At 37.4% G+C, this 57,671-nt stretch carries 52 protein-coding genes and 1 riboswitch (2 of these 53 cut by a window edge); all 52 genes read left to right on the forward strand.

Features of this window, described 5'->3' with window-relative positions; all coding sequences use genetic code 11:
• Window positions 1-1,027, forward strand: the 3' portion of a protein-coding gene (gene hslU / locus ACFQZ1_RS20170; RefSeq protein WP_377883955.1) for an ATP-dependent protease ATPase subunit HslU. 371 nt of this gene lie to the left of the window's left edge; only the last 1,027 of its 1,398 coding nucleotides appear in the window; the start codon falls outside the window, past its left edge; the stop codon is at window positions 1,025-1,027.
• 76 nt (window positions 1,028-1,103) lie between these two features.
• Entirely contained in the window at window positions 1,104-1,883 is a 780-nt protein-coding gene (gene codY, locus ACFQZ1_RS20175; protein ID WP_377883956.1) for a GTP-sensing pleiotropic transcriptional regulator CodY, read from the forward strand.
• A 351-nt stretch (window positions 1,884-2,234) separates the two neighbouring features.
• A complete protein-coding gene (rpsB, locus tag ACFQZ1_RS20180; protein ID WP_090912758.1) occupies window positions 2,235-2,936 on the forward strand; it encodes a 30S ribosomal protein S2 in 702 nt (233 codons plus the stop codon).
• Between the two features lie 80 nt (window positions 2,937-3,016).
• Window positions 3,017-3,904, forward strand: coding sequence for a translation elongation factor Ts (gene tsf, locus ACFQZ1_RS20185; RefSeq protein ID WP_377883957.1), 888 nt, complete (start codon window positions 3,017-3,019; stop codon window positions 3,902-3,904).
• Between the two features lie 65 nt (window positions 3,905-3,969).
• Window positions 3,970-4,692, forward strand: coding sequence for a UMP kinase (pyrH, locus tag ACFQZ1_RS20190; protein WP_377883958.1), 723 nt, complete (start codon window positions 3,970-3,972; stop codon window positions 4,690-4,692).
• Window positions 4,693-4,694: 2 nt separating this feature from the next.
• Window positions 4,695-5,252, forward strand: a complete 558-nt coding sequence (gene frr / locus ACFQZ1_RS20195) for a ribosome recycling factor (RefSeq protein ID WP_377883959.1) — start codon at window positions 4,695-4,697, stop codon at window positions 5,250-5,252.
• 85 nt (window positions 5,253-5,337) lie between these two features.
• Entirely contained in the window at window positions 5,338-6,114 is a 777-nt protein-coding gene (locus ACFQZ1_RS20200; protein ID WP_377883960.1) for an undecaprenyl pyrophosphate synthase, read from the forward strand.
• Between the two features lie 17 nt (window positions 6,115-6,131).
• On the forward strand, window positions 6,132-6,920 hold the full coding sequence (locus ACFQZ1_RS20205; protein ID WP_377883961.1) for a phosphatidate cytidylyltransferase: 789 nt from the start codon (window positions 6,132-6,134) through the stop codon (window positions 6,918-6,920).
• Window positions 6,921-6,943: 23 nt separating this feature from the next.
• Window positions 6,944-8,086, forward strand: coding sequence for a 1-deoxy-D-xylulose-5-phosphate reductoisomerase (gene dxr, locus ACFQZ1_RS20210; protein ID WP_377883962.1), 1,143 nt, complete (start codon window positions 6,944-6,946; stop codon window positions 8,084-8,086).
• A gap of 18 nt (window positions 8,087-8,104) precedes the next feature.
• Entirely contained in the window at window positions 8,105-9,361 is a 1,257-nt protein-coding gene (gene rseP, locus ACFQZ1_RS20215) for an RIP metalloprotease RseP (RefSeq protein ID WP_377883963.1), read from the forward strand.
• Window positions 9,362-9,376: 15 nt separating this feature from the next.
• Window positions 9,377-11,074, forward strand: coding sequence for a proline--tRNA ligase (locus ACFQZ1_RS20220; protein ID WP_377883964.1), 1,698 nt, complete (start codon window positions 9,377-9,379; stop codon window positions 11,072-11,074).
• An 82-nt stretch (window positions 11,075-11,156) separates the two neighbouring features.
• The gene (locus ACFQZ1_RS20225) at window positions 11,157-15,458 is read left to right on the forward strand and encodes a PolC-type DNA polymerase III (protein ID WP_377883965.1); all 4,302 of its coding nucleotides are present in this window, start codon (window positions 11,157-11,159) and stop codon (window positions 15,456-15,458) included.
• Window positions 15,459-15,799: 341 nt separating this feature from the next.
• Entirely contained in the window at window positions 15,800-16,270 is a 471-nt protein-coding gene (gene rimP, locus ACFQZ1_RS20230) for a ribosome maturation factor RimP (protein ID WP_377883966.1), read from the forward strand.
• A 17-nt stretch (window positions 16,271-16,287) separates the two neighbouring features.
• Window positions 16,288-17,388: a transcription termination factor NusA gene (nusA, locus tag ACFQZ1_RS20235; protein WP_377883967.1), complete on the forward strand. Its 1,101-nt coding sequence runs from the start codon at window positions 16,288-16,290 to the stop codon at window positions 17,386-17,388.
• A gap of 11 nt (window positions 17,389-17,399) precedes the next feature.
• On the forward strand, window positions 17,400-17,672 hold the full coding sequence (gene rnpM, locus ACFQZ1_RS20240) for an RNase P modulator RnpM (RefSeq protein ID WP_020059150.1): 273 nt from the start codon (window positions 17,400-17,402) through the stop codon (window positions 17,670-17,672).
• Complete coding sequence (locus ACFQZ1_RS20245; protein WP_272188137.1) at window positions 17,673-17,984, forward strand: YlxQ family RNA-binding protein; 312 nt, start codon at window positions 17,673-17,675, stop codon at window positions 17,982-17,984.
• 4 nt (window positions 17,985-17,988) lie between these two features.
• Window positions 17,989-20,055: a translation initiation factor IF-2 gene (infB, locus tag ACFQZ1_RS20250; protein ID WP_377883968.1), complete on the forward strand. Its 2,067-nt coding sequence runs from the start codon at window positions 17,989-17,991 to the stop codon at window positions 20,053-20,055.
• Window positions 20,052-20,333: a DUF503 domain-containing protein gene (locus tag ACFQZ1_RS20255; protein ID WP_377883969.1), complete on the forward strand. Its 282-nt coding sequence runs from the start codon at window positions 20,052-20,054 to the stop codon at window positions 20,331-20,333. Before infB ends, ACFQZ1_RS20255 begins: the two co-directional genes overlap by 4 nt.
• A 15-nt stretch (window positions 20,334-20,348) precedes the next feature.
• Window positions 20,349-20,705, forward strand: coding sequence for a 30S ribosome-binding factor RbfA (gene rbfA / locus ACFQZ1_RS20260; protein ID WP_020059146.1), 357 nt, complete (start codon window positions 20,349-20,351; stop codon window positions 20,703-20,705).
• A gap of 78 nt (window positions 20,706-20,783) precedes the next feature.
• A complete protein-coding gene (truB, locus tag ACFQZ1_RS20265) occupies window positions 20,784-21,707 on the forward strand; it encodes a tRNA pseudouridine(55) synthase TruB (protein WP_377883970.1) in 924 nt (307 codons plus the stop codon).
• Window positions 21,708-21,750: 43 nt separating this feature from the next.
• Window positions 21,751-22,722: a bifunctional riboflavin kinase/FAD synthetase gene (gene ribF / locus ACFQZ1_RS20270; protein WP_377883971.1), complete on the forward strand. Its 972-nt coding sequence runs from the start codon at window positions 21,751-21,753 to the stop codon at window positions 22,720-22,722.
• A gap of 100 nt (window positions 22,723-22,822) precedes the next feature.
• Window positions 22,823-23,092 carry a 30S ribosomal protein S15 gene (gene rpsO, locus ACFQZ1_RS20275; protein ID WP_020059143.1) on the forward strand — a complete coding sequence of 90 codons (270 nt, stop codon included), beginning with the start codon at window positions 22,823-22,825 and terminating at the stop codon, window positions 23,090-23,092.
• 160 nt (window positions 23,093-23,252) lie between these two features.
• On the forward strand, window positions 23,253-25,397 hold the full coding sequence (gene pnp / locus ACFQZ1_RS20280; RefSeq protein ID WP_377883972.1) for a polyribonucleotide nucleotidyltransferase: 2,145 nt from the start codon (window positions 23,253-23,255) through the stop codon (window positions 25,395-25,397).
• A 244-nt stretch (window positions 25,398-25,641) separates the two neighbouring features.
• Complete coding sequence (locus ACFQZ1_RS20285; RefSeq protein ID WP_377883973.1) at window positions 25,642-26,541, forward strand: polysaccharide deacetylase family protein; 900 nt, start codon at window positions 25,642-25,644, stop codon at window positions 26,539-26,541.
• 88 nt (window positions 26,542-26,629) lie between these two features.
• Entirely contained in the window at window positions 26,630-27,874 is a 1,245-nt protein-coding gene (locus ACFQZ1_RS20290; RefSeq protein ID WP_377883974.1) for a M16 family metallopeptidase, read from the forward strand.
• 299 nt (window positions 27,875-28,173) lie between these two features.
• Window positions 28,174-28,425, forward strand: coding sequence for a YlmC/YmxH family sporulation protein (locus ACFQZ1_RS20295; protein ID WP_230573503.1), 252 nt, complete (start codon window positions 28,174-28,176; stop codon window positions 28,423-28,425).
• A gap of 170 nt (window positions 28,426-28,595) precedes the next feature.
• Window positions 28,596-29,498 carry a dipicolinic acid synthetase subunit A gene (dpaA, locus tag ACFQZ1_RS20300; RefSeq protein WP_377883975.1) on the forward strand — a complete coding sequence of 301 codons (903 nt, stop codon included), beginning with the start codon at window positions 28,596-28,598 and terminating at the stop codon, window positions 29,496-29,498.
• Window positions 29,495-30,094 carry a dipicolinate synthase subunit B gene (locus tag ACFQZ1_RS20305; protein ID WP_377883976.1) on the forward strand — a complete coding sequence of 200 codons (600 nt, stop codon included), beginning with the start codon at window positions 29,495-29,497 and terminating at the stop codon, window positions 30,092-30,094. The genes dpaA and ACFQZ1_RS20305 overlap by 4 nt, the downstream gene beginning before the upstream one ends.
• 149 nt (window positions 30,095-30,243) lie before the next feature.
• On the forward strand, window positions 30,244-31,290 hold the full coding sequence (gene asd, locus ACFQZ1_RS20310; RefSeq protein ID WP_377883977.1) for an aspartate-semialdehyde dehydrogenase: 1,047 nt from the start codon (window positions 30,244-30,246) through the stop codon (window positions 31,288-31,290).
• 22 nt (window positions 31,291-31,312) lie between these two features.
• Complete coding sequence (gene dapG, locus ACFQZ1_RS20315) at window positions 31,313-32,545, forward strand: aspartate kinase (protein WP_377883978.1); 1,233 nt, start codon at window positions 31,313-31,315, stop codon at window positions 32,543-32,545.
• 11 nt (window positions 32,546-32,556) lie between these two features.
• Window positions 32,557-33,435, forward strand: coding sequence for a 4-hydroxy-tetrahydrodipicolinate synthase (gene dapA / locus ACFQZ1_RS20320; protein WP_377883979.1), 879 nt, complete (start codon window positions 32,557-32,559; stop codon window positions 33,433-33,435).
• 501 nt (window positions 33,436-33,936) lie between these two features.
• A complete protein-coding gene (locus ACFQZ1_RS20325; protein WP_377883980.1) occupies window positions 33,937-35,607 on the forward strand; it encodes a ribonuclease J in 1,671 nt (556 codons plus the stop codon).
• Between the two features lie 103 nt (window positions 35,608-35,710).
• A complete protein-coding gene (locus ACFQZ1_RS20330) occupies window positions 35,711-36,460 on the forward strand; it encodes a ClpP family protease (protein ID WP_377883981.1) in 750 nt (249 codons plus the stop codon).
• Entirely contained in the window at window positions 36,457-36,663 is a 207-nt protein-coding gene (locus ACFQZ1_RS20335) for a YlzJ-like family protein (RefSeq protein WP_377883982.1), read from the forward strand. The genes ACFQZ1_RS20330 and ACFQZ1_RS20335 overlap by 4 nt, the downstream gene beginning before the upstream one ends.
• A gap of 511 nt (window positions 36,664-37,174) precedes the next feature.
• Window positions 37,175-39,544 (forward strand): DNA translocase FtsK, encoded by a 2,370-nt coding sequence (locus tag ACFQZ1_RS20340; protein WP_377883983.1) that lies wholly within the window; start codon window positions 37,175-37,177, stop codon window positions 39,542-39,544.
• A gap of 219 nt (window positions 39,545-39,763) precedes the next feature.
• Window positions 39,764-39,866: riboswitch (purine riboswitch) on the forward strand.
• Window positions 39,867-40,102: 236 nt separating this feature from the next.
• Window positions 40,103-40,828: a GntR family transcriptional regulator gene (locus ACFQZ1_RS20345; RefSeq protein ID WP_377883984.1), complete on the forward strand. Its 726-nt coding sequence runs from the start codon at window positions 40,103-40,105 to the stop codon at window positions 40,826-40,828.
• Window positions 40,829-40,914: 86 nt separating this feature from the next.
• A complete protein-coding gene (locus ACFQZ1_RS20350) occupies window positions 40,915-41,997 on the forward strand; it encodes a BMP family lipoprotein (RefSeq protein WP_377883985.1) in 1,083 nt (360 codons plus the stop codon).
• An 81-nt stretch (window positions 41,998-42,078) separates the two neighbouring features.
• Window positions 42,079-43,611: an ABC transporter ATP-binding protein gene (locus ACFQZ1_RS20355; protein WP_377883986.1), complete on the forward strand. Its 1,533-nt coding sequence runs from the start codon at window positions 42,079-42,081 to the stop codon at window positions 43,609-43,611.
• Window positions 43,604-44,662, forward strand: coding sequence for an ABC transporter permease (locus ACFQZ1_RS20360; protein WP_377883987.1), 1,059 nt, complete (start codon window positions 43,604-43,606; stop codon window positions 44,660-44,662). The genes ACFQZ1_RS20355 and ACFQZ1_RS20360 overlap by 8 nt, the downstream gene beginning before the upstream one ends.
• Window positions 44,663-45,622: an ABC transporter permease gene (locus ACFQZ1_RS20365; protein ID WP_377883988.1), complete on the forward strand. Its 960-nt coding sequence runs from the start codon at window positions 44,663-44,665 to the stop codon at window positions 45,620-45,622.
• Between the two features lie 123 nt (window positions 45,623-45,745).
• Window positions 45,746-47,020 carry an EF-P 5-aminopentanol modification-associated protein YfmF gene (gene yfmF, locus ACFQZ1_RS20370; RefSeq protein ID WP_377883989.1) on the forward strand — a complete coding sequence of 425 codons (1,275 nt, stop codon included), beginning with the start codon at window positions 45,746-45,748 and terminating at the stop codon, window positions 47,018-47,020.
• A 1-nt stretch (window position 47,021) separates the two neighbouring features.
• Entirely contained in the window at window positions 47,022-48,308 is a 1,287-nt protein-coding gene (gene yfmH, locus ACFQZ1_RS20375; protein ID WP_377883990.1) for an EF-P 5-aminopentanol modification-associated protein YfmH, read from the forward strand.
• A gap of 21 nt (window positions 48,309-48,329) precedes the next feature.
• Complete coding sequence (ymfI, locus tag ACFQZ1_RS20380; protein WP_377883991.1) at window positions 48,330-49,043, forward strand: elongation factor P 5-aminopentanone reductase; 714 nt, start codon at window positions 48,330-48,332, stop codon at window positions 49,041-49,043.
• 110 nt (window positions 49,044-49,153) lie between these two features.
• Window positions 49,154-49,402, forward strand: coding sequence for a DUF3243 domain-containing protein (locus tag ACFQZ1_RS20385; protein ID WP_377883992.1), 249 nt, complete (start codon window positions 49,154-49,156; stop codon window positions 49,400-49,402).
• 149 nt (window positions 49,403-49,551) lie between these two features.
• Window positions 49,552-50,337, forward strand: coding sequence for a DUF3388 domain-containing protein (locus ACFQZ1_RS20390; protein WP_377883993.1), 786 nt, complete (start codon window positions 49,552-49,554; stop codon window positions 50,335-50,337).
• A 21-nt stretch (window positions 50,338-50,358) separates the two neighbouring features.
• Window positions 50,359-51,240 (forward strand): helix-turn-helix domain-containing protein, encoded by an 882-nt coding sequence (locus tag ACFQZ1_RS20395; protein ID WP_377884157.1) that lies wholly within the window; start codon window positions 50,359-50,361, stop codon window positions 51,238-51,240.
• Window positions 51,241-51,304: 64 nt separating this feature from the next.
• Window positions 51,305-51,883 (forward strand): CDP-diacylglycerol--glycerol-3-phosphate 3-phosphatidyltransferase, encoded by a 579-nt coding sequence (gene pgsA / locus ACFQZ1_RS20400; RefSeq protein WP_336483085.1) that lies wholly within the window; start codon window positions 51,305-51,307, stop codon window positions 51,881-51,883.
• A 21-nt stretch (window positions 51,884-51,904) separates the two neighbouring features.
• Complete coding sequence (locus ACFQZ1_RS20405; RefSeq protein WP_377883994.1) at window positions 51,905-53,143, forward strand: competence/damage-inducible protein A; 1,239 nt, start codon at window positions 51,905-51,907, stop codon at window positions 53,141-53,143.
• A gap of 303 nt (window positions 53,144-53,446) precedes the next feature.
• The gene (gene recA / locus ACFQZ1_RS20410; protein ID WP_377883995.1) at window positions 53,447-54,481 is read left to right on the forward strand and encodes a recombinase RecA; all 1,035 of its coding nucleotides are present in this window, start codon (window positions 53,447-53,449) and stop codon (window positions 54,479-54,481) included.
• Window positions 54,482-54,799: 318 nt separating this feature from the next.
• The gene (rny, locus tag ACFQZ1_RS20415; RefSeq protein WP_377883996.1) at window positions 54,800-56,362 is read left to right on the forward strand and encodes a ribonuclease Y; all 1,563 of its coding nucleotides are present in this window, start codon (window positions 54,800-54,802) and stop codon (window positions 56,360-56,362) included.
• 178 nt (window positions 56,363-56,540) lie between these two features.
• The gene (locus tag ACFQZ1_RS20420; RefSeq protein WP_377883997.1) at window positions 56,541-57,335 is read left to right on the forward strand and encodes a TIGR00282 family metallophosphoesterase; all 795 of its coding nucleotides are present in this window, start codon (window positions 56,541-56,543) and stop codon (window positions 57,333-57,335) included.
• Window positions 57,336-57,483: 148 nt separating this feature from the next.
• On the forward strand, window positions 57,484-57,671 hold the 5' portion of the coding sequence (gene spoVS / locus ACFQZ1_RS20425) for a stage V sporulation protein SpoVS (RefSeq protein WP_020059065.1). Its footprint extends 73 nt past the window's final position; only the first 188 of its 261 coding nucleotides appear in the window; it begins with the start codon at window positions 57,484-57,486; its stop codon lies off the right edge, out of view.

Genomic DNA, 57,671 nt, shown 5'->3' on the forward strand with positions numbered 1-57,671 from the left:
GGAAGAGCAAGCGAATCACCGAATTATTGAGATTTTAGTGCCATATAAACAAAAAGAATCAGGATTTAAAAATCCGTTAGAAATGTTATTTGGTGGTTATCAAAATCAAAATACAACTTCAGCGTCGGAACAGCAGGATGAGCGAGAAATTGAACAGAAACGAAAAGAAGTAGAGAAACAGCTTGCTGCAGGTTTACTAGAAGATGAAACGATAACAATCGAAGTGACAGAACAACAATCATCTATGTTCGATATGCTTCAAGGTACAGGAATGGAACAAATGGGCATGAATTTTCAAGATGCGCTTGGAAGTTTTATACCGAAAAAAACGAAGAAACGTAAACTTTCTGTAAAAGAAGCGAGAAAAGTCTTGACAAATGAAGAAGCACAGCGCTTAATTGATATGGATGAAGTTACACAAGAGGCTGTTTATCGTGCTGAACAGCTTGGGATTATTTTTATTGATGAGATTGACAAAATTGCTGGTAAACAATCGAATAGCGTTGATGTATCACGTGAAGGCGTACAGCGGGATATCTTACCGATTGTGGAAGGATCAACTGTTGTGACAAAGTATGGACCGATAAGAACGGATTACGTTTTATTTATTGCAGCGGGTGCTTTTCATATGTCAAAGCCGTCAGATTTAATTCCAGAACTACAAGGAAGATTCCCGATTCGAGTAGAGTTAACGAAATTGTCAGCAGATGATTTTGTGAAAATCCTTGTAGAGCCAGATAATGCTTTGGTAAAACAATATATAGCATTATTGGAAACGGAAGGTATAGAAATTGAATTTTCTGACGAAGCTATTCGTAAGATTGCCGAGATTGCTTATCAAGTCAATCAAGACACAGATAATATTGGAGCAAGAAGGCTTCATACCATTATGGAAAAACTTCTTGAAGATTTATCGTTTGAAGCATCTGAAATTACGTTAGAAAAGGTAACGATAACACCTCAGTATGTAGAGGAAAAGTTAGCGACGATTGCTAAAAATAAAGATGTGAGCCAGTTTATTTTGTAATAGTATCATCAGGTGACTCGCCCTAGTTTCCAAGTGATTAAAATTATGTGAATAATATGTAGGAGGAAATTTTGAAATGGAATTATTAGCGAAAACAAGAAAGCTGAATGCGTTATTACAGAGCGCAGCAGGAAAACCAGTAAACTTTAGAGAAATGGCTGACACAATGTGTGAAGTAATTGAAGCGAACGTATTTATTGTAAGTCGTCGCGGAAAATTATTAGGATATGCAATTCATCAACAAATCGAAAATGAGCGGATGAAACAAATGCTTGCTGAGCGTCAGTTCCCAGAAGAATATACAAAGAACTTATTCCATGTAACTGAAACATCTCCAAACTTAGAAGTAAACAGTGAGTATACAGCGTTCCCTGTAGAAAACAGAGAGTTATTTGGTCAAGGTTTAACAACTATCGTACCAATCGTTGGTGGTGGTGAGCGTCTAGGTACATTAGTATTGGCGCGTCTAGGTCAAGAATTCTTAGATGATGATTTAATTCTTGCTGAATATAGTTCTACTGTAGTAGGTATGGAAATTCTACGTGAAAAAGCAGAAGAAATTGAAGAAGAAGCGCGTAGTAAAGCGGTTGTACAAATGGCAATTAGCTCATTATCATACAGTGAACTAGAAGCAATTGAGCATATTTTCGAAGAATTAAATGGAACAGAAGGCTTGCTTGTTGCAAGTAAAATTGCTGATCGTGTAGGTATTACACGTTCTGTAATCGTAAACGCACTTCGTAAGTTAGAAAGTGCTGGTGTAATCGAATCTCGTTCTTTAGGTATGAAAGGAACATACATTAAAGTATTGAATGATAAATTTTTACATGAACTTGCAAAATTAAAAACAAACTAATTATAAGAGAAAAAGAGCTCTTCTGTATTGTGCAGAAGAGCTCTTTTTTTATGTGTTCAGCAGAAAAATTTCCTAATAAAAGGAACGCTTTATTAGGAAAATAGCTTAAAAATAAGGGAAAATGGCAATACTGTAATATGATTACGATAGTAAAAATAAGTAAATGAAAAGAAAGTTTCATAATGTATGTATTTTCGACTTGATTGTGATATTTTGTTATGATATAGTTGTCAGTGGTGTCAGTACAAAGTACACACGTTCATTGATTTAAGTGTTGGTGCTACGCTTGTAGTTTCGCTTAAAGATGAAGTGAACGGAGGATATCAAAAACCATTTAGGAGGAACTAAATTATGTCAGTAATTTCTATGAAGCAATTGCTTGAAGCTGGTGTTCACTTCGGACATCAAACTCGTCGTTGGAACCCAAAAATGAAACGTTACATTTTCACAGAGCGTAACGGTATCTACATCATCGACTTACAAAAAACTGTGAAAAAAGTTGAAGAAGCATTCAACGTAATGAGAGACATCGCTGCTAACGGCGGTAACGTATTATTCGTAGGTACAAAAAAACAAGCACAAGATGCTATTAAAGAAGAGGCAACTCGCGCTGGTATGTACTTCGTTAACCAACGTTGGTTAGGTGGTACGTTAACAAACTTCCAAACAATTCAAAAGCGTATTAAACGCCTTAAAGACATCGAAAGAATGCAAGAAGATGGCACTTTCGAAGTACTTCCTAAGAAAGAAGTTGTACAACTTAAGAAAGAATTAGAGCGTCTTGAAAAATTCTTAGGCGGCATTAAAGATATGAAAGGTCTTCCAGATGCATTATTCGTAGTAGACCCTCGTAAAGAGCGTATCGCAGTTGCTGAAGCACGCAAATTAAACATTCCAATCATCGGTATCGTTGATACAAACTGTGATCCAGACGAAATCGATCACGTAATTCCAGCAAACGATGATGCAATTCGTGCTGTAAAACTTCTTACATCTAAAATGGCAGACGCGATCCTTGAAGCAAAACAAGGTGAAGAAACTGTTACTGCGTAACAAATTTAGAAGGGTGATAAGGGGGTAAGCCTTTTATCACCTTTTTTAAGGTATATACATATTTTAGGAGGATGAAAAGTATGGCAATTACTGCACAAATGGTAAAAGAACTTCGCGAAAAAACTGGCGCAGGTATGATGGACTGCAAAAAAGCTTTAACAGAAACTAACGGCGACATGGAGAAAGCAATTGATTTCTTACGTGAAAAAGGTATTGCAAAAGCTGCTAAAAAAGCAGACCGCATCGCTGCTGAAGGTTTAACTTTCATCGAAACAAACGGTAACGACGGTTTAATCTTAGAATTAAACTCTGAAACTGATTTCGTTGCGAAAAACGAAGGTTTCCAAACATTAATTAAAGAATTAGCTGCTCACTTATTAGCTAACAAACCTGCTAACATTGAAGAAGCTATGGCTCAAACAATTGCAAACGGCAAAACAGTAGAAGAGCACATCAACGAAGCAATCGCTAAAATTGGTGAAAAACTTACACTTCGTCGTTTTGAAATCGTATCAAAAACTGATGCAGATGCATTCGGTGCTTACCTACACATGGGTGGACGCATTGGTGTATTAACAGTTCTTGAAGGTTCTACAGATGAAGCAGCTGCTAAAGATGTAGCAATGCACATTGCAGCAGTTAACCCTAAATACATCGACCGCGATGCTGTAACAGCTGAAGAAGTTGAGCATGAGCGTCAAGTATTAACACAACAAGCTTTAAACGAAGGCAAGCCAGAAAAAATCGTTGCGAAAATGGTTGAAGGTCGTCTTGGCAAATTCTTCGAAGAGATTTGCTTACTTGACCAAGCATTCGTTAAAAATCCTGATATGAAAGTTCGTCAGTTCGTTGAGTCTAAAGGCGGCACATTAAAAGGATTCGTTCGCTACGCTGTTGGTGAAGGTATTGAAAAGCGTCAAGACAACTTTGCTGAAGAAGTAATGAACCAAGTAAAAGGCAGCAACTAATAAAGATTGGGGGACACATTGTGTTCCCTTTTTTAAAATAAAGATGTAGGCAATGGAGGTTCATTATGAGTAAGCCAAAATATAATCGTGTAGTATTAAAGCTAAGCGGTGAAGCTTTAGCTGGAGATAAAGGATTTGGAATTAATCCGTCTGTTATTAAATCTGTTGCACAGCAAGTGAAAGAAATTGCTGAGTTAGACGTAGAAGTTGCAGTTGTTGTTGGCGGGGGTAACATTTGGCGCGGTAAGATTGGTAGCGAAATGGGGATGGATCGTGCAACGGCTGACTATATGGGAATGTTAGCAACGGTAATGAATTCTTTAGCTCTTCAGGACAGCTTAGAGAATTTAGGAGTTCAAACACGTGTGCAAACTTCTATTGAAATGCGCCAAGTAGCTGAGCCTTACATTCGTCGTAAAGCAAATCGTCACTTAGAGAAGAAACGTGTTGTAATTTTTGCAGCAGGTACAGGTAACCCTTACTTCTCTACTGATACAACAGCAGCACTACGTGCAGCTGAGATTGAGGCAGATGTTATTTTAATGGCGAAAAATAATGTAGATGGCGTATATAGTGCGGACCCAACAATTGATGAAACAGCAACAAAATACGAATCACTTACATATTTAGATGTCTTGAAAGAAGGCTTGGGTGTAATGGATTCTACAGCTTCTTCTTTATGTATGGATAATGATATTCCGTTAATTGTATTCTCCATTATGGAAGAAGGCAACATTAAACGCGCTGTTCTGGGCGAAAATATTGGAACAATTGTGAGGGGGAAATAATAATGGGACAACAAGTTTTAAGCAATGCAAAAGAAAAAATGGAAAAAGCAACTGCTGCATATTCTCGTGAACTTTCAACAGTTCGTGCAGGACGCGCAAGTGCTTCTGTATTAGATAAAGTACAAGTAGATTACTACGGTGCACCAACACCTGTTGTACAATTAGCAAATATAACAGTGCCAGAAGCACGTTTACTAGTTATTCAACCATATGATAAGACATCTATTGGTGATATTGAGAAAGCAATTTTAAAAGCTGACTTAGGCTTAAATCCTTCTAATGACGGTACAGTAATCCGTATTGCATTCCCTGCATTAACAGAAGAGCGTCGTCGTGAGCTCGTGAAAGTTGTAAAAAAATACTCTGAAGATGCAAAAGTAGCTGTTCGTAACGTTCGCCGTGATGCAAACGATGAGTTGAAAAAACTTGAGAAGAACGGTGAAATTACAGAAGATGATTTAAGAGGATATACAGAAGATATCCAAAAAGAAACAGACAAGTATATCGCAAAAGTTGACGATATTACAAAAAACAAAGAAAAAGAAATTATGGAAGTGTAATCGCGAAGCTTTCGCAAATATGACCCTCTTCTTAAGGGGGTCTTTTTACACTTTTAGGCATATGTCTGCTCGTTGGAGGGTTTGAATGATGTTTAGAAAACTTCCTTTTTTAAAAGGCAATAAGATCGCGTCGTTTGATCATCTCGTAGAAGAAGCAAAAAAAGGGGAAATCCCAGCGCATATTGCAATCATTATGGATGGTAATGGAAGATGGGCGAAAAGAAGAGCGATGCCTCGCATTGCAGGTCATCATGAAGGAATGCAAGTTGTAAAGAAAATTACGAAATTTGCTAGTAAGCTCGGTGTCAAAGTACTGACCCTTTACGCCTTTTCTACAGAGAACTGGAAAAGACCGAAATTAGAAGTGGATTATTTAATGAAACTTCCTGAAGAATTTTTAGGTGCATTTTTGCCAGAGCTCATTGAAGAAAATGTACAAGTACGTGTGATAGGACATAAGGATCGCCTTCCAACTCATACACGTAGAGCGATGGAAAAAGCGATTGAAGATACGAAAGATAACACGGGATTAATCTTAAATTTTGCGTTAAACTATGGAAGTCGTGATGAAATTGTATCGGCTGTACAAAATATGGTTAAGGATAATGAAGAAGGAAAACTTCGTTCTGGAGAAATAACAGAAGAAACAATTTCTTCGTACTTAATGACAAGAACATTGCCTGATCCAGATTTGCTAATTCGAACAAGCGGTGAAATCCGTATTAGTAATTTTATGCTGTGGCAAATTGCTTATACAGAATTTTGGTTTACCGATGTATATTGGCCAGATTTTACAGAAGAACATTTATTGCAGTCTATTACTGACTTCCAAAATAGAGGTCGCAGATTTGGAGGCGTGTAGAAAGAGAGGGTTTGGTAGTGAAACAGAGAATAATTACTGGAGTGATTGCTGCCGCGCTATTCATTCCCATCGTATTTTACGGTGGCGTGCCTTTTACAATTTTAGTGTATGCATTAGCTTCCGTTGGATTATATGAATTAATTCGAATGAATAAACTAACGATTATCTCTATGCCAACAATTTTAGCAGCATTATTACTGTGGACTATTTTAGTTCCAAGTAATGTAACGGGCGTATTTGAAACAATTGGTTTAACAAAAGTAGAAATTACATTTGTAATTGTCTTATTACTTTTATCATATACTGTCCTTTCTAAGAATACATTTACTTTTGACAATGCTGCATTTTTATTGATGGCAACAACTTACGTTGCGATGGGTTTCTTTTATTTGAATGAAACTCGTCTTGCAGGAATTCAATACGTATTTTATGCATTGTTTGTGATTTGGGCAACGGATTCCGGGGCTTACTTTATTGGAAAAGCGATCGGGAAACGAAAGCTTTGGCCAGAAATTAGTCCAAATAAAACGATAGAAGGTTCTATCGGCGGTATTTTATGTGGAATTGTTGTTGCTCTTGTGTATAATGTATTTTTACCGGTTCATTCGAATATAGCTGTTCTTATTGCAGTTACAATTGCAATATCGGTATTTGGTCAAATCGGAGACTTAGTAGAGTCGGCATTTAAACGTCATTATGGTGTAAAAGATTCGGGTACAATTTTACCAGGACATGGTGGTATTCTCGATCGAACTGACAGCTGGCTATTTGTATTACCATTATTACATTTCTTACATTTCATTTAATGAACGAACGAGGAGTAGGAGAAATGAAAACCATTAGTTTATTAGGTGCAAGTGGATCAATTGGAACGCAAACATTAGATGTATTGCGCTCGCACCAAGACCAATTCCGTCTCGTTGCTTTTTCTGTAGGAAGAAACATTGAGTTTGCTCAGCAAATGATTCAAGAGTTTTCTCCTGAGATTGTGTCTGTACAACACAAGGAAGATGCTGAGCGATTACAAACAGTTTGTGGAAATACGAAAATTGTATATGGAGATGAAGGTCTGCTTGAAGTTGCACTTCATCCGGATGCAGAAATACTTGTAAACGCTGTTGTTGGTAGTGTCGGATTACTACCGACATTACGAGCGATTGAGGCGAAAAAAACAATTGCAATTGCAAATAAAGAAACATTAGTAACAGCGGGACATTTAGTTATGGAGGCTGCAAAACAGCATAACGTACCTTTACTTCCTGTAGATAGTGAACACTCTGCTATTTTTCAATGTTTAAACGGAGAAAATGACAAGCGCATTTCTCGATTAATTTTGACAGCATCAGGTGGAAGTTTCCGAGACAAAACGAGGAATGAACTTCGACATGTGACAGTAGAAGATGCACTTCGTCATCCAAACTGGTCTATGGGTTCGAAAATTACCATTGATTCTGCTACAATGATGAATAAGGGATTGGAGGTTATTGAGGCGCATTGGCTTTTTAATATCCCTTATGAGCAAATCGATGTTGTACTACATAAAGAAAGCATCATTCACTCAATGGTTGAGTTTGAAGACCGCAGTGTAATGGCGCAGCTTGGTACACCAGATATGCGTGTTCCAATTCAATATGCGCTCACTTACCCTGATCGTTTTTCACTTCCAAACGCTAAACAGCTGAATTTATGGGAAATTGGAACATTACATTTTCAAACAATGGATATGGAGCGTTTTCGCTGCCTTCAATTTGCATATGAAGCTGGAAAAATGGGAGGAAGTATGCCAACTGTGATGAATGCAGCTAATGAAGCCGCTGTAGAAGCTTTTCTGCAAAAGAAAATCAGTTTCTTAACAGTAGAAGACCTCATCGAAAAAGCAATGCACCATCACAATGTCATTGCGCGTCCAAGCTTAGAAGAAATTCAGGAAATCGATGCTGCCACAAGACGATTTGTGATGGAACAAATTTAGCAAAGGTGGTTATGGGACTTGAATACAGCGATTGCCTTTATTTTAATTTTCGGTGCACTCGTGTTTTTCCATGAACTTGGACATTTGTACTTTGCCAAGCGTGCTGGCATTTTGTGCCGTGAATTTGCCATTGGTTTTGGTCCGAAATTGTTCTCGTTTGAGAAAAATGAAACAGTTTATACAGTTCGTTTACTTCCGCTTGGTGGCTATGTACGAATGGCTGGGGAGGATCCAGAAACAATTGAACTAAAACCCGGTACAAAAGTTGGACTTGTTTTAAATGAAAAAGAAGAGGTTACGAAAATTGTTTTGGATAATCGTGAAAAATATCCAAATGTTCGTGTTGTTGAAGTGGAACAAGCTGACTTGGAACATAAGCTCTTCATATCTGGATATGAAGAGTATGAAGAGGATTTACAAACATTTCGGGTTCACGAGAAAGCTCGTTACGTTTCAGCAGGAGAGGAGACGCAGATTGCACCGTTTAATCGGCAATTTGGTTCAAAAACGTTAGGACAACGAGCGCTTACAATTTTTGCTGGTCCTGCAATGAACTTTGTTCTTGCCTTCGTTATATTTGTTATGATCGGTTTTATACAAGGAATTCCTGTAGATAAACCAATTATTGGGAAAGTGGTATCTGGTAGCGTAGCGCAGAAAGCTGGATTACATGAAGATGATAAAATTTCGTCAATTAATAATAAACCGACAAATAGTTGGCAAGATGTAGTCAATATCGTTCGTGAAAATCCAGGGAAAGAAATTAAGATGGATGTAACTCGTGATAGTAAAAAAATGACGATACAAGTTACGCCTGCTGCTGAAAAAGAGGGTGACGTTACAGTTGGTAGACTAGGTGTACAATCGCCTGTTGAGAAGTCTCTATTTGGTTCTATTAAAGCAGGATTTGATGAAACATACAGATGGACAAAACTCATTTTTGTTTCTCTCATGCAGCTTGTTACAGGACATTTTTCCATTAACGATTTATCTGGCCCAGTAGGCATTTATAATTTGACAGGTCAAGTTGTAGAATATGGTACTATTCGTGTTCTTAGCTTAGCAGCTGTTTTAAGTATAAATCTTGGTTTGTTTAACTTATTACCTGTTCCTGCATTAGATGGGGGACGTCTTTTCTTCTTCTTAATTGAAGCGCTTCGCGGGAAACCGATTGATCGTCAAAAAGAAGGAATGGTTCACTTTATTGGTTTTGCTTTATTAATGTTACTGATGTTAGTTGTAACGTGGAATGATATACGGAAGTTTTTCTTATAAAAGAGGTGCTATGAAATGAAACAAAGTATGATATTTAGTCCTACATTGCGTGAAGTACCAGCTGATGCAGAAATTAAAAGTCATCAGCTTCTACTACGCGCAGGGTTTATGCGTCAAAATGCTTCAGGTATATATAGCTTTTTACCGCTTGGTCTGAAAGTGTTGCATAAAGTAGAACATATTGTTCGTGAAGAAATGGAGAAAGCTGGTGCCGTAGAATTATTAATGCCAGCTCTTCAAGCAGCTGAATTATGGCAAGAATCCGGACGCTGGTATTCTTATGGTTCTGAATTAATGCGTATGAACGATCGAAATAATCGTGAGTTTGCTTTAGGAGCAACGCATGAAGAAGTGATTACTGATCTTGTGCGTGACGAAATTAAGTCATATAAAAAATTACCTTTAACACTTTATCAAATTCAAACAAAGTTCCGTGATGAGCAAAGACCTCGTTTTGGCTTATTACGCGGCAGAGAGTTTTTAATGAAGGATGCATATTCCTTCCATGCAACGCAAGAGAGTTTAGACGAGGTTTATAACCGTCTTTTCCAAGCTTACTCTAACATTTTTGCACGCTGTGGTTTAAACTTCCGCGCTGTTATCGCTGACTCTGGAGCAATGGGTGGAAAAGATACACATGAATTTATGGTTTTATCAGATGTAGGAGAAGATACAATCGCATATTCTGATACATCCGATTATGCCGCAAATATTGAGATGGCACCTGTTATTGCTTCTTATGAAAAGAGCGATGAAGTAGAAAAAGAGCTTGAAAAAATAGCAACGCCAGACCAAAAGTCAATTGAAGAAGTATCTGCGTTCTTAAATATTGAGGCATCAAATTGTATTAAGTCTATGGTCTTTAAAGTAGATGATAAATTTGTTGTGGTTCTTGTTCGCGGAGATCATGAAGTGAACGATGTTAAGGTGAAAAATTTATACGGTGCTTCTGTTGTTGAACTTGCATCTCATGAAGAAGTAAAAGAATTATTAAACTGTGAAGTCGGCTCTTTAGGCCCGATTGGTGTAACAGGAGTAGAAGTAATTGCTGATCATGGTGTTCAAGCTATCGTAAATGGATGTTGCGGAGCGAATGAAGAAGGCTTCCATTACGCGAACGTAAATCCAGAACGTGATTTTAAAGTAAACCAATATACAGATTTACGTTTCATCCAAGAAGGAGATCTTTCTCCGGACGGCAAGGGAACAATCTGCTTTGCTCGTGGTATTGAAGTGGGACATGTATTTAAACTTGGTACACGTTATAGTGAATCTATGAATGCAACATTCTTAGATGAAAACGGTAAAACACAACCAATTATTATGGGATGCTACGGAATCGGCGTATCTCGTACAGTTGCAGCAATCGCTGAGCAATTTAATGATGAGAATGGCTTAGTTTGGCCAAAGGCAGTTGCACCATTCCATGTACATGTGATTCCAGTAAATATGAAATCTGATGCACAGCGTGAAGTCGGTGAAAATATTTACAACTTATTAAAAGAGCAAGGATATGAAGTATTATTAGATGACCGTGCAGAGCGTGCTGGTGTAAAATTTGCTGATGCAGACTTATTCGGTCTTCCAGTTCGAGTAACAGTTGGTAAAAAAGCCGATGAAGGCATTGTTGAAGTAAAAGTACGTGCAACAAATGAATCTGCAGAAGTAAAAGTAGAAGAACTTCACACATACATTGCTAATATTTTAAAATAAGAAGAGGTACCTCGTGATGAGGTACCTTCTCTTTCTTTGTGGAACGTTTCAATTTATAATAGCAGATGGAAGGAGGTTGCTTATGTCATTAACAAATGAACAACAAGAGCGATTTCAAATTTTGCTCCAACAGTTACAAATGCCTAAAGATCTTGTCAATCAGTATTTACAAGGTGGTGGCATTCAAAGGTTAGTTGTTGATAAAGCAAATAAGAGTTGGCATTTTGATTTACAAGTACCACGTATTTTACCAACAGAATTATATGAATTGCTTGAAACACAGCTCAAGCAGTCATTTTCTCATATTGCAAAAACGTCATTTTCACTAGAAACAGAGAATAAGCAATTTACGGAAGAAGAGGTCAAGGCGTATTGGCCGATCTGTACAGAGCGAATTACTTTTTCGCCTATGTTTGCATATTTAAAAAAGCAACTTCCGCATGTAAACGGAGTGAAGTTGTTACTTGATGTGAATAATGATTTAGAATCTACTGCACTAAAGAAAAATCTTGCGAAGCCAGTCGGAGATCAATATGAAATTTTTGGATTTCCTCGTTTTCAGTTAGAAACAAATATAAAACAAAATGAAGAGGAAGTTCAGAAGTTTCGTGAACAAACACAGCAAGAGGATCGTCAGCGTGTTATACAAGCCATGGAAGAAATGGCCAAGAAACAAGCGGAAGAAAGTGATGTTGTACACGAAGGGCCGATTGTACTCGGTTATCTCATTAAGCCTGATGAGGAGGTTACACCACTTCGTGAAATTCAAGATGAAGAAAGAAGAAAAACAGTACAAGGTTATGTATTTGATGTTGAAACGAAAGAACTGCGAAGCGGACGTACGTTATTGACATTAAAGATAACTGATTATACCGATTCCATTATGATTAAAATGTTCTCACGCGATAAAGAAGATATTCCGCTTCTACAATTGTTGAAAAAAGGAATGTGGGTAAAAGCGCGTGGATCTGTTCAAAATGATACATTTGTTCGAGATTTAGTCATGATTGCAAACGATATTAATGAAATAACAGGACCGTCTCGGAAAGATAAAGCACCTGAAGGAGAAAAAAGGGTAGAGCTTCATATGCATACGCCTATGAGCCAAATGGATGCTGTGACATCTGCATCTACACTTGTGAGTCAAGCGGCGAAATGGGGACATGAAGCAGTAGCTGTGACAGACCATGCTGTTGCGCAATCTTTTCCAGAAGCGTATTCTGCTGGGAAAAAAGCCGGAATTAAAGTGATTTTTGGTGTAGAGGCGAACCTTGTTAATGATGGTGTACCAATTGCGTATAATGAAGAACATCGACTACTTGCTGATGAGACATATGTTGTATTCGACGTTGAGACGACAGGGTTATCAGCTGTATATGATACGGTTATTGAGCTTGCTGCTGTGAAAGTAAAAGGCGGAGAAATTATTGATCGTTTTGAATCCTTTGCTAATCCACATCAACCGTTATCAGCAACAATCATCGAATTAACAGGTATTACAGACGATATGTTAACGGATGCACCAGAAGTAGAAGAAGTGTTTAAAAAGTTTGAACAGTGGATTGGTAATCATACACTTGTAGCTCATAATGCAAGCTTTGATATGGGGTTCTTAAATGTTGGATTTAAGAAAAGTGGTCTAGAAAAAACGAAAAACCCAGTTATCGATACGTTAGAATTGGCTCGTTTCTTATTTCCAGAGATGAAAAATCATCGTTTAAATACGTTATGTAAAAAGCTTGATATTGAATTAACACAACATCACCGTGCCATTTATGATACAGAAGCAACAGGTTATTTGCTTGTGAAAATGTTAAAGAGTGTAATCGAAAAAGGATTTGAATATCACGATCAGTTAAATGACAGTATGGGACAAGGTGATGCGTATAAACGTGGACGTCCAAGTCATGTGACGCTGCTTGCAACATCGGATGAAGGGCTGAAGAACTTATATAAACTTGTTTCTTACGCGCATCTTCAATACTTCTACCGTGTACCGCGTATTCCGCGTTCTCTATTAAAGAAGTATCGCGAAGGTATATTAGTTGGTACAGCTTGTGATAAAGGCGAAGTATTTGAAGCGATGATGCAAAAGGCACCAGAAGAAGTAGAGGAAATTGCACAGTTTTATGACTACATCGAGGTTATGCCTCCAGAAGTGTTACGACATTTGGTGGAGCTTGAGCTCGTTCGTGATGAGGGTCAATTGAAAACAATTATTTCTAACTTAGTAAAGCTAGGTGAAACGTTAGATAAGCCTGTTGTTGCAACTGGGAATGTTCATTATCTAAATCCTGAAGATGCAATGTATCGTAAAATTTTAGTAAGTTCGCAAGGCGGAGCAAACCCATTAAATCGTCATTCATTACCGCCTGTGTATTTCCGAACAACAGATGAAATGTTAGATTGCTTCTCCTTCTTAGGAGAAGAGAAAGCAAAAGAAATTGTTGTAACAAATACGCAAAAAGTTGCATCGATGATTGGTGAAATAAAGCCTGTAAAAGATGATCTTTACACTCCAAAAATTGAAGGTGCAGACGATGAAACGCGGGATATGAGTTACGAAATGGCGCGGAGTATTTACGGAGATGAACTCCCAGAAATTGTAGAAGCCCGTTTGGAAAAAGAATTGAAAAGTATCATTGGACATGGATTTGCTGTTATTTATTTAATTTCACATAAGCTAGTAAAAAAATCTCTTGTTGATGGTTATCTTGTTGGTTCACGTGGTTCGGTTGGTTCATCATTTGTTGCAACAATGATGGAGATTACAGAGGTAAATCCTTTGCCGCCGCATTATGTTTGTCCAAGTTGTAAACATTCACAGTTCTTTAATGATGGTTCGGTTGGTTCTGGATTTGATTTACCTGATAAAGATTGTCCAAACTGCGGAACTGCATATAAAAAAGATGGTCATGATATTCCGTTCGAAACGTTCCTAGGCTTTAAAGGAGATAAGGTTCCGGATATTGATTTGAACTTCTCCGGAGAATATCAACCTCGTGCTCATAACTATACGAAAGTGCTGTTTGGTGAAGATAACGTATATCGTGCCGGAACAATTGGTACAGTTGCTGAAAAAACGGCGTATGGTTATGTGAAAGGCTATGCATCAGATCATAATTTAACGATTCGAGGAGCAGAAGTGGATCGTCTTGTAGCGGGTTGTACAGGTGTTAAGCGAACGACGGGACAGCATCCAGGTGGTATTATCGTAGTCCCAGATTACATGGATGTCTTCGATTTTACACCTATTCAATATCCAGCAGATTCTTTAGATGCGGAGTGGAGAACAACACATTTTGATTTCCATTCTATTCATGATAATTTATTAAAACTTGATATACTTGGACACGATGATCCGACAGTTATTCGTATGTTGCAAGATTTAAGTGGAGTGGATCCAAAAACAATTCCGACCGATGATCCAGTAGTAATGAAAATTTTCTCAGGTACAGAATCGCTTGGCGTAACAGAAGAACAAATTAACTGTAAAACAGGGACACTTGGTATCCCGGAATTCGGTACAAAATTCGTTCGTCAAATGTTAGAAGAAACGAAGCCAACGACATTCTCCGAGCTTGTCCAAATTTCTGGATTATCTCACGGTACAGATGTATGGCTCGGAAACGCAAATGAGTTAATCTATGATGGTACATGTACACTGAGTGAAGTAATCGGTTGTCGTGATGATATTATGGTATATTTAATTTACCAAGGTTTAGAGCCATCTTTAGCGTTTAAAATTATGGAATCTGTACGTAAGGGGAAAGGTGTGCCTCCGGAGTGGGAAGAGGAAATGCGCAATAATAATGTGCCGGGATGGTATATTGATTCATGTAAAAAGATTAAGTACATGTTCCCAAAAGCCCATGCGGCGGCATATGTCCTAATGGCTGTACGTATCGCATATTTCAAAGTGCATTTTGCACTCTTATTCTATGCGGCATATTTTACTGTTCGTGCAGACGATTTTGATTTAGATGCGATGGTAAAAGGTTCAGCGTCCATTCGTGCTAAAATTGATGAAATTACGCAAAAAGGATTAGATGCATCGCCGAAAGAGAAAAGTTTACTAACAGTATTAGAGATGACATTAGAAATGTGTGAACGTGGTTATTCATTCCAAAAGGTTGATTTATATCGCTCTAGTGCAACTGATTTTATTATTGATGGGAATACATTAATTCCACCATTTAATGCAATACCTGGCCTCGGTACAAATGCTGCGTTAAATATCGTAGCAGCACGTGAAAATGGCGAGTTCTTATCGAAAGAGGATTTACAGCAGCGCAGTAAGATTTCAAAAACAATTATTGAGTATTTAGACAGTCAAGGTTGTTTAGGAGAACTACCAGATCAAAACCAGCTATCACTGTTCTAATAGGTAGGAAAAGTCTTTGCAAAACCATGATTGCTATGATATACTAGTAAGCGAGATAACCATGTCATGTATATTTTTTTAAAAAAAGAGTGGGGAAACCCACTCTTTCGTGTTACTATCTATGTTTCTGCGCCAAGATGATAGATGAGGCGCTTCTGTCGTATATACATATTTTGTTACAAGTTTTACTTCTTAAATTTGGTAATACTAAGACAGATATTCCCTGCTTATTGGCAGGGGCTTTTGTTAGCTAACGAGAAAGAATATACAAGCTGCGTTGGTTAACTATACGCAGAGTGAAATCTTTCAAACGGTACATGGCGGCAGAAAGGAGGCTGTTTATGGATAAGAAAGTTACAGAAGTTGTTGAAGCACTTGCGCAGCCAATTGTCGAAGAGCTTGGTCTTGAGCTTGTAGATGTAGAGTATGTGAAAGAAGGAAAAGATTGGTTTTTACGCGTATCCATTGACTCTGATACAGGAGTAGATATTGAGGAATGCGGTGCGGTAAGTGAGCGATTAAGTGAAGCTTTAGATAAAGAGGATCCAATTCCTCATCTTTACTTTTTAGATGTATCCTCTCCAGGAGCGGAGCGTCCATTAAAGAAAGAAAAAGATTTCCAGCAAGCAGTAGGAAAACAAGTTGCGATTAAAACATATGAGCCAATCGATGGTGAGAAAATGTTTGAAGGAAAACTACTCGCGTACGATGGAACAACAATCACATTACTACTAACAATTAAAACACGTAAAAAAGAAATCCAAATTCCAATGGATAAAGTTGCCAATGCGCGACTTGCAGTTACGTTTTAGTAAGAAGGGGGATCCTCATGAGCACTGAGTTGTTAGATGCTTTGCTCGTATTAGAACAAGAAAAAGGTATAAGCAAAGATATTATTATTGATGCTATTGAAGCAGCTTTAATCTCTGCTTATAAACGAAATTTTAACCAAGCGCAAAATGTTCGCGTTAGCTTCAACCCTGAAGTTGGAACTATTCAAGTATTAGCGCGTAAAGATGTAGTGGAAAATGTATTTGATCCACGTCTTGAAATTTCTGTTGAAAAAGCAAGACAAATTAATCCGAACTATCAAGAGGGCGACGTATTAGAAATTGAAGTTACGCCAAAAGATTTCGGACGTATTGCAGCGCAAACAGCAAAACAAGTTGTGACGCAACGTGTACGCGAGGCAGAGCGTGGCGTTATTTATTCTGAGTTTAGCGATCGTGAAGAAGACATTATGGTTGGTATTGTACAACGTCAAGATGCTCGCTTTATTTATGTAAGTTTAGGAAAAGTAGAAGCGCTTTTACCTGTAAGTGAGCAAATGCCAAACGAACAATATAAACCGCATGATCGCATTCGTGTTTTCATTACAAAAGTAGAGAAAACAACAAAAGGGCCACAAATTTATGTATCTCGTACACATCCAGGTCTTTTAAAGCGCCTGTTTGAAATTGAAGTGCCAGAGATTTATGATGGAACTGTAGAAATTCGTTCTGTAGCACGTGAAGCTGGAGATCGTTCTAAAATCTCTGTGTACTCTGAAAACATAGATGTAGATCCAGTAGGTTCTTGTGTAGGACCGAAAGGACAACGTGTACAACGCATTGTAGATGAGCTAAAAGGTGAAAAAATTGATATTGTTCGCTGGTCAAATGATCCAGTTGAATATGTAGCAAATGCATTGAGCCCATCACAAGTTGTAAAAGTGCTTGTAAACGAAGAAGAAAAAGCAACTACTGTCATTGTTCCAGATCATCAACTTTCTTTAGCGATTGGTAAGCGTGGTCAAAATGCGCGACTTGCAGCGAAGTTAACTAACTGGAAAATTGATATTAAAAGTGAGTCTGATGCGAAACAACTAGGGCTTTTAACAGAAGAAGATATGATGATCGCATTCGATTCTGCTGAAGACGAAATCGAATAGAGGTGATGAACGTGAGCAATCGAAAAGTTCCGTTACGAAAATGTGTTGTAACACAAGAGATGAAATCAAAACGCGAGCTCATTCGCATTGTTCGTTCCAAAGAGGGAGTCGTGTCTATTGATTTAACAGGCAAACAGTCAGGACGCGGTGCATACTTATCAAAAGATAAAGAATGCATTTCTCAGGCGAAAAAGAAGAATGTCTTGGAACATCACCTAAAAGCGAAAATTGATGACTCTCTTTATGAAGAGCTAATCGAGCTTGTTGAGAAGGAGTCGAAGTAAGTGTCCAATTGGAAATCGTTTTTAGGGCTAGCTAATCGGGCTCGAAAGATTATATCGGGTGAAGAGCTTGTTTTAAAAGAAGTTCGAAGCGGTAAAGCAAAGCTCGTATTGCTTTCTGAAGATGCGTCAGCAAATACAACAAAGCGTATTACGGACAAAACAACGTTCTACAACGTACCAATGAGAAAAGTCGAAAATCGACAAGAGTTAGGGCATGCGATTGGGAGAGAAGAACGAGTCGTTGTAGCGGTGTTAGATGACGGCTTTGCTAAGAAGCTGCTTAGCATGCTCGATACAACTTACCGGGGGTGAAGGTATGAGTAAAATTCGAGTATATGAATATGCAAAAAAACACAATATTTCAAGTAAAGATATTATTACAAAACTAAAAGAAATGAATATAGAGGTTTCTAATCATATGGCGATGTTAGATGATGAAGTAGTAAACAAGTTAGATAATCAATATAATGATGGAGCAGAAAAAACTTCTGTTGCAGATGAGTTTGAAGTAGAGGAAAAAGTTGTTCGTAGCAAAAAGAACAGCAATAAGAATAAGAAAAAAGGTAAAGGGAATCAAGACAAACGTCAAGAAAACTTTGCTGGAAGACAACAAACGCAAACAGTAGAAACGCCAGATAAAATCACTTTCTCTGGTACGCTTACTGTAGGCGAATTGGCAAAAAAATTAAGCAAAGAGCCGTCTGAAATTATTAAAAAGCTCTTTATGCTTGGAATCATGGCAACAATTAACCAAGATTTAGACAAAGATACAATCGAGCTAATTGCTGGTGATTACGGTATTGAAGTAGAAGAAGAAGTAATTGTTAGTGAAACAGAATTTGAAACATTTATGGATGAGCAAGACGATGAAGAAAACTTAAAAGAACGTCCGGCTGTTGTTACAATTATGGGACACGTTGACCATGGTAAAACAACATTACTTGACTCTATTCGTAATTCAAAAGTAACTGCTGGTGAAGCGGGCGGAATTACACAGCATATTGGTGCATACCAAGTTGAAGTAAACGACAAAAAAATTACGTTCCTAGATACACCAGGTCACGCAGCATTTACAACAATGCGTGCACGAGGTGCGCAAGTTACGGATATTACAATTCTAGTTGTAGCAGCTGATGACGGTGTTATGCCACAAACAGTTGAAGCGATTAACCACGCAAAAGCAGCTGGCGTACCAATTATCGTTGCTGTGAATAAAATGGATAAACCATCAGCAAATCCAGACCGTGTAATGCAAGAGTTAACTGAATATGAGTTAGTTCCAGAAGCTTGGGGCGGCGATACAATTTTCGTACCGATTGCTGCGATTAAAGGTGAAGGAATTGACAACTTGTTAGAAATGATTCTTCTTGTAAGTGAAGTAGAGGAATATAAGGCAAATCCAAATCGTTATGCAACTGGTACTGTAATCGAAGCACAGCTTGATAAAGGTAAAGGTACGATTGCAACATTACTTGTTCAAAACGGTACACTTCGAGTAGGAGACCCAATCGTTGTTGGTACATCATTCGGCCGTGTTCGTGCGATGGTAAATGATATTGGTCGTCGTGTAAAAGTTGCTGGTCCGTCTACTCCTGTTGAAATTACAGGCTTAAACGAAGTACCACAAGCAGGCGATCGCTTTATGGCATTTGCTGATGAGAAGAAAGCGCGTCAAATCGGTGAATCACGTGCACAACAAGCATTGCTTGCGCAGCGCGGTGAGAAATCTAAATTAAGCCTTGAAGATTTATTCCAACAAATTAAAGAAGGCGATGTAAAAGAAATTAACTTGATTGTGAAAGCAGATGTACAAGGTTCTGTAGAAGCAATGGCAGCATCACTTCGTAAAATTGATGTTGAAGGCGTAAAAGTGAAAATCATCCATACTGGCGTAGGTGCAATTACAGAGTCTGATATTATTTTAGCTTCTGCATCTAATGCAATCGTAATCGGATTTAACGTACGTCCTGATGTCAATGCGAAACGTACAGCTGAATTAGAAAACGTTGATATTCGCTTACACCGTATTATTTATAAAGTAATCGAAGAAATCGAAGCAGCAATGCAAGGTATGCTAGATCCTGAATTCGTAGAAAAAGTAATTGGTCAAGCTGAAGTTCGTCAAACATTCAAAGTAACGAAAGTTGGAACAATTGCAGGATGTTATGTAACAGATGGTAAAATTACACGTGATAGCGGCGTACGTATCATTCGTGATGGCGTAGTTATTTTCGAAGGACAGCTTGATACGTTAAAACGTTTCAAAGATGACGTAAAAGAAGTTGCACAAAACTATGAGTGTGGTATCACAATTGAAAGATATAATGATCTTAAAGAAGGGGACATCATTGAGGCGTACATTATGGAAGAAGTGAAGCGATGATTATCGCTTCACTCTCATTTGAGTGTATGATTTATGATGTGCATTCTTTAAAAGAGAAACGAGCAATTTTACAGCGTATTTTAACTCGTGTGAAACAAAGGTATAATGTATCTGTTTCAGAAGTTGGACACCAGGATGTATGGCAACGTACAGAAATTGCAATCGTTTCCGTATCCTCAAATCGTGTTATCTGCGAAAAAGAAATGAATCGTGTACTTGCGTACATTGACTCATTTCCTGAGATTGAACGTACGATAACACAATTGGAATGGTATTGAATGAGGTGATTAGTTATGAAGCTACGTGCAAATCGCGTGGGCGAGCAAATGAAGAAAGAATTAGGCGAAATTATCAGTCGCAAAATTAAAGATCCACGTATCGGTTTTGTGACGGTAACAGATGTGCAAGTAAGTGGGGATTTACAAATTGCCAAAGTATATATTTCTGTTTTAGGAGACGAAGAGCAGAAAGAAAATACATTAAAAGGCTTAGCAAAGGCGAAAGGCTTTATTCGTTCCGAAATTGGACAGCGTATCCGTCTTCGTAAAACACCTGAAATCTCCTTTGAATTTGATGAATCGATTGGATATGGTCATCGAATTGATACGCTTTTACATGAAATTAATAAAGAAGGTAAACGTGAAGAATAATGGATAGACATTTGTCTATCCATTTTTTTCAATCTGAAATGAATTTGACATACAAAAATATAACAACGAGGTGAACATATGGAAGGTGTAGTGTTATTACATAAACCAAAAGGAATGACATCGCATGATTGCGTATTTAAGTTAAGAAAAATATTAAGAGAGAAACGCATAGGGCATACAGGAACTTTAGACCCGGATGTGACAGGTGTATTACCGATTTGTGTAGGACGTGCTACAAAAATTGCACAGTTTTTAACGAGTGAAACAAAAACATATGAAGGTGAAGTTACGCTGGGCTTTTCGACGACTACAGAAGATGCTTCGGGTGAAATTGTTGAAAAACAGGATGTAAATCGTATTATTACACGTAAAGAAGTAGAATCCGTATTAGCAGAGTTAACGGGAACACTTGAACAAGTACCACCGATGTACTCGGCTGTAAAAGTAAATGGAAAGAAACTATATGAATATGCAAGGGCAGGGATAGAAGTAGAGCGTCCGGTTCGTACCATTACGATTCATGACTTTACCTTACTTGATGACCGTGAAGTGTTTGAGGGAGCAACAGTTTCCTTCCGTTTTCGGGTGACTTGTAGTAAAGGAACATACGTAAGAACATTAGCTGTGATGATTGGAGAAAAGCTTGGATTTTCAGCGCATATGTCAGATCTTGTACGAACAGCATCAGGAGAGTTTCACTTAGAAGATTGTATATCATTTGAAGAAATTGAGCAAAACGTGCAGAATGGAACAGTGGAATCTATCTTTATTTCCATTGATGAAGCATTACATAAGTTTCCAAAAATAATTGTTGATGAAGAACAAGCAGAAAAAGTAAAGAATGGTATGTTCTTACCGAATAAAGAGCAATTAACAGCACCATTTATTACAGTCTTTGATGAAAATAAACGTTGTTTAGCGATTTATGAGCATCATCCGAAACGTCCAGGGATGTTGAAACCGATGAAAGTACTTGTGAATAATCAAGAATTACAGCTATAATGAATAATTAGAAGGATTATTATAGAAAAAGGTGAATTCAAGCGTGAAACTCATTCATTTAACTCATCCTCATGCATTAAACAAAGCGGAAATAGAGCCTACTGTGATGGCGTTAGGGTATTTTGATGGTATTCACTTAGGTCATCAACGTGTCATTCGCACGGCAAAAAAGGTGGCGGAAGAACGAGGATTTAAAAGTGCTGTTATAACTTTTCATCCGCATCCGTCTGTTGTATTAGGGAAAAAGGAAGCGCATGTAGAGTATATTACGCCTTTACGTAGTAAAGAAAAAGTAATTGCAAATTTAGGAATTGATATTTTATATGTTGTGAAATTTGACGAAGCATTTGCAAATCTATTGCCACAACAATTTGTAGATGATTATATCATTGGGCTGAATGTAAAACATGTTGTAGCTGGCTTTGATTATTCATATGGACGTTTAGGAAAAGGGACGATGGAAACTTTGCCATTTCATGCAAGAGGGGAGTTTACACAAACCGTGATTGAAAAAGTAGAATTTCAAGAAGAAAAAGTAAGTTCCACATTATTGCGGAAATATATTCGCAGCGGAGAAATGGAACAAATCCCAGCTATTTTAGGCAGACCATATACTGTTGAAGGAACAGTTGTTCATGGAGATAAGCGAGGGCGCCAAATTGGTTTTCCGACAGCAAATGTTGCTCTAAATGATGAATATCTTTTACCGCCTGTTGGTGTATATGCCGTTCGAATGAAAGTAAATGATGAGTGGCATGAAGGTGTATGTAATATCGGATATAAACCGACTTTTAATGAAAGTGAAAAGCAGCTTTCTATTGAAGTGCATCTTTTTGAATTTCAGCGTGATATATATGATGAGTCTGTTGTTGTAGAGTGGCATATGCGAATTCGCGAAGAAAAGAAATTTAATGGTATTGATGAGTTAGTTGCACAAATTGCAAAAGATAAAAAAGTAGCAGAAGATTATTTTAACCGTGCAAATAATATACTTGCTTTTTCGAATAAAAAGTAGTATTCTATCTTATGTACTTTAAAATAACCATTGCTTGGCATTACGACTCACCGACGTTTGCTAGGTAATTGGGGATTCATTACTTAGGAGGTGAAATAGGATGGCTTTAACACAAGAGCGTAAAAATGAAATCATTGCACAATTTAGAACTCATGAGACTGATACAGGTTCTCCAGAAGTTCAAGTTGCTGTCCTAACGGAGCAAATTAACACTCTAAATGAGCACTTACGTACTCACAAGAAAGATCATCATTCACGTCGCGGTCTTTTAAAGATGGTTGGTAAACGTCGTAACTTACTTACTTACCTTCGTAACAACGACATTACTCGCTACCGTGAACTAATCACAAAGCTTGGATTACGTCGATAGTCGAAAAAGCGGGAATATTCCCGCTTTTTTGTTAGGTAAAAATATATCTTCGACTCTTGATAGCTTACTGAATTTTCGGTAATACTAGAGGAAGGATATTGTGATATATTATTCATTTACATAGAAGAACTGAATATTTTAAATTGAGAGGGGTACTTAAATGAGTCACGAAAAGCAAGTCTTCTCGATAGATTTGGCTGGTCGTCAGCTAACAATTGAAACAGGTCAGCTTGCAAAACAAGCAAACGGAGCAGTATTAGTAAGATATGGCGACACAGCGGTTCTATCTACAGCAACTGCATCAAAAGAGGCAAAAAATGTAGACTTTTTTCCACTTACAGTAAACTATGAAGAGCGTTTATATGCAGTAGGGAAAATTCCAGGCGGTTTTATTAAGCGTGAAGGCCGTCCGAGTGAAAAAGCAATTTTAGCAAGTCGTTTAATTGACCGACCAATTCGTCCGCTTTTCGCAGATGGTTTCCGTAATGAAGTACAAGTTGTCAGCATCGTAATGAGTGTTGATCAAGATTGTTCTTCTGAGATGGCAGCTATGCTTGGTTCTTCATTAGCGTTATCGATTTCAGATATCCCATTTGAAGGTCCAATCGCGGGCGCAACAGTTGGTCGTATTGACGGCGAATTCATTATTAATCCAACAGTAGAACAACAAGAGAACAGTGATATCCATCTAGTTGTAGCTGGTACGAAAGACGCAATTAACATGGTAGAAGCAGGGGCAGATCAAGTGCCTGAAGAAACGATGTTAGAAGCAATTATGTTTGGTCATGAAGAAATTAAACGTCTAATTGCTTTCCAAGAAGAGATTGTACAAGCTGTAGGTAAAGAGAAAACAGAAGTACAACTTTATGAAGTGGATGCTGAACTTGATCAAGCTGTACGTGAAATGGCAGAACAAGATATGCATTCAGCAATTCAAGTGCACGAAAAACATGCACGTGAAGATGCAATTAATAAAGTGAAAAAACGTGTTATTGAGCATTATGAGGCACAAGAAGCTGATGCTGAAACATTAGGACAAGTAAATGAGATTTTATATAAAATTGTAAAAGAAGAAGTACGTCGTCTTATTACAGTTGAAAAAATCCGCCCAGATGGACGTAAAGGTGATGAAATTCGTCCTTTAGCATCAGAGGTAGGAATTTTATCTCGTACGCATGGTTCTGGTTTATTTACACGTGGACAAACGCAAGCACTAAGTATTTGTACGTTAGGTGCATTAGGAGATGTACAAATTTTAGATGGTCTTGGTGTAGAAGAATCAAAACGATTTATGCACCATTATAACTTCCCGTCCTTTAGTGTTGGGGAAACAAGACCAATGCGTGGTCCAGGTCGTCGTGAAATCGGTCACGGTGCATTAGGTGAACGTGCTCTTGAACCTGTTATTCCATCTGAAAAAGACTTCCCGTATACAGTGCGTCTTGTATCGGAAGTATTAGAATCGAATGGTTCTACTTCACAAGCAAGTATTTGCGGAAGTACATTAGCGATGATGGATGCAGGTGTTCCACTGAAAGCGCCAGTTGCGGGTATTGCAATGGGACTTGTGAAGTCTGGTGAACACTACACAATTTTAACAGATATCCAAGGTATGGAAGATCACTTAGGTGATATGGACTTTAAAGTAGCAGGTACAGCTAAAGGTGTAACAGCACTTCAAATGGATATTAAAATTGAAGGCTTATCTCGTGAAATTTTAGAAGAAGCATTGCAACAAGCAAAAGTTGGACGCATGCACATTCTAGATCATATGCTATCTGTTATTGCTGAGCCGCGTACTGAGTTATCTGCGTATGCTCCAAAAATTATTACAATGACAATTAATCCGGATAAAATCCGTGATGTTATTGGACCAAGCGGTAAACAAATTAACAAGATTATTGAAGAAACAGGCGTAAAAATTGATATCGAACAAGACGGTACAGTCTTTATTTCTTCAGTTGATCAAGAAATGAATGAAAAAGCGAAGAAAATTATCGAAGATATCGTTCGTGAAGTACAAGTAGGTGAAATTTACTTAGGAAAAGTAAAACGAATTGAAAAATTCGGCGCTTTCGTTGAATTATTCAGTGGTAAAGACGGTCTTGTTCATATCTCTGAACTCGCACTTGAGCGTGTAGGCAAAGTAGAAGATGTTGTAAAAATTGGTGATGAGATTTCAGTAAAAGTTATCGAAATTGACAAACAAGGTCGCGTAAACTTATCTAGAAAAGTACTGCTTAAAGAAGAGCAAGAAAAAGAAGCGGCAAAGCAAGAACAAAAACAGGAACAAGAACAAGAATAAGAATAAACGAAAAGCCAAGGAACTCCTTGGCTTTTTACTATGCATAAAACCTTGAGATAGATCTCAAGGTTTTTTTGTATATAACAGAGTATAGTTTTAACGAGAACGTTTAAATTAACAATGATAAGAAAAGAAGATTTTTACTATTCTGCTTTAACAAGTAGTAAATTCGTCTTGATATTTAGAGAGAAAAAGTGAGGTCAAGCCTAATGGTAGAAGTTTTAGTTTATTGGAGGATGATTTTATGAAAATTCGCATTTTTTTACTTATAGTAATATTCTTGTTCTCTACTTTGCATTTTTCGCATATATCATACGCAAAGGATCGTTTGTACGAAGAAATTGAAGAAAAAGCGGAAGAATATAAGATTCCAGCACAAAATGCATGTATGGATAAAATATGGAAAGCGACGCCAGGTTACAATGGAAAAGAAGTAGATATAAAGGCTTCCTATGAGAACATGAAGAGGAAGGGGAGTTTCGATGAGAAACAGTTGGTATATCGAGAAGTATCGCCTCAAGTGCATTTGACAGATTTATCTCCTGCTCCTATTTATAGAGGGAATCCAAGTAAAAAAATGGTTGCGCTTACTATTAATGTTGCTTGGGGAAATGAATATCTTTCTCGGATGTTAGAAGTATTGCAAAAACATCAAGTGAAAGCAACTTTTTTTCTAGAGGGGAGATGGGTAAAAGAAAATTTACGTTTTGCAAAAATGATTGCGGATGCAAATCAGGAAGTGGGAAATCATTCGTATACGCATCCTGATATGAAAACTTTGTCGGTTGATGCAATTTATGAACAATTGCAAAAAACGAATCAAGTCATTGAAGCGGCGACAAATCAAAAGGTACGCTGGTTTGCACCGCCAAGTGGGAGTTTTCGTGATGATGTTGTCCATACTGCTGCAAAACTAAAAATGGGAACCATTATGTGGACGGTAGATACAATTGATTGGAAACGACCAGAACCACACGTATTGCTACAGCGGGTGCTAAGTAAAGTACATCCCGGTGCCATTATTTTAATGCATCCTACTTCTCCTTCAGCAGAATCACTTGATACATTGATTTCAAAGTTGAAAGAGAAAGGATATATGGTAGGAAACGTATCAGCTTTAGTAGACGAAAAGCGTATTGATTAAATACATTTGCATGACATTCGTTCTTAAACTTGTTATGATTATATAATAGAATCTTTTTACAGAGAATTTGTCAATAGGAGGAAGGCATTTGATCAAAAAATATACGTGTAAAAATGGAGTAAGAATCGTAATGGAGAATATTCCAACAGTACGTTCTGTTGCAATAGGAGTATGGATTCATGCGGGATCACGAAATGAAAATGTAAAGAATAATGGGATTTCTCACTTTTTAGAACACATGTTTTTTAAAGGGACAAAAACACGTAGTGCTAGAGAAATTGCAGAATCCTTCGATAGCATTGGCGGGCAAGTTAATGCGTTTACATCAAAGGAATATACATGTTACTATGCAAAAGTATTAGATGAGCATGCGAAATATGCGCTTGATATTTTAGCGGATATGTTCTTTAATTCAACGTTTGTTGAAGAAGAATTGAAAAAAGAAAAGAACGTAGTGCTCGAAGAAATTAAAATGTATGAAGATACACCAGATGATATTGTTCATGATATGTTAACGAAAGCGACGTATGAAACACATCCGCTAGCATATCCAATTTTAGGAACAGAGCAAACCCTTGATACATTTACAGGTGATACGCTTCGTCAATATATAAAAGATCATTATACGCCAGAAAATGTCGTTGTTTCCATCGCTGGTAATATTGACGAATCCTTTGTTCAAATCGTCGAACAATATTTTGGGAATTATGAAGGAACGACAAATCGCGAACAAGTACATAACCCTATTTTTCACCCGAATAAAGTAGCGCGCAAAAAAGAAACAGAACAAGCCCACTTATGTTTAGGATTTAAAGGATTACAAATGGGTGACGAAAGTGTTTATAATTTAATTGTATTAAATAATATTTTAGGTGGCAGTATGAGTAGCCGCCTGTTCCAAGAAGTGCGTGAGCAACGCGGGTTAGCATACTCTGTCTTTTCTTATCATTCTTCTTATGAAGATACAGGGATGTTAACAATTTACGGAGGAACGGGTAGTCAGCAGCTGGATACATTGTATGAAACTATTCAGCAAACACTAGATACGTTAAAAAATACTGGTATCACTGAAAAAGAATTACTTAACAGTAAAGAGCAACTAAAAGGAAATCTTATGTTGAGTTTAGAAAGTACAAATAGTCGTATGAGCCGCAATGGTAAAAATGAGTTGTTGCTGAAAAAGCACCGTTCTTTAGATGAAATTATTGAAAGTGTAAACAGTGTTACAAAGGCGGATGTAGATACATTGATTCGTAATATGTTTACAGACGAGTTTTCTGCAGCACTTATTAGTCCGAATGGAGAACTTCCAAAAGGAATAAGTACAAAATAAATATATATATAAACCGTTTCTTATTAAGAAGAAACGGTTTTTTATATACAAGGGGGAAACTTGTAGGTATTTTTTTTTCAAGACTAGAATAGGTACTTAATATAAGGTGAAACTTCCATTAGTGGAGGGTTCATCCCCTACTGATGGAAAGCCCGCTCAATCGGGCACATGCCAGTAGCCATCTCCTGCCTATCTTCTTTGTTTTCTCTTAATTTGAGCTGGGGGTCTTACTGCACGTTAGTGTGGGATATGGGAAAAAGAAACCTTCTAATTAGCATGTTATATAAGGAGAGGATGGAATGCGATTAAGTGAACTGAGCGGGAAAGAAATTGTTGATTTACAGCGTGCTGAAAGAATGGGAGTACTTGGACATGCGGACTTAGAGATTGATGAGAAAGATGGTAAGATTCAAGCGCTCATTATTCCTGTTGGGAAATGGGGAGGATTCAAACGAGGGCAACAAGAAGTGCGTGTGGAGTGGAGTAGAATTAAAAAGGTGGGGCAGGATATGATTATTTTTGATCTTGCTAATTATTCAGATCCTGTTTAAAAGATGACCATTATGGTTGTCTTTTTTTATTGTGGGAATCCATACATGTAAATCATCCTTACTTTTTGTTTTTCAATCACCTTATACTCGTATATTACATATGATGTGGAGGAAAACGAAAAAAGTAGGCGCTTTTCTTATAATGAGAGAAAAAGAAGGTGAAGTAAAGGATGTTGACTGATATCCATATTGCTGTCATAGGAGGAGATGCACGGCAGCTTGAAGTTATTCGTAAGCTAGTTGAGCTTGATGCAAAACTCTCATTAGTAGGCTTTGATCAACTTGATCATGGATTTACAGGAGCAGCAAAAGAGAGTATGCAGGATCTCGATTTTACTTCTTTAGATGCCATCATTTTGCCGGTAGCTGGAACTGATGCGAACGGACAAATCGATACAATTTTTTCTAATAAAAAAGTAATCATTACGAAAGAACAAATTGAAAGTACACCAGCACATTTTACGATATATTCAGGTATTAGTAACACTTACTTAGATACAATTGCTTCTTCTACGAATCGAAAACTTATCAAATTGTTTGATCGTGATGATGTGGCAATTTATAATTCAATTCCAACAGTTGAAGGGACTATTATGATGGTCATTCAACATACAGATTATACAATTCATGGTTCGAAGGTAATGGTATTAGGGTTTGGTAGAACTGGAATGAGCGTAGCGAGAGCATTTCAGTCGCTGGGGGCAAAAGTGAAGGTAGGTGCCCGGCGTTCTGAACATATCGCCCGTATTTCAGAGATGACATTTATGCCATTTCAAATGCGAGATATAGAACATGAGGTGCAAGATGTTGATATTGTGATTAATACAATTCCGCATCTTATTGTAACAGCAAGTGTAATTTCGAAAATGCCAGCCCATACATTAATTATTGATTTAGCTTCTAAACCAGGCGGAACAGACTTCCGGTATGCGGAAAAGCGAGGTATTAAAGCATTGTTAGCACCTGGACTGCCAGGAATTGTTGCACCAAAAACAGCTGGGCAAATTCTTGCAAACGTCCTTTCTAATTTATTAATGGCAGATATTGAAGTAAGAAAGGAGAATAAAAAATGAGTGTAAAAGGTAAACGAATTGGTTTTGGATTAACAGGTTCGCATTGTACGTATGCAGAAGTCATGCCGTACTTAGAGAAGCTTGTTGCAGATGGAGCTGAAGTATTACCTGTTGTATCGTATACATTACAAACGACAAATACGAGGTTTGGTGAAGGGGCAGAGTGGATTGAAACGATAGAAGCTATTACAGGCCATAAAGTAATTGACTCTATTGTAAAAGCGGAGCCACTTGGTCCGAAAATTCCGCTAGACTGTATGGTTATAGCCCCATTAACAGGGAATACGATGAGTAAATTTGCAAATGCAATGACAGATTCTCCCGTATTAATGGCAGCGAAAGCGACATTAAGAAATGGTAAACCAGTTGTATTAGCAGTTTCAACAAATGATGCTCTCGGATTAAATGGAGTGAATATGATGCGTTTGATGGCAACAAAAAATATTTATTTTGTACCGTTTGGGCAAGATGCACCACATAATAAACCGAATTCTATGGTAGCGCGTATGGAGTTGTTGCAAGATACAATGGTTGAAGCGATGGAAGGGAAACAACTGCAACCTGTAGTTGTAGAAAAATTCAGATACATGAATTAACAAACAAAAAACAGACAATTTTTTTCGTGAAACCATCATTCTTATCGCAGAATATGATAAAATTAATTCTATTAAGAATGAGAAGGAGTATTTGTTACTCCTTTTTATTCTAAGTATAGAAGGATTGGTACCTAGAAAGGGGCATAGTGATGGAAAAGAAAAAGTCTTTTCATGTCGCTGTAGTTGGAGCAACCGGCGCAGTTGGTGAACAAATGTTAAATACTTTAGAGCAACGTGAGTTTCCAATTGGAAAGTTAACGTTACTTTCATCTAAACGTTCTGCAGGCAAAACGCTTTTATTTAAAGGAGAAGAAGTAACAGTACAAGAGGCTACTCCTGAAAGCTTTGAAGGAGTGGATATTGCACTCTTTAGTGCAGGTGGATCTGTATCAAAACAATTAGCACCAGAAGCAGCAAAGCGCGGTGCAATCGTTGTTGATAATACTAGTGCGTTCCGCATGGTAGAAAATGTTCCACTTGTTGTACCCGAAGTAAATGAAAAAGATTTATTAGAACATAATGGAATCATTGCAAATCCAAATTGTTCTACAATTCAAATGGTAGTTGCTCTTGAACCAGTTCGTCAGCACTTTGGTTTAAAACGAGTAATCGTTTCCACATATCAAGCTGTATCAGGTGCAGGTGCTGCTGCAATTGAAGAGCTTCATGAACAATCACAAGCTATTTTAAACGGCGAAGAAGTAAAAGCAAATGTTTTACCTGTAAAAGGTGATAAAAAACATTATCAAATTGCATACAATGCGATTCCGCAAATTGACAAGTTCGAAGATAATGGTTTTACATTTGAAGAAATGAAAATGATTAATGAAACGAAGAAAATTATGCATATGCCAGAACTTGAAGTAGCGGCAACATGCGTACGTTTACCTGTTGTATCAGGTCACTCTGAATCTGTTTATATTGAAGTGGAAAAAGAAGATGTAACAGTAGAAGAGTTACGTAATCTATTAGCAAACGCAGAAGGAATTGTACTACAAGATAACCCGGCAGAGCAAGTATACCCAATGCCAGCAACTGCGGTTGGTAAAAACGAAGTATTCGTTGGGCGTATTCGTAAAGATTTAAACAATGATAAAGGATTCCATCTTTGGGTCGTATCTGATAACTTATTAAAAGGTGCTGCATGGAACTCTGTTCAAATTGCAGAACGATTAGTGAAATTACAATTAGTGTAAACGGCTAAAAGAAGGTGCAAAAATGAAAATTATTGTCCAAAAATTTGGTGGTACATCTGTACGTGATGAAAATGGTCGAAAGCATGCTCTTCATCACATTCAAAAATCATTGAAAGAAGGCTATAAAGCTGTAGTTGTTGTATCTGCGATGGGCCGCAAAGGTGAGCCTTATGCGACGGATACATTATTAAGCCTTGTAAATGAAAAACAATCGTTCATTTCAAAACGTGAACAAGACTTACTATTATCTTGCGGTGAGTTAATTTCGGCAATTGTGTTTTCAAATATGTTAAATGAAAATGGTGTAAATGCTGCAGCGTTTAACGGTGCACAGGCTGGATTCATTACAAATGATGACTTTTCAAATGCAAAGATTATTGAAATGGATTGTCAGCGTATTGTGAAGGAATTAGAAGAATTTGATGTAATCGTTGTAACAGGTTTCCAAGGGCAAACAAATGAGGGCGATACGACAACACTTGGGCGCGGGGGTAGTGATACATCAGCGTCAGCGTTAGGTGTTGCACTTCATGCTGAATATATTGATATTTTTACAGATGTAGAAGGTGTGATGACTGCTGATCCACGTATTGTAAAAGATGCACGACACCTTGAAAATGTAACATATAATGAAATTTGTAATATGGCATATCAAGGTGCAAAAGTTGTTCATCCGCGTGCTGTTGAAATTGCAATGCATGCGAAAGTGCCACTGCGTGTGCGTTCAACATATTCTGATAGCGAAGGAACTCTGATTGCAGCGTATGATGGTGCAACAAAAGGTCGTGATGTACAAGAGCGTCCTGTAACTGGTATTGCTCATGTTTCCAATGTAACGCAAATTAAAGTGTTGGCTAAGGACGGGGCATACGATTTACAAACCGAAGTGTTCAAAGAAATGGCAAATGAAAAGATTAGCGTAGATTTAATTAACATTTCTCCTACTGGCGTAGCATACACAGTTAGTGATGATGTTGCAGATCGAGCTGTCGAAGTACTGCATAAACTTGGGTATGATCCAATTGTAACTGAGCACTGCGCGAAAGTATCCATTGTTGGAGCTGGTATCGCAGGTGTTCCAGGTGTTACAGCAAAAATTGTAACAGCGTTAGCTGAAAATGGTGTTCAAATATTACAATCTGCAGATAGTCATACAACAATATGGGTGCTCGTTAAAGAAGAGAAACTAGTAGATGCTGTAAATGCGCTTCATCGTGCATTTGAGCTTTCTAAAGAAAAGCAACTGGAATTATAAGGAGTGAGACCATGATAGATTTTGGGACAATTGCAACGGCGATGGTCACACCATTTGATAAGAATGGAAATATCGACTTTGTAAACACAACAAAATTGGTAAATTATTTAATTGATAGCGGTACAACAGCAATCGTTGTAGGAGGAACAACAGGTGAGTCTCCTACATTAACATCTGAAGAAAAAGTAGCGTTATTTCGCCATGTTGTATCTGTTGTCGATAAAAGAGTGCCTGTAATTGCTGGAACTGGTAGCAACAATACCCATGCTTCTGTGGAGCTTACGCAAAAAGCAGAAGAAGTAGGTGTAGATGCGATTATGCTAGTTGCACCGTATTATAATAAACCAAGCCAAGAAGGTATGTATCAGCACTTTAAAACAATTGCTGAAAGTACAAAATTGCCGGTCATGTTATACAACGTTCCAGGCCGATCTATTGTACAAATTTCTGTTGATACAGTTGTTCGTTTATCGAAAATTCCAAATATTATCGCAATCAAGGATGCAGGCGGCGATGTATTAACAATGACAGAAATCATTGAAAAGACTGATGATAATTTTGCTGTATACAGTGGTGATGATGGTTTAACATTACCAGCGATGGCAATTGGAGCGAAAGGTATTGTATCTGTTGCTTCTCATATTATTGGTAATGAAATGCAAGACATGATTACAGCATTCCAAACTGGTGATATGAAAACAGCACAAACGCTTCATCGATTGTTAGTAAGGGTGACAAATGCACTATTTATGGCACCGAGTCCAACTCCTGTCAAAACGGCACTGCAAATCATAGGGTTAGATGTTGGTTCTGTTCGTTTACCTCTTATACCACTAACAGAAGCAGAAAGAACGCAATTACTTGAAGTTATACAATCTATTCCTCGTTAATAGAAAAGAAAAGTGGCTTAGTCTGAAATGTACTAAGTCACTTTTTTGTGTTTCCAACTTTATCCCGGTATTCGCGGGTAGTAAAACCCCTATCTGCAATGAACATCTACACTGAGCGAAGTTTCGCTTTGTAATTTAGATGACATGGTAAAATGACTACAATTTATCATCGTGTACATATTCTTCTCTTTTCTTTCTTATAATTTAACTTGTGTTCTATTTCTTGTATCAGTTATAATATGGCTAAGTAGCTTAGTACGGGTACACTTAGCAAAAATGGGAAAACTTTACGGATTATCGGATTTTGTATGAAATTACATAAAACATTTGATTTATATAACGAAAGAGAGGTGGAACCTGGTTTAAAAACGAAAAAACGTGATATCGCATAGCGATAAGACCTTCGTTTTAGATGCTGAAAAATGATGGTGGAGTTTCCCCTGGTTTCTCTACAATGTTAGTGGGATCAGTTTTTACAACATTTTTAAACCAGGCAACAACATGAAGAAAAAAGAGATAGATACTGTAAAAGTATTCGCCCTCGGTGGAGTGGGCGAAATTGGGAAAAATATGTACTGCGTTGAAATTGATTCTGAAATTTTTATTGTGGATGCAGGACTTATGTTTCCGGAAGAAGAGATGTTTGGAATAGATATTGTTATTCCTGATATCACATATTTAGTGGAAAATAAAGAGCGAGTAAAAGGACTGTTTTTAACACATGGTCACGAAGATCATATTGGTGGTATTGTCTATGTGTTAAGAAAATTAGCTATTCCAGTTTATGGAACAAAACTAACGAATGGTCTTGTAAAAGAAAAATTAGGGGAAGCAGGTATGTTAGGGCGCGTTGATTTAAAAACGATCGATTCTAATACTACGGTAGAATTTGACACAACAACTGTTTCTTTCTTTAAAACAACACATAGTATCCCTGATGCAGTAGGGGTTTGCTTCCATACTTCGCAAGGTGCAATTGTATATACTGGTGATTTTAAATTTGACCAAACTCCTATTGGAAATAATGGTTCAGATATTGGGAAAATGGCACAAATCGGAAATGAAGGTGTACTTTGCTTATTATCTGATAGTACAAATGCCGAACGTCCTGGATATACAGGATCTGAGAGAGAAGTCGGTTTGGAGATTTCTAAAGTATTTTATAATTCAGAAGGCCGTATTATTGTGGCTTCATTTGCTTCTAACGTTCATCGTATTCAACAAGTTTTTGATGCAGCGTATGAAACTGGTCGTAAAGTAGCAGTAGTTGGAAGAAGCATGGTAAAGGTTGTTGACATTGCGAATAATCTAGGGTATTTAAATATTCCAGACGGTATGTTAATTTCGCTACAGGATGTTGATAATTATCCTGAGAAAAAGGTAACAATTTTAACGACTGGTAGCCAAGGTGAGCCGATGGCTGCTCTTTCCAGAATGGCAAGACAAGCTCATAAACAAATTTCAATTCGTAAAGGTGATACAGTCATTATTGCAGCATCACCAATTCCAGGAAATGAAACATCTGTTTCAAGAACAATTGATTTATTGTTTAGAGCAGGTGCAGATGTAGTGTATTACGGAGAAAAGAAAGTTCATGTGTCGGGGCATGGTAGCCAAGAAGAATTGAAGTTAATGTTGAACTTAATGAAACCGAAATATTTTCTGCCTGTACATGGTGAATTCCGTATGCAAAAGGCGCATGCTCGTTTAGCACAAGACGTTGGTATTCAATCAGACCGCATTTTTATCACGGAAAAAGGTGAAGTGATTTCCTTCACAGATGGAGAAGCGAAACCTGCCGGTAAGGTTCCTGCTGGAAATGTATTGATTGATGGATTAGGCGTTGGTGATGTTGGGAATATCGTTTTGCGTGATCGTAAAATGCTATCACAAGATGGTATTTTAGTTGTTGTTGTAACGCTTGGGAAAGATGAGAAAAAGATTATTTCAGGACCAGAAATCATTTCACGAGGATTTGTTTATGTTCGTGAATCAGAAGCTTTAATTGAAAAATCAACTGATATTGTACGCACAATTGTAGAACAATCTATTAAAGAATATTCTATTGAATGGTCAACGTTAAAACAAAATATTCGTGAGTTACTTGGACAATTTTTATTTGAAAAAACAAAGAGAAAACCGATGATTTTACCAATTATCATGGAAGTATAAGGAATGGCTGCCTATTTGTAGGCAGCTTTTTCTTTTATCCTCTTTCGAATGAAATTTATAACTTAACAAATAATAGTTGTATACGTGAGAAAGGGGATACAAAATGATAGAGCGTGATGAAATGAAAAATGAAGAAAAAGAGACCGAGACAAAAGAAGAAACGAAAGAAGCTTCTGTGCTAGAGAAAATTCAACAACTTGGACAAACGAACGTTCCGCAGTTAAATGAATCGCGTATTCATTGTTTAACAATTGTAGGACAAATTGAAGGACATGTACAATTACCACCGCAAAATAAAACAACGAAATATGAACATGTTATTCCTCAAATTGTAGCAATTGAACAAAACCCCAAAATTGAAGGGTTATTAATTTTGTTAAATACAGTTGGAGGAGATGTAGAAGCTGGGCTTGCAATTTCTGAAATGATTGCTTCACTTTCAAAACCAACAGTATCGATTGTTCTTGGTGGAGGTCATTCAATTGGCGTGCCAATTGCTGTGTCAACAGATTATTCACTCATTGCAGAAACAGCAACAATGACGATTCATCCTATTCGTCTTACAGGTCTTGTGATAGGTGTTCCGCAAACATTTGAGTATTTAGATAAGATGCAAGAGCGTGTCATTCGTTTTGTAACAAAGCATTCAAAAGTAACGGAAGATCGTTTTAAGGAGCTAATGTTTGCGAAAGGGAATTTAACACGAGATATTGGTACAAATGTTGTAGGTGGAGATGCCGTGAAATATGGTTTAATTGATGACGTTGGCGGGATTGGCCAAGCGATCAAAAAATTAAATGAATTAATTGATGCGAAAGCATCAGCTGAACAAAGCGGGGCGTTATTACAATGATTTTGTATACTATTATGCCAGAACAACTCATATATCCGATGGATCATACAGAATTTACAAGGCAGAAAATTGTACATGTAGATGGTATTAATATGGTTGTTGAAATGGGGAATGAAAATGATTATTCTGTTGTACGTGTATTAAGTACAGATCCCCAGCATTTTTTACAATATGAACCAGGGCAGAAAATATCCTTTTCGTAAAAGCAGGATTTTGTTTATGAGCTATGGTATAATATAAAAAACAAGAAGGTGGAGCAGCCATGTATAGGCTGCTTTCTTCAATTTATCCCGCATTAACGGGCAGTAAGACCCCCACCTCAAGATTCAGAGAGAAGCAAAGAAGATAGGTGGGGGATAACTGCCCGTAAAAGTCCGATTGGTTCAACTAACCGTCAGTGTGGGATGAAGAAAATCCCCACTGACGGAAGTTTCACTTTATCCCGCTATTCGCGTGAAATTATCACCTACCTCAAAATTCTAAGAAAACAAAGAAGATGGGAGCGGGATAATTTCCAGTGAAATCTTGATTGTTCGGGCTAACGATGTAAGGGATGAAACTCTGCATTCATGGAGTTTTTACTTTATTTGTATTTGGCTTAAAATTATCCACTGGTAAGATAACGTGAAGAAAATTAACTGCCAATAGAGCGGGATGGAAACTACACTTGTTTTACAAAAAGTTATATTTTGAATTGGAATTTGAGGTGAAGAAATGGCAAAACAAAAGCAAAGAGGGACGAAAACAAAAGCAAGACGTACCATAAAGCCAACTTTGTACTACGAAATCGTCGGTTTGACTCTTTTTGCGCTCTCCATCATTACAATTATGCAGCTAGGTGTTGTCGGAAAAGCATTCGTGCTATTTTTTCGCTTTTTCTTTGGGGAATGGTACATACTTGGGGTACTCGGAGTTATTGCTCTTTCTATAGCGTTTGTTATAAAACGAGGGTGGCCAAATTTATTGCACAAAAGATTGATTGGTATATATTTAATCACATTAGCTGTGCTCATGTTTAGTCATATTACATTAGTCAATCTCCTAACAAAAGATGGAGCGGTACAAAGTTCATCTGTTATTGTGACTACGAAAGATTTGTTTTTTCATGAAATGAAAAAAGGAGTCGACACGGTTCATTTAGGCGGGGGAATGTTTGGGGCTATTATGTTTGCGACATGTTACTTTTTATTTGATGAAGTTGGCGCATACATAATTGGAATGATTCTCATTTTACTTGGTGTACTATGTATTACAAATAAACATATAGGCGAGGTGCTTGCACCGATTGGACGAATACTTAGAGGGCAATTTGAAGTGATGCAAGGCGATTACAAAGAGTGGCAAACAAAACGTGTTGCTGAGAAAACAGAAAAGAAAAAGACTGCACGTACGCGAAGTGAACGTCATGTGCAAGAAGTACCGGAGTTAGAAGAGAGTGTAGAAGAGGTTGATGTAGTGCCGCCGATTATATCAAACTTTACTGAAAACTATGCAACACCAGATCCAATAAGAAATGAATCGCTTATTTCTGAAACAAATCTAGAAGAATCTCTACCTATGCAAGAGGAGCAGCCGAAACAGAAGAAAGGCGGGAAAATTGTTGAGTCTCTTACTGGAGAGACAGCAGCACCGCCAATGCATTTTTCAGATGTTGAAAATAAAGATTATAAATTGCCTTCTTTAGAGCTATTAAAGTTTCCGAAGAATAAGCAAGTGACCAATGAAAATGAAACGATTTATGAAAATGCACGTAAGTTGGAACGAACATTCCAAAGCTTCGGTGTGAAAGCGAAAGTAACAAAGGTTCATAGAGGACCAGCTGTTACAAAATATGAAGTGTATCCTGACATGGGAGTTAAAGTAAGTAAAATTGTTAGTTTAAGTGATGATTTGGCATTAGCTTTAGCAGCAAAAGATATTCGAATTGAAGCCCCAATTCCGGGGAAATCAGCTATCGGGATTGAAGTGCCAAATTCAGAAGTTGCAATCGTTACGTTAAGAGAAGTATTAGATTCAAAAGCAAATAATCATCCGGAAGAAAAGTTATTAATTGGACTTGGGCGTGACATTACAGGAGAAGCTGTACTAGCTCGTCTGAATAAAATGCCTCATTTACTTGTAGCAGGAGCAACTGGTAGCGGAAAGAGTGTATGTATAAACGGAATTATTACAAGTATCTTAATGCGCGCTAAGCCGCATGAGGTAAAACTAATGATGATTGATCCGAAAATGGTAGAGTTAAATGTATACAATGGTGTTCCGCATTTATTAACGCCTGTTGTAACAGATCCGAAGAAAGCATCACAGGCGTTAAAAAAAGTTGTCAATGAAATGGAACGTCGCTATGAATTGTTTGCTCATAGTGGAACGCGTAATATTGAAGGATATAACGAGTATATAAAGCAACATAACGAACATTCTGAAGCGAAGCAACCTGAACTTCCTTATATTGTTGTTATAGTAGATGAGTTGGCAGATTTAATGATGGTTGCTTCTTCTGATGTAGAGGATGCGATTATGCGTCTTGCACAAATGGCACGTGCAGCTGGTATTCATTTAATTATTGCAACGCAACGTCCATCTGTGGATGTTATTACTGGTGTTATTAAAGCGAATATTCCATCGCGAATCGCCTTTGCAGTTTCTTCTCAAATTGATTCAAGAACGATTCTTGATACAGGGGGAGCAGAGAAATTATTAGGACGCGGTGATATGCTGTTTGTACCAATCGGTGCTTCTAAACCAGTTCGTGTGCAAGGAGCATTTCTATCAGATGAGGAAGTAGAGAAAGTGGTAGAATATGTTGTTGGGCAGCAAAAAGCACAGTATCAAGAGGATATGATCCCACAAGATGTACCTGAAACGACGCAAGAAGTAGAGGATAGTTTATATGATGAAGCGGTTCAGCTTGTTGTCGATATGCAGACAGCGTCAGTTTCTATGTTGCAGCGGAGGTTTCGTATTGGCTATACGCGGGCGGCACGTTTAATTGATGCAATGGAGATAAATGGTGTTGTTGGGCCGTATGAAGGAAGTAAGCCCCGTGAAGTATTAGTAAAAGATATTCAAGAGAAAAGTTCGTAATAAAGTGAAACCTTCATGAATGGAGAGAATTGTCTTTTCATATGAGGTAAAGAAGCCGGTTAGAAATACTTCTAGCCGGTTTCTTTATTAAATAAAAATGATAACGCTTACTAATGGTGGATTTTGATGAGAATACGAATGGTTATATTTATTTAAATTCCAACGTTCGATTTTTTTGGTGGATTGTATTGACAGTAATCATATCAAGTGGTACGATTACTTCGGAATAAAAATAAACCTCATATAATCTTGGAAATAAGGTCCATAAGTTTCTACCTAGCAACCATAAATTAGCTAGACTATGAGGAAAAAGTGTAAATACAAGGTGTATTATAACTTTGTCCCTGACTTTTTCAGCATATGAGAAATGTAGGTGTGCAAAGTTTTTTTTATAGGTTAAAGAAAGAAAATTTCACCTAAAAAAATAATTAGAATTTATTCGACAAATTTCAATTTTCTTATTTTTATTCAGGAGCATCCATGATATAGTAATTGTGGAAAAAAGAGAAAAGAGGTCTTACATCAGAGGTCGAATAAGTGAAGTGCGAGGGGAGTCTTATGTCAGTAAAGTCAGATAGTCGACATTTGTATTTACGAGTGATTGACCACATTAAAGAAAAGATTAAAAACGGGGTGTATAAAGAGAAGCAAAAGCTACCATCCGAATTTGATCTAGCAAAGGAGTTAGGCGTCAGTAGAGCGACATTACGAGAAGCACTTCGAATCTTAGAAGAAGAAAATGTTGTTATTCGTAGGCACGGTGTAGGGACGTTTGTAAATGCAAAACCTTTGTTTTCTTCAGGTATTGAGCAATTATCTAGTATTACAGATATGATTGCTAGTGTAGGGAAAACGCCAGGTACAGTATTTTTATCATCATCAATCGGTAATTTAACAGAAGAAGAAAAAGAGAAATTTCATAGTGAAGATGATTTTGAAACAGTTATAATTGAACGCGTTCGTACAGCAGATGGGGAACCTGTTGTATATTGTGTTGATAAGTTGCCAAAAGAGGTTCTTCCTGATTTATCAGAATACAAAGAAGAATCATTACTTACTGTTATTCATAAAAACACAAATAAACGCATTACGTATGCTGTTGCTCATATTGAACCGCTTGGTTATCATTCGAAGATATCACCTATTTTAGAGTGCGAGCCAGAAACAGCACTACTTGTATTAAAGCAAATGCACTATGATCAAAATGATGAACCGATTTTATATTCTACTAACTATTTCCGAGCAGATAAATTTAGCTTTCATGTGTTAAGAAAACGGATGTAAAGTGTTTCCTTTTAGGGAGGTGACAGCAAGGAAACGGGGACATGGTTATATAAATAGAATTACATATTTTAGGAGGGGTTTCTAGTATGAAGAAAAAAGCTGGAATTTTATTATCCTTAACATTAGCGGCAAGTACAATTTTAGGAGCTTGCGGTAACACGAATAAGGAAAGTGACAAAAAAGAGGGAAAAGAAAGTAAAGACTTTAAGGTTGGTATGGTTACAGACGTTGGGGGAGTAGATGATAAATCATTTAACCAATCTGCTTGGGAAGGTTTAACGAAGTTTGGTAAGGATAGTAAATTGAAAGAAAACGAAGGATATCGTTATCTTCAATCTGCTAAGGAATCTGATTATGTTCCTAACTTAACAAAGTTTGCAGAAACAAATTACAACTTAACATTCGGAATTGGATTCTTAATGCAAAAATCAATTGAAAAAGTAGCAGACCAATTTCCGAAAAGTCAATTCGCACTTGTTGATGCAGTAGCGGACAAAAAGAACGTAACAAGCATTGTATTTAAAGACCATGAAGGTTCTTTCCTTGTTGGGGTAGTTGCAGCAATGACAACGAAATCAAATAAAGTTGGTTTTATCGGTGGTGTAAAAAGCCCGTTAATTGAAAAGTTTGAATCTGGTTTTAAAGCTGGGGTAAAAGCTGTAAATCCAAACATTGAAGTTGTAGCTCAATATGCGGAAGCATTTGATAAACCAGAAAAAGGGTCTGTATTAGCTTCTGCAATGTATGGCCAAGGCGTTGACGTAATTTATCATGCATCTGGTGCAACTGGTAACGGTGTATTTACAGAAGCGAAAAACCGTAAGAAAAAAGGTGAAAATGTTTGGGTAATCGGCGTTGACCGTGACCAAAACCAAGAAGGTATGCCAGAAAATGTAACATTAACTTCAATGGTAAAACGTGTTGATGTTGCAGTAGAAAAAGTTTCACAAGAAGCGAAAGATGGCAAGTTAACAGGCGGTAAAACAGAAGAGTTTGGTTTAAAAGATGACGGTATCGGGATTGCAAAAACAACTGATAACGTGAAAAAAGTAAATCCAGAGATTTTAACAAAAGTAGAAGAGTATAAAAAGAAAATCATAGACGGTGAAATTAAAGTACCATCTACTCCAGAAGAGTACAAAACATACGAGGCTTCTCTTAAAAAATAATGTTAGAGAAATAGCAAAGGTTAGTTCTTAGAACTAACCTTTGTACATATAAAGAACTTTGTCCTGTCAAGGAGGAATAATATGGAATACGTAATTGAGATGAACAATATTACAAAAGTATTCCCGGGGATTGTAGCGAATGATAATATCACGCTGCAAGTGAAACAGGGAGAAATTCATGCTTTACTTGGAGAAAATGGTGCTGGAAAATCGACACTTATGAATGTTTTGTTTGGATTGTATCAACCAGAACAAGGAGAAATTAAAATTAAAGGGCAGCCTGTGAAAATTACAAATCCGAATGTGGCGAATGACCTCGGGATTGGAATGGTACATCAGCACTTTATGCTTGTTCATAATTTTACAGTCACAGAAAATATTATTCTAGGAAATGAACCGAAGAAAAACGGTAAAATTGCTATTGATGAAGCGGCGAAAGAAATTAAAAAATTATCTGAGCAATACGGATTAGCGGTAGACCCATATGCGAAAATAGAAGATATTTCTGTTGGAATGCAACAACGTGTAGAAATTTTGAAAACGCTCTATCGCGGGGCGGAGATTTTAATTTTTGATGAACCTACAGCTGTATTAACGCCGCAGGAGATTCAAGAGCTTATTCATATTATGAAAAAGCTTGTACAAGAAGGGAAATCTATTATTCTTATTACACATAAGTTGAAAGAAATTATGGAAGTGTGTAATCGTTGTACAATTATTCGTAAGGGAAAAGGAATTGGTACGGTAGACGTTGCAAATACAGATGAAAACAAGCTTGCAGAATTGATGGTCGGACGTCAAGTGAATTTTAAAACTGAAAAGTCAGACGCCAAACCACGTGAAGATGTACTTAAGATTTCTAATCTTGTTGTGCACGACGCACGTCAGTTACCTGCCGTAAAAGGACTTGACTTAACTGTTCGTGCAGGAGAGATTGTTGGTATTGCAGGAATCGATGGAAATGGACAAAGTGAATTAATAGAAGCGATTACTGGTTTACGAAAAGTTGAGTCAGGCTCTATTACGCTAAGAGAGAAGGACGTGACGAATTGGCCGGTTAGGCGCATTACAGAAGAAGGCGTTGGACATATTCCAGAAGATCGTCATAAACATGGGCTCGTTCTTGATTTTTCTATTGGAGATAATATGGTACTTCAAACATATTATAAAAATCCGTATTCCAAAAAAGGTGTTTTGAATTTTTCGAAAGTATATGAAAAAGCAAAGTCGTTAATTCAACAGTTTGATGTTCGTACACCGAGTGAGCATACACCGGCACGGGCGTTATCTGGAGGAAACCAGCAAAAGGCAATTATTGCTCGTGAGGTGGACCGTGATCCAGATTTATTGATTGCTGCACAGCCAACACGCGGTTTAGATGTCGGGGCAATTGAATTTATTCATAAAAAGCTAATTGAACAGCGTGATAAAGAAAAAGCAGTTCTGTTGCTTTCATTAGAGCTTGATGAAATTTTAAATGTAAGTGACCGCATCGCTGTTATTTATGAAGGGAAAATTGTGGACATTGTGAATGCAAAAGAAACAAATGAACAACAGCTAGGTCTATTAATGGCTGGGGGAAAGAAGAAAGAGAAGGTGAATACAAATGGCTAAAAAGTTTTTAACGGAGCGAACGATTAATATTTTAGTACCTGTATTATCCGTTATTTTTGGTTTACTTGTTGGAGCCATTGTTATGATTACGAGCGGATACGACCCAATCGCCGGTTATGCTGCATTATGGGATGGAATGGTTGGAAATCCACGTGCGATAGGAGAAACACTTCGAACGATGATTCCACTTGTTCTTGCAGGTTTATCAGTAGCATTTGCGTTTCGTACCGGATTGTTTAATATCGGGGTAGAAGGACAACTATTAGTTGGATGGCTTGCTGCTGTTTGGTTTGGTTATGGTGTTTCCCTGCCAGCCTTTCTACATATCCCATTATCGATATTAGTTGCAGCCCTTGCTGGCGGACTATGGGGATTTATTCCTGGATATTTAAAAGGGAAATTCAAGGTAAACGAAGTTATCGTTACAATTATGATGAACTATATCGCACTTTATGTAACTTATGATATTATTAAACGATTTTTACATGAAGGAAATGAAAAATCCTATGATATACAAGCGAGTGCTTCTCTAGCTTCTTCTTGGTTATCGTCTTTAACAGGAGGTTCTCGCCTTCACTGGGGAATTATTGTAGCAATTATTATGGCAATTATTATGTGGTTTTTATTAGAACGAACAACATTAGGTTATGAACTCAAATCAGTTGGATTTAACCAACATGCCTCTAAATATGCAGGGATGAAAGTGTCGCGTAATGTTGTACTGTCAATGACAATTGCTGGTGCATTTGCTGGAATTGGCGGTGCGATGGAGGGGCTGGGAACATTCCAAAGCATGACAGCGATGTCTTCTTTTACAGGAATAGGATTTGATGGTATTGCTGTTGCTCTTCTTGGTGCGAATAATGCATTTGGTATCTTGTTATCAGCACTTTTGTTTGGCGGACTGAAAAGTGCCGCGCCGCAAATGAACTTTGAAGCGAATGTTCCATCTGAACTAATTAATGTCATTATTGCGTGTATTATTTTCTTTGTAGCATGTAGCTACATTTTGAGATGGGCACTTTCTCGTTTTAGCAAGGAGGGGAAATAAATGAGTTTCCTAGATATTGTAGCCATTCTTGTCACAGGCACGTTATATACGGCGGCACCGCTTATTTTTACAGCGCTTGGAGGCGTGTTTAGTGAACGTTCTGGTGTTGTTAACATTGCATTAGAAGGTTTCATGTTATTTGGTGCGTTTATTGGTGTTGTTACAACTTTATTAATGGGTGATACATGGGGAGCGATGACACCGTGGATTGCGCTTATTTTTGCAGCAATTGGCGGGGGATTATTTGCACTTCTTCATGCAGTTGCATCGATTACATTCCGTGCTGATCAAGTAGTTAGCGGCGTAGCAATTAACTTTTTATCATTAGGAGTAACAGTGTTTGCAATTAAAAAGATTTTCGGAAAAGGTCAAACTGATTTTATTAAATACCGTATTGAAAAAATTGACATTCCCGGCCTGTCTGATATTCCAGTTATTGGGAAAATATTCTTTTCCGATGTGCCACTAACGTCTTATATTGCCATTGTTTTAGCATTTGTTGTTTGGTATGTGATTTATAAAACACCATTTGGTTTACGGTTACGTGCAGTTGGGGAGCATCCGATGGCAGCTGATACAATGGGAATTAACGTATATAAAATGCGTTATGTTGCAGTTTGTATATCAGGTATGTTTGCAGGTGTCGGTGGTGCTGTATTTGCAACATCTATTTCAAATAATTTTTCGGGTGCTACAATTACAGGACAAGGATTTTTAGCGTTAGCGGCCATGATTTTTGGAAAATGGCATCCAATTGGGGCCTTAGGTGCAGCGTTATTTTTCGGATTTGCACAATCACTTGGCGTCACAGGTGGTACAATTCCAGTTTTAGATCAAATTCCAAGTGTCTTTCTAACGATATTGCCATATGTATTAACAATTTTTGCACTTGTCGGTTTTGTTGGACGTTCCGAAGCCCCAAAAGCAATTGGAACACCATATGAAAAAGGGAAACGATAAAAGCTTGCACATTAGTGCAAGCTTTTTTACATACAATAACGTTAATACATGAGAAAAGTTGCAATTTCTTTTGTGAAAACTGTATATTGAAGAAGAAAATTCCTTTTTAGAGGAGGTTTACCAATGGAGCTTATAAAACAAGAAACACATGAATTAGGTGGATTACGCGTACATATGATTCCAACAGACAAGTATAAAACGAATACTTTTGTATTGCGCTTGAAGGCGCCGTTATGTGAAGAAACAGTAACGGCACGGGCATTACTTCCTTATGTATTACAAAGTGCTACAGAAACACACCCATCTGTTATTCGTGTTCGTCAATACTTAGAGGAGTTATATGGCTCTTCATTAGCTGTAGATGTAAGTAAAAAAGGTGAAGATCATGTTATTTCTATTTATATAGACATTGCCAATGAAATGTATTTACAAGAGGCACCGCCACTCTTTGAAAAAGCGCTTGCTATGCTTGCTGATATTTTATTAAAACCAGCCACAGAAGGAAATGGTTTTCTACAAACGATTGTGGAAAGTGAGAAACGTGCACTTGTGCAGCGTATTGAATCTACGTTTGATGATAAAATGCGTTATGCTAATGAACGTCTCGTTGAAGAAATGTGTAAAGTAGAGCCGTATCGCTTAAGTGCCAATGGTCAAAAAGAGCGTGTTTCTGCTATTACAAGTGAAACGTTGTATCAATATTATAAAAAAGTCTTAGAAGAAGATGAAATGGATTTATATATTATAGGTGATATTGAAGAAGGGGCTCTTGACCTTGTGAAACAGTATTTCTCTATTTCTACACGTAAGCCGAAAGAAAGAAATGTACTATTGCATAAGAAAAGTGAAGAAGAGCAAGAAGTTGTAGAAAAACAAGAACTAAAACAAAGTAAATTGAATATTGGATACCGCACATATATTACGTATCGTGACGAAGACTATTTTGCATTGCAGTTATTTAATGGGTTGTTTGGTGGTTTTTCACATTCAAAATTATTCGTTAATGTACGTGAGAAAAACAGTTTGGCATACTATGCAGCCTCTCGTTATGAAAGTCACAAAGGATTGCTGTTCGTAATGTCTGGAATTGAGGGCAAAAATTATGAGAAAGCTGTTACGATTATTAAAGAACAAATGACAGCAATGCAAAAGGGTAATTTTACTGATGAGGAAATCATGCAAACAAAAAGTGTAATTAAAAATCAAATTTTAGAGACAATTGATACGCCGCGCGGTCTTGTGGAACTTCTGTATCATGAAGTAATTGCAAATTATGAACGCCCTGTAGGAGAATGGTTAACAGAGATTGAACAGGTAACGAAAGAGGCAATCGTTAAAGTGGCTAATAATATTCAGTTAGATACAATTTATTTCTTACACGGGACGGAGGGTGTTTAAGATGGAAAGAATCGTTTACGAACAATTAAAAGAAACGCTATATTACGAAAAACTTTCGAATGGTTTAGAAGTATATATCCTTCCGAAGCAAGGCTTTAATAAAACATATGCAACATTTACGACAAAGTATGGTTCTATTGATAATGCGTTTGTGCCGCTTGGAAAAGATGAGATGCTCCGTGTACCGGATGGAATTGCACATTTTTTAGAGCATAAATTATTTGAAAAAGAGGACCATGATGCGTTTCAATTATTTAGTAAACAAGGAGCTTCTTCAAACGCATTCACATCTTTCACAAGAACTGCATATTTATTTTCTTGTACTTCAAATGTGGAAACAAACTTAGAAACATTGTTGGATTTCGTGCAAGAACCATACTTTTCTGAACAAACGGTTGAGAAAGAGAAGGGAATTATCAGTCAAGAAATTCAAATGTATCAAGATAATGCTGATTGGCGTTTATATTTTGGGTTGATTGACAGTTTATATAGGAAACACCCAGTAAAGATTGATATCGCCGGAACAATTGATTCTATTAGCGGAATTACGAAAGATTTACTGTATGAGTGCTATCATACATTTTATCACCCAAGCAATATGTTATTATTTATTGTCGGTCCTATTGATCCAGAAAAGACAATGAATTTAGTGCGTGAAAATCAAGCGAAGAAAGATTATACTGCTCAATCTGAAATTGTTCGCTCTTTTGATGAAGAACCAGAACAAGTAAATGAGAAAAAAATGGTTATTACAATGCCGGTACAAACACCAAAATGTTTAGTTGGTGTGAAAACAAAGGACTTAAAGCAAGAAGGAAAAGACTTGCTGAAACAAGAAATTGCTTTAACGCTTCTGTTGGATTATTTATTTGGAAAAGGTTCTACTCATTATGAAGCATTATATAATGAAGGTTTAATTGATGATACATTTTCGTACGATTATACAGAAGAAAGCAGTTTCGGTTTTGCAATGATTGGCGGAGATACGAAACAACCGGATGAATTAGCGAAGCAGATCAGTAATATTTTATTGCAAACAAATTATGATGAGTTATGTGGCGAAACGTTAGAGCGTGTAAAAAAGAAGAAAATAGGAGGTTTTTTACGTTCGTTAAATTCACCAGAATATATTGCAAATCAATTTACACGCTATGCATTTAACCGCTCTAGTTTATTTGATGCATTATCTGTTTTGGAAAGTTTATCGGTTGAAGATTTACAAACGGCCGCGAAGAGCTTTTTAAAAGAAGAACGATTAAGTGTTTGCCAAGTTCTTCCAAAAAAATGATGTAGTAGAGAGAGGAAAAGAATGAAGAAATATGCATTAGTTACCGGGGGAAGTGGAGGAATCGGTTCTGCCGTTGTAAGGCGGTTAGTGAAAGATGGGTATACGGTATATGTCCATTATAACCAAAGTGAAAAGAAAGTTCGGGAGCTACAATTTGAACTAAAAGATATAATTCCAGTTCAAGCTAATTTATCAGAAGCGGATAGCGCTGAGCATCTATGGTCTCAAATTCACCATCCAATTGATACTATAGTATATGCAGCTGGAAAAAGTATCTTTGGATTAACGACAGACATTACAGACACACAATTAACTGAGATGGTAGAGCTGCAAGTGAAGAATGTATATAAACTTGTTTCATCTGCACTGCCCTCAATGATTCGAAATCGGTGTGGAAATATTGTTATTATCTCCTCCATATGGGGACAAATAGGTGCTTCATGTGAAGTGTTGTATTCTATGGTAAAAGGAGCGCAAAATTCGTACGTAAAAGCTTTGGCAAAAGAAGTTGCACTCAGCGGTGTACGAGTAAATGCTGTTTCTCCTGGTGCAATTGAAACAGAGATGCTATGTGTGTTTTCGGATGAAGAAAAGAAAGATATTGCTGAAGAAATTCCGCTTGGACGATTAGGAATGGCAGAAGAAGTTGCAAATACGGTAGCGTTTGTAGTTTCTCCTCAAGCATCTTATATAACAGGTCAAATTATTGGAGTTAATGGGGGCTGGCATTGTTAACAATTACCAAAGTAAGGAATGTTGTATTGCGCTTTCTGTTCATACATAAAAAAGGACAGAATAGCAAATAGTAAACATGACTCCATTACTTTATAGTGAGGTGCTAAACGATGTCAGTATTAGATAACTTTGAACAATGGAAAGGCTTTTTAGGAGAGCGTTTAGATCAAGCGCAAGGAAAAGGGTTAGATGGCGGCGCGATTAATGACATGGCTTATCGCATTGGTGATTATTTAGCAAATGAAGTAGAAGCGCGTAATGACCAAGAAAAATTATTGATGGAGCTTTGGAAGGTTGCAGATGAGCAAGAGCAACATACAATCGCAAGCTTAATGGTAAAAATGGTAAAACATAAGTAATAAAAAAGGGAGGAGGAATCCTCCCTTTTTTGTCGATGTTGAAAATCTCTAGATTAAATCGAGTTCTATTATACATTTCGCTTTCCTATTAGGAGAAAATCATATAATATAGTACGTAGGTGTAAAGTAAGCAAGGGGAGTGTCATCAGATGATTGAATGGTATTTTGAGTATGAAATACATAAAAACCGACCTGGCTTGCTTGGTGACGTTTCTTCGTTAATCGGTATGCTTGGTATTAATATTGTAACAATTAATGGGGTAGACAACGCTAGGCGTGGACTATTGTTAATGTGCGATAATCAAGAACAAATTTCTAGACTTGAATCAATTCTAAATACGATGGATAATATAACCGTAACGAAATATCGTTCACCGAAGCTTCGTGATCGGTTAGCGGTTCGACATGGAAGGTATATACAGCGAGATGCGGACGATAAGAAAACATTTCGTTTTGTTCGTGATGAACTAGGTTTGCTTGTGGATTTTATGGCGGAACTCATGAAAAAAGAAGGCCATAAATTAATTGGAATTCGCGGAATGCCGCGCGTTGGAAAAACAGAGTCTATTGTTGCGGCGAGTGTTTGTGCGAATAAACGGTGGCTTTTTGTATCATCGACTCTCATTAAACAAACGGTACGTAGTCAATTAATTGAAGATGAATATAATGATAATAATATCTTTATTTTAGATGGAATCGTTTCAACGAAGCGCGCGAATGAACGACACTGGCAACTTGTTCGCGAAATTATGAGATTGCCAGCGACAAAGGTTGTAGAGCATCCAGATATATTTGTGAGTCAGTCAGAATATACCCTTGATGATTTTGATTACATTATTGAGTTACGAAATGATTACGATGAAGAAATTCAATACAACCTAGTAGATGAAATTGAACAAGGAAATCAAAATAATTTTTCCATGTTTGACTTTTAAAGAAATATTGAGGTGTTAGCATTGACGGAATTAGGACAAAAGCTGAAAGAAGCACGAGAACAGAAAGGTTTTTCCATCGATCAGCTGCAAGAAGTTACAAAAATTCAAAAACGTTATTTGATTAGTATCGAAGAAGGAAATTTCAGTATATTGCCTGGGGATTTTTACGCGCGTGCCTTTATAAAGCAATATGCAGAAGCGGTCGGTCTTAATGGAGAGGCAGTATTAGAAGAGTATAAACATGAGATACCACAGTCAGTTTCTCAAGATGTTCCGCAAATTTCAAGAGGACAAAAAACGCAGGAAACTGTACAAAGAGCAACTTCAGCACCGATTGCAGATCATATGCCTAAAATTTTAATTACAGTGCTTATCATTGCAATTGGTGTTGCAATTTGGTTTGTTTTCCGATTTGTATCAAACAAAGACAGCGGCCAAGTAAAACAAGTACAAAGTGCACAAACAGAAGTAGAGAAAGCGAAAAATTCGCCTCTTGATCAAAAGAAAGACGATCAAAAGAAAGAAGGGGAAACTCAACAACCGCAGCAACAACAACCAGCTACGGCTCAAGCAGAGATTAAGTTTGTTGAGACAAAAAAGAATGTATCTACATTAGAACTTCGTAATAACAAAGCTTTTAAATTGGAGATTACTGCAAAAGGTACAAGTTATGTAGATATTAAAGACGAAAATAATAATGAACTATATAAAGGTACTTTAACAGAAGGACAAACACAACAACAGGATTTATGGTCAAAAAATGTTGTGCGGTTAAACATTGGTAGTGCTCCAAATGTTGAAATTAAAATTAATGGGCAAGTCGTTGCTTTCCCCATTAATCCAGAAGACACGTATCATCAAATTTGGGTGATTAAAAACTTAGGAGAACAACCTGCGCAATAATAGTCATCGTTCCGATGACTTTTTTCAATGCACAAACCGTTTTTGACATGATGGAGGAATAGCTGTGAATTTACCAAATAAAATTACTGTATCAAGAATTTGCTTAATTCCTATATTTTTAATTATTATGCTGGTTCCATTTGATTGGGGTGCATACACAATTGGAAATGTAGAATTGCCAATTCAGCACTTAGCTGGAGCTATCGTTTTTATTATTGCTTCTGCTACAGATTGGATTGATGGGCATTTAGCAAGAAAACATAATCTTGTAACGAACCTAGGGAAATTTTTAGATCCTTTGGCGGATAAATTATTGGTATCTGCAGCATTAATTACGCTTGTAGATTTACATTTTGTATCAACTTGGATAGCAGTTGTTATTATTAGTAGAGAATTTGCCGTTACGGGCTTACGTCTCGTATTAGCTGGCACTGGGGAAGTGTCGGCTGCAAAAATGCCTGGGAAAATTAAAATGTGGATGCAAGTTATTGCAATTTCTGCGTACTTGTTGCATGATGTTCCATTCAATTTAATTCATATTCCAATTGCAGAAATTTCAATATGGATTGCGCTTATTTTTACGATTATTTCAGGATGGGATTATTTCTGGAAAAATAGAGAGGTTTTTGTCAATTCGAAATAACGGCTTATGGGGGAATAGCAGATGAATGCAGAGATTATCGCGGTTGGTACAGAGTTATTGCTTGGACAAATTGCGAATACGAATGCCAAATTTTTATCAGAAAAGCTGGCAGCTATCGGAATTGATGTATACTATCACACTGTTGTAGGAGATAACAATAATCGCTTGCGTCAAGCAATTGAAATTGCTCAAAAACGTGCAGATATATTGATTTTTACAGGTGGATTAGGACCAACAAAAGACGATTTAACGAAAGAAACAATTGCTTCTTCTCTGCAGGAAGAGCTTGTATATGATGAAGTAGCGCTCGCTTCAATTGCTCACTATTATAAACGAACAGGAAGAGAGTTTACGGAAAATAATAAAAAACAAGCTCTTGTTTTAAAGGGTTCAACTGTGTTTGCCAATGATCATGGTATGGCTCCAGGGATGGGATTATGCAAAGATAACAAGGTGTATATTTTACTTCCGGGACCACCTAAAGAAATGAATCCAATGTATACAAGTTATGTAGAAACTTGGCTACTTCCTTTTACATCGGGTGAGAATCTATATTCTCGTACTCTTCGATTCTTTGGAATTGGGGAATCGCAATTAGAAGCAACGATTCAAGACTTAATAGATGCTCAAACGAATCCAACGATTGCTCCCCTTGCTTCTGAAGGAGAAGTAACGCTTCGTTTAACTGCAAAGCACCACGATGCAAAAGAGGCTGAAACGCTAATAAATGATATAGAAGAGTTGATTTTACAAAGAGTCGGACAATTTTTTTATGGATATAATCAAGATCTTCTTCATAAAAAAGCAATTACCTTGTTAAAACGAAAAAGTTTGACGGTTGCATGTGCTGAAAGTTTAACAGGTGGATTATTTGGTGATTGTATTACCGAAGTTGCTGGTGTTTCTTCTGTGTTTACAGGCGGCATAATTTGTTATAGCAATGATGTAAAGCAGCGTATTTTACATGTTCCAGAAGAGATTTTACAAATAGATGGAGCTGTTAGTGAAGCATGTGCTCGTCATCTTGCGGAAAATGTGAAAAAAATTATGCAAGCCAATATCGGAATTAGTTTTACTGGAGTAGCTGGGCCAGATGCTTCCGAAGGGAAAGAGCCAGGGACAGTATTTATTGGATTAGCAATGGATGAACAGCCGACGATTGTTATTCCGCTTGTATTAAGTGGAAGTCGCCAGCAAATTCGTGAACGAACTGTCAAATATGGATTTTATCATCTGTATAAGAAGCTAGAAGAGATGTAAGTCTCTTCTAGCTTCTATTATTTTATCCCTTATGAACGGACAGTGAGACCCCCAGCTCAAGATTTAGAGAAAAGTGAAGAAGCTAGGCAGAGGATAATTGTCCGTAAAAGCCCGATTAAGCGGGCTTTCCATCAATATGTGATAAAGAAAAGTCCACTGATGGAAGTTTCACTTTATATAGAAAAATAAAGGTTTTCATCTACTGGAAAATAATAAAACGAATAAATGTTCGATTTTTTGTTGGCATAATGGAAAGAAAATATTATAATAAGGTTAGCAATTAAGTTAAGGAGGAATTTTTGAATGAGCGATCGTCAAGCGGCATTAGATATGGCGTTAAAACAAATAGAAAAACAATTCGGTAAAGGCTCTATTATGAAACTAGGAGAGCAAGCGGAACGAAAGATTTCTACTGTACCAAGTGGTTCGTTAGCACTTGATGTTGCCCTTGGAGTAGGTGGTTATCCACGTGGCCGTATTATTGAAATTTATGGACCTGAAAGTTCAGGTAAAACAACGGTTTCCTTACATGCGATTGCAGAGGTACAACGCCAAGGTGGACAAGCGGCGTTTATTGATGCAGAACATGCTATGGATCCTGTATATGCACAAAAACTAGGTGTTAACATTGATGAATTACTATTATCTCAGCCAGACACGGGAGAACAAGGGTTAGAAATTGCAGAGGCATTAGTGCGAAGCGGTGCAATTGATATTATTGTTATTGACTCTGTAGCAGCACTTGTTCCAAAAGCGGAGATTGAGGGAGAAATGGGTGACTCTCACGTCGGTTTACAAGCACGTTTAATGTCACAAGCTCTTCGTAAATTATCTGGTGCGATTAACAAGTCAAAAACAATTGCTATCTTTATTAACCAAATTCGTGAAAAAGTTGGAGTTATGTTTGGAAATCCAGAAACAACTCCAGGTGGTCGTGCGTTGAAATTCTATTCAACAGTACGTCTTGAAGTGCGTCGTGCCGAGCAGTTAAAGCAAGGTAATGACATTGTCGGTAATAAAACAAAAATTAAAGTAGTAAAAAATAAAGTAGCACCTCCTTTCCGCGTAGCAGAAGTTGATATTATGTACGGAGAAGGGATTTCAAGAGAAGGCGAAATTTTAGATATGGCTTCTGAGCTTGATATCGTTCAAAAGAGCGGAGCTTGGTACTCTTATAATGAAGAACGCTTAGGACAAGGGCGTGAAAATGCGAAGCAATTTTTAAAAGAAAATCCAGAAGTTACAGATGAAATTGCATTCTTTATTCGTGAGCATCATGGTATTGGTGAAGAAGCGGCAGCTGGAAGCGTAGAAGATATGAATCTTCTTAATGATTAAAAGACACGGTTTCGTGTCTTTTATTTTTTATCATAGGCAAAGAAAGTAAAAGTAGACAACGCTTGACAATGAAAATAGCGGTAGATACAATGATAATGTATATTTTTTCTTGTAATATATACGATACACTCTTCTCAAGAAGAGAAGTAACATTCGGATAGGACTTATACTCTCCGAAATAAGCATATGTCTATTTTAATTGTGAAATGAAGAAAGTCCCTTGAAAAGGCGGGACGACAGTCATTGCTGTACGTTGCAAGTGCAAACAATGTACATCCATGCAGTCTTTTTTCATTCATAGCAAGAGGAGGTGAAATTATGAGTAATGTAGCTTGGATACTCATCTCCATTTTGCTGGCCATCGTCAGTGCAGTTGTTGGATTTTTTGTTCGAAAGTCCATTGCAGAAGCGAAGATTAACGGTGCGGCCAATGAAGCGAAGCGTATTGTAGAAGATGCAAATCGTCAAGCAGAAGCACTGAAAAAAGAAGCGCTGTTAGAAGCAAAGGATGAAATTCATACACTTCGTACAGAAGCGGAATTAGAAATTCGTGACCGAAGAAGCGAGTTACAAAAACAAGAAAATCGTTTAATGCAAAAAGAAGAGAACCTTGATCGAAAAGACGAATCGCTTGAGAAAAGTCAACAATTGTTAGAGAAGAAAGAGGAATCTCTTGTAGTAAGACAACAGCAGATTGAAGATTTGGAAAGCAAAGTGGGAGAGTTAGTACAAAAACAGCAAGATGAATTAGAGCGTATTTCTAGCCTAACACGTGAGCAAGCAAGAGCCATTATCCTAGAAAAAGTTGAAAATGAAGTTTCGCATGAAATCGCTGTTATGGTAAAAGAAACTGAAGTACGTGCAAAAGAAGAAGCAGATAAGAAAGCGAAAGAGATTTTATCTTTAGCTATGCAAAGATGTGCTGCTGATCACGTTGCTGAAACTACGGTTTCAGTTGTAAATCTTCCAAATGACGAGATGAAGGGACGTATTATCGGACGTGAAGGTCGTAATATTCGTACGCTAGAAACGTTAACAGGGATTGATTTAATCATCGATGATACACCAGAAGCGGTAATCTTATCAGGCTTTGACCCAATTCGTCGTGAAACTGCTCGTATTGCTCTTGATAAACTTGTACAAGACGGACGTATTCACCCGGCACGTATTGAAGAAATGGTTGAAAAATCAAGACGTGAAGTGGATGAGTATATTCGTGAAGTTGGAGAACAAACGACTTTTGAAGTAGGAGTACACGGTTTACACCCAGATTTAATTAAGATTTTAGGTCGTTTGAAATTTAGAACAAGCTACGGTCAAAATGTCTTAAAGCACTCTATGGAAGTTGCTTACTTAGCTGGTTTAATGGCAGCTGAACTTGGTGAAGACGAAAAACTTGCTCGTCGTGCTGGCTTATTACATGACATTGGAAAAGCAATCGACCATGAGGTTGAAGGCAGCCACGTTGAAATCGGTGTTGAGCTTGCGACAAAATATAAAGAACATCCTGTTGTTATCAATAGTATTGCATCTCACCATGGCGATACGGAACCGACTTCTATCATTGCAGTTCTTGTAGCAGCGGCAGACGCACTGTCAGCAGCAAGACCTGGGGCACGAAGTGAGACACTTGAAAATTATATTCGTCGTCTTGAAAAGCTTGAAGAGATTTCTGAGTCTTATGAAGGTGTTGAGAAATCCTATGCGATTCAAGCTGGACGTGAAGTTCGTATCTTAGTGAAACCAGATACAATTGATGATTTAGAGGCTCATCGTTTAGCACGTGACATTCGAAAACGTATTGAAAATGAACTAGATTATCCAGGGCATATTAAAGTTACTGTTATTCGTGAAACACGTGCAGTTGAATACGCAAAATAAAGTGGTGGTGTTACACCACTTTATTTTTTTGTTCCGGAAATGGACACAATATAGAAAAACTGTAGAATCGGAAATGATTTATGAAATAAGATAATGAGAGTAAGTCTGTATTTTTTATAAATTGGGTTTACAGATTTGGAACATAAACTACGAAGTATAGATGGAAAGGGTAAGAAATATGAGAATTTTATTTGTTGGGGATGTAGTGGGCTCACCAGGAAGAAAAATGATTCAAGATTACGTGCCTGCATTAAAGAAAAAATATTCACCTACAGTTACGATTATTAACGGAGAAAATGCCGCAGGTGGACGTGGCATTACAGAGAAAATTTATCGTAACTTTTTAGAGTGCGGTGCCCAGGCAGTTACACTTGGAAACCATGCATGGGATAACCGCGAAATTTTTGAATTTATTGATGATGCAAAGTATCTTGCAAGGCCAGCAAATTTCCCGGAAGGAACACCAGGAAAAGGGCTTATTTTTGTAAACTGTAATGGTAAAGAAGTTGCAGTGATTAATTTACAAGGCCGCACATTCCTTCCGCCAATCGATTGTCCATTCCGTAAAGTGGATGAATTGATTAAGATTGCGAAAAAGCGTACAAACATTATTTTTATTGATTTTCATGCTGAAACAACGAGTGAAAAGCAAGCGCTTGGTTGGTATGTAGATGGACGTGCTACAGTAGTTGTTGGAACACATACGCATGTTCCGACTGCGGATAATCGCATCTTACCCGAGGGAACGGCTTATATTACAGATGTTGGTATGACAGGTCCATATGATGGGATTTTAGGGATGGATCGCGAAGCGGTATTGAAGAAGTTTTTAACAAATCTTCCAGTACGATTTGAAGTGACGAATGGAAGAACACAGTTAAGTGCTGTGTTAATTGATGTGGATCCAAATACAGGAAAAGCTAAGAAAATTGATCGTATTTTAATTAATGATGATCAGCCGTTTTTTGAATAAAAAAACAAAAATTAGAAAAGAAAATATATTTTAACTTTTTAGAAAAATTACAGAATTTTAGCAGGAATATGAGTCATTGCTCGTGAATATAAGTTAAAAGTGAATTCAATCGCTAATACTTTTTTAAGAAACGAGGAGGAAACGAGCAATGGAAATATTAAAAGTTAAAGCAACTTCGGTACCTAATTCTGTAGCTGGTGCACTTGCTGGAGTTATTCGTGAGCGTGGTTCAGCAGAGATGCAAGCAATCGGCGCAGGTGCATTGAATCAAGCTGTGAAGGCAGTAGCAATTGCGAGAGGATTTGTAGCGCCGAGTGGTGTGGACTTGATTTGTAT

This window comes from Bacillus sp. CGMCC 1.60114 (assembly GCF_042676365.1).
Classification (GTDB): domain Bacteria; phylum Bacillota; class Bacilli; order Bacillales; family Bacillaceae_G; genus Bacillus_A; species Bacillus_A rhizoplanae_A.

Bases quoted from the DNA above. Each gene is read 5' to 3' on its own strand.
- codY (WP_377883956.1), top strand. From the start codon at position 1,104: ATGGAATTATTAGCGAAAACAAGAAAGCTGAATGCGTTATTACAGAGC.
- rpsB (WP_090912758.1), top strand. From the start codon at position 2,235: ATGTCAGTAATTTCTATGAAGCAATTGCTTGAAGCTGGTGTTCACTTC.
- tsf (WP_377883957.1), top strand. From the start codon at position 3,017: ATGGCAATTACTGCACAAATGGTAAAAGAACTTCGCGAAAAAACTGGC.
- pyrH (WP_377883958.1), top strand. From the start codon at position 3,970: ATGAGTAAGCCAAAATATAATCGTGTAGTATTAAAGCTAAGCGGTGAA.
- frr (WP_377883959.1), top strand. From the start codon at position 4,695: ATGGGACAACAAGTTTTAAGCAATGCAAAAGAAAAAATGGAAAAAGCA.
- ACFQZ1_RS20200 (WP_377883960.1), top strand. From the start codon at position 5,338: ATGATGTTTAGAAAACTTCCTTTTTTAAAAGGCAATAAGATCGCGTCG.
- dxr (WP_377883962.1), top strand. From the start codon at position 6,944: ATGAAAACCATTAGTTTATTAGGTGCAAGTGGATCAATTGGAACGCAA.
- ACFQZ1_RS20220 (WP_377883964.1), top strand. From the start codon at position 9,377: ATGAAACAAAGTATGATATTTAGTCCTACATTGCGTGAAGTACCAGCT.
- ACFQZ1_RS20225 (WP_377883965.1), top strand. From the start codon at position 11,157: ATGTCATTAACAAATGAACAACAAGAGCGATTTCAAATTTTGCTCCAA.
- rimP (WP_377883966.1), top strand. From the start codon at position 15,800: ATGGATAAGAAAGTTACAGAAGTTGTTGAAGCACTTGCGCAGCCAATT.
- nusA (WP_377883967.1), top strand. From the start codon at position 16,288: ATGAGCACTGAGTTGTTAGATGCTTTGCTCGTATTAGAACAAGAAAAA.
- infB (WP_377883968.1), top strand. From the start codon at position 17,989: ATGAGTAAAATTCGAGTATATGAATATGCAAAAAAACACAATATTTCA.
- ACFQZ1_RS20255 (WP_377883969.1), top strand. From the start codon at position 20,052: ATGATTATCGCTTCACTCTCATTTGAGTGTATGATTTATGATGTGCAT.
- rbfA (WP_020059146.1), top strand. From the start codon at position 20,349: ATGAAGCTACGTGCAAATCGCGTGGGCGAGCAAATGAAGAAAGAATTA.
- truB (WP_377883970.1), top strand. From the start codon at position 20,784: ATGGAAGGTGTAGTGTTATTACATAAACCAAAAGGAATGACATCGCAT.
- rpsO (WP_020059143.1), top strand. From the start codon at position 22,823: ATGGCTTTAACACAAGAGCGTAAAAATGAAATCATTGCACAATTTAGA.
- pnp (WP_377883972.1), top strand. From the start codon at position 23,253: ATGAGTCACGAAAAGCAAGTCTTCTCGATAGATTTGGCTGGTCGTCAG.
- ACFQZ1_RS20285 (WP_377883973.1), top strand. From the start codon at position 25,642: ATGAAAATTCGCATTTTTTTACTTATAGTAATATTCTTGTTCTCTACT.
- ACFQZ1_RS20295 (WP_230573503.1), top strand. From the start codon at position 28,174: ATGCGATTAAGTGAACTGAGCGGGAAAGAAATTGTTGATTTACAGCGT.
- dpaA (WP_377883975.1), top strand. From the start codon at position 28,596: ATGTTGACTGATATCCATATTGCTGTCATAGGAGGAGATGCACGGCAG.
- ACFQZ1_RS20305 (WP_377883976.1), top strand. From the start codon at position 29,495: ATGAGTGTAAAAGGTAAACGAATTGGTTTTGGATTAACAGGTTCGCAT.
- asd (WP_377883977.1), top strand. From the start codon at position 30,244: ATGGAAAAGAAAAAGTCTTTTCATGTCGCTGTAGTTGGAGCAACCGGC.
- dapG (WP_377883978.1), top strand. From the start codon at position 31,313: ATGAAAATTATTGTCCAAAAATTTGGTGGTACATCTGTACGTGATGAA.
- dapA (WP_377883979.1), top strand. From the start codon at position 32,557: ATGATAGATTTTGGGACAATTGCAACGGCGATGGTCACACCATTTGAT.
- ACFQZ1_RS20325 (WP_377883980.1), top strand. From the start codon at position 33,937: ATGAAGAAAAAAGAGATAGATACTGTAAAAGTATTCGCCCTCGGTGGA.
- ACFQZ1_RS20330 (WP_377883981.1), top strand. From the start codon at position 35,711: ATGATAGAGCGTGATGAAATGAAAAATGAAGAAAAAGAGACCGAGACA.
- ACFQZ1_RS20335 (WP_377883982.1), top strand. From the start codon at position 36,457: ATGATTTTGTATACTATTATGCCAGAACAACTCATATATCCGATGGAT.
- ACFQZ1_RS20340 (WP_377883983.1), top strand. From the start codon at position 37,175: ATGGCAAAACAAAAGCAAAGAGGGACGAAAACAAAAGCAAGACGTACC.
- ACFQZ1_RS20345 (WP_377883984.1), top strand. From the start codon at position 40,103: ATGTCAGTAAAGTCAGATAGTCGACATTTGTATTTACGAGTGATTGAC.
- ACFQZ1_RS20350 (WP_377883985.1), top strand. From the start codon at position 40,915: ATGAAGAAAAAAGCTGGAATTTTATTATCCTTAACATTAGCGGCAAGT.
- ACFQZ1_RS20355 (WP_377883986.1), top strand. From the start codon at position 42,079: ATGGAATACGTAATTGAGATGAACAATATTACAAAAGTATTCCCGGGG.
- ACFQZ1_RS20360 (WP_377883987.1), top strand. From the start codon at position 43,604: ATGGCTAAAAAGTTTTTAACGGAGCGAACGATTAATATTTTAGTACCT.
- ACFQZ1_RS20365 (WP_377883988.1), top strand. From the start codon at position 44,663: ATGAGTTTCCTAGATATTGTAGCCATTCTTGTCACAGGCACGTTATAT.
- yfmF (WP_377883989.1), top strand. From the start codon at position 45,746: ATGGAGCTTATAAAACAAGAAACACATGAATTAGGTGGATTACGCGTA.
- yfmH (WP_377883990.1), top strand. From the start codon at position 47,022: ATGGAAAGAATCGTTTACGAACAATTAAAAGAAACGCTATATTACGAA.
- ymfI (WP_377883991.1), top strand. From the start codon at position 48,330: ATGAAGAAATATGCATTAGTTACCGGGGGAAGTGGAGGAATCGGTTCT.
- ACFQZ1_RS20385 (WP_377883992.1), top strand. From the start codon at position 49,154: ATGTCAGTATTAGATAACTTTGAACAATGGAAAGGCTTTTTAGGAGAG.
- ACFQZ1_RS20390 (WP_377883993.1), top strand. From the start codon at position 49,552: ATGATTGAATGGTATTTTGAGTATGAAATACATAAAAACCGACCTGGC.
- ACFQZ1_RS20405 (WP_377883994.1), top strand. From the start codon at position 51,905: ATGAATGCAGAGATTATCGCGGTTGGTACAGAGTTATTGCTTGGACAA.
- recA (WP_377883995.1), top strand. From the start codon at position 53,447: ATGAGCGATCGTCAAGCGGCATTAGATATGGCGTTAAAACAAATAGAA.
- rny (WP_377883996.1), top strand. From the start codon at position 54,800: ATGAGTAATGTAGCTTGGATACTCATCTCCATTTTGCTGGCCATCGTC.
- ACFQZ1_RS20420 (WP_377883997.1), top strand. From the start codon at position 56,541: ATGAGAATTTTATTTGTTGGGGATGTAGTGGGCTCACCAGGAAGAAAA.